Annotated in this window: 48 protein-coding genes and 1 other RNA gene (1 of these 49 running past the window's edge); 31 read left to right on the forward strand and 18 right to left on the reverse strand. The window is 32.3% G+C overall.

Going from position 1 to position 57,671, the window contains the following annotated elements:
• From GBO31_RS14660 to GBO31_RS14675, 4 genes are all read right to left on the reverse strand, one after another.
• Positions 1 to 778, reverse strand: a 778-nt coding sequence (locus GBO31_RS14660) for a hypothetical protein (protein ID WP_219009113.1), incomplete at its 3' end; no start/stop codon positions are given.
• Between the two features lie 2 nt (positions 779 to 780).
• Positions 781 to 1,770, reverse strand: a complete 990-nt coding sequence (locus GBO31_RS14665; protein ID WP_219009114.1) for a PKD domain-containing protein — start codon at positions 1,768 to 1,770, stop codon at positions 781 to 783.
• A gap of 22 nt (positions 1,771 to 1,792) precedes the next feature.
• Positions 1,793 to 3,628, reverse strand: a complete 1,836-nt coding sequence (locus GBO31_RS14670; RefSeq protein ID WP_219009115.1) for a type VI secretion system baseplate subunit TssF — start codon at positions 3,626 to 3,628, stop codon at positions 1,793 to 1,795.
• A gap of 8 nt (positions 3,629 to 3,636) precedes the next feature.
• A complete protein-coding gene (locus GBO31_RS14675; protein ID WP_219009116.1) occupies positions 3,637 to 4,068 on the reverse strand; it encodes a GPW/gp25 family protein in 432 nt (143 codons plus the stop codon).
• 202 nt (positions 4,069 to 4,270) lie between these two features.
• Here GBO31_RS14675 and GBO31_RS14680 point away from each other — a divergent pair, with 202 nt between their 5' ends.
• The 18 genes from GBO31_RS14680 to GBO31_RS14765 all read left to right on the forward strand — a co-directional run bounded on the left by GBO31_RS14680 (position 4,271) and on the right by GBO31_RS14765 (position 25,949).
• On the forward strand, positions 4,271 to 4,900 hold the full coding sequence (locus GBO31_RS14680; RefSeq protein ID WP_219009117.1) for a C40 family peptidase: 630 nt from the start codon (positions 4,271 to 4,273) through the stop codon (positions 4,898 to 4,900).
• A 27-nt stretch (positions 4,901 to 4,927) separates the two neighbouring features.
• The gene (locus tag GBO31_RS14685; protein ID WP_219009118.1) at positions 4,928 to 5,854 is read left to right on the forward strand and encodes a hypothetical protein; all 927 of its coding nucleotides are present in this window, start codon (positions 4,928 to 4,930) and stop codon (positions 5,852 to 5,854) included.
• Positions 5,851 to 6,726 (forward strand): TssN family type VI secretion system protein, encoded by an 876-nt coding sequence (locus GBO31_RS14690; protein WP_219009119.1) that lies wholly within the window; start codon positions 5,851 to 5,853, stop codon positions 6,724 to 6,726. The genes GBO31_RS14685 and GBO31_RS14690 overlap by 4 nt, the downstream gene beginning before the upstream one ends.
• Positions 6,727 to 6,983: 257 nt before the next feature.
• Complete coding sequence (gene tssD / locus GBO31_RS14695; RefSeq protein ID WP_219009120.1) at positions 6,984 to 7,373, forward strand: type VI secretion system tube protein TssD; 390 nt, start codon at positions 6,984 to 6,986, stop codon at positions 7,371 to 7,373.
• A gap of 139 nt (positions 7,374 to 7,512) precedes the next feature.
• On the forward strand, positions 7,513 to 7,908 hold the full coding sequence (gene tssD / locus GBO31_RS14700; protein ID WP_219009121.1) for a type VI secretion system tube protein TssD: 396 nt from the start codon (positions 7,513 to 7,515) through the stop codon (positions 7,906 to 7,908).
• A gap of 255 nt (positions 7,909 to 8,163) precedes the next feature.
• Positions 8,164 to 9,948 carry a type VI secretion system Vgr family protein gene (locus GBO31_RS14705; protein ID WP_219009122.1) on the forward strand — a complete coding sequence of 595 codons (1,785 nt, stop codon included), beginning with the start codon at positions 8,164 to 8,166 and terminating at the stop codon, positions 9,946 to 9,948.
• 42 nt (positions 9,949 to 9,990) lie between these two features.
• Positions 9,991 to 10,959: a hypothetical protein gene (locus GBO31_RS14710; protein WP_219009123.1), complete on the forward strand. Its 969-nt coding sequence runs from the start codon at positions 9,991 to 9,993 to the stop codon at positions 10,957 to 10,959.
• Between the two features lie 6 nt (positions 10,960 to 10,965).
• Entirely contained in the window at positions 10,966 to 11,457 is a 492-nt protein-coding gene (locus GBO31_RS14715) for a DUF4280 domain-containing protein (RefSeq protein WP_219009124.1), read from the forward strand.
• Between the two features lie 10 nt (positions 11,458 to 11,467).
• A complete protein-coding gene (locus GBO31_RS14720; protein WP_219009125.1) occupies positions 11,468 to 14,176 on the forward strand; it encodes an OmpA family protein in 2,709 nt (902 codons plus the stop codon).
• Between the two features lie 9 nt (positions 14,177 to 14,185).
• Positions 14,186 to 14,884, forward strand: coding sequence for a hypothetical protein (locus tag GBO31_RS14725; RefSeq protein WP_219009126.1), 699 nt, complete (start codon positions 14,186 to 14,188; stop codon positions 14,882 to 14,884).
• A gap of 25 nt (positions 14,885 to 14,909) precedes the next feature.
• Positions 14,910 to 15,689 carry a hypothetical protein gene (locus GBO31_RS14730; protein WP_219009127.1) on the forward strand — a complete coding sequence of 260 codons (780 nt, stop codon included), beginning with the start codon at positions 14,910 to 14,912 and terminating at the stop codon, positions 15,687 to 15,689.
• A gap of 23 nt (positions 15,690 to 15,712) precedes the next feature.
• The gene (locus GBO31_RS14735) at positions 15,713 to 16,300 is read left to right on the forward strand and encodes a hypothetical protein (protein WP_219009128.1); all 588 of its coding nucleotides are present in this window, start codon (positions 15,713 to 15,715) and stop codon (positions 16,298 to 16,300) included.
• Between the two features lie 413 nt (positions 16,301 to 16,713).
• A complete protein-coding gene (locus GBO31_RS14740; RefSeq protein WP_219009129.1) occupies positions 16,714 to 18,501 on the forward strand; it encodes a type VI secretion system Vgr family protein in 1,788 nt (595 codons plus the stop codon).
• 6 nt (positions 18,502 to 18,507) lie between these two features.
• Positions 18,508 to 19,869, forward strand: coding sequence for a hypothetical protein (locus GBO31_RS14745; protein WP_219009130.1), 1,362 nt, complete (start codon positions 18,508 to 18,510; stop codon positions 19,867 to 19,869).
• Between the two features lie 2 nt (positions 19,870 to 19,871).
• Positions 19,872 to 24,047, forward strand: a complete 4,176-nt coding sequence (locus tag GBO31_RS14750) for a DUF6531 domain-containing protein (protein ID WP_219009131.1) — start codon at positions 19,872 to 19,874, stop codon at positions 24,045 to 24,047.
• Between the two features lie 2 nt (positions 24,048 to 24,049).
• Positions 24,050 to 24,787 carry a hypothetical protein gene (locus GBO31_RS14755; RefSeq protein WP_219009132.1) on the forward strand — a complete coding sequence of 246 codons (738 nt, stop codon included), beginning with the start codon at positions 24,050 to 24,052 and terminating at the stop codon, positions 24,785 to 24,787.
• Between the two features lie 6 nt (positions 24,788 to 24,793).
• Positions 24,794 to 25,414, forward strand: coding sequence for a hypothetical protein (locus tag GBO31_RS14760; protein ID WP_219009133.1), 621 nt, complete (start codon positions 24,794 to 24,796; stop codon positions 25,412 to 25,414).
• 85 nt (positions 25,415 to 25,499) lie between these two features.
• On the forward strand, positions 25,500 to 25,949 hold the full coding sequence (locus GBO31_RS14765) for a hypothetical protein (protein WP_219009134.1): 450 nt from the start codon (positions 25,500 to 25,502) through the stop codon (positions 25,947 to 25,949).
• 21 nt (positions 25,950 to 25,970) lie between these two features.
• Here GBO31_RS14765 and GBO31_RS14770 read toward each other — a convergent pair whose 3' ends face one another.
• Complete coding sequence (locus tag GBO31_RS14770; RefSeq protein WP_219009135.1) at positions 25,971 to 26,987, reverse strand: DUF6624 domain-containing protein; 1,017 nt, start codon at positions 26,985 to 26,987, stop codon at positions 25,971 to 25,973.
• An 84-nt stretch (positions 26,988 to 27,071) separates the two neighbouring features.
• On the reverse strand, positions 27,072 to 28,184 hold the full coding sequence (locus tag GBO31_RS14775; protein WP_219009136.1) for a helix-turn-helix domain-containing protein: 1,113 nt from the start codon (positions 28,182 to 28,184) through the stop codon (positions 27,072 to 27,074).
• Between the two features lie 204 nt (positions 28,185 to 28,388).
• Between GBO31_RS14775 and GBO31_RS14780 the strand changes: the two genes are divergently transcribed.
• The 3 genes from GBO31_RS14780 (at position 28,389) to GBO31_RS14790 (ending at position 31,612) form a co-directional block, all read left to right on the forward strand.
• Entirely contained in the window at positions 28,389 to 28,787 is a 399-nt protein-coding gene (locus GBO31_RS14780) for a DUF3592 domain-containing protein (RefSeq protein ID WP_219009137.1), read from the forward strand.
• 288 nt (positions 28,788 to 29,075) lie between these two features.
• A complete protein-coding gene (locus GBO31_RS14785; RefSeq protein ID WP_219009138.1) occupies positions 29,076 to 31,223 on the forward strand; it encodes a PAS domain-containing protein in 2,148 nt (715 codons plus the stop codon).
• Positions 31,220 to 31,612: a response regulator gene (locus GBO31_RS14790; protein ID WP_219009139.1), complete on the forward strand. Its 393-nt coding sequence runs from the start codon at positions 31,220 to 31,222 to the stop codon at positions 31,610 to 31,612. The genes GBO31_RS14785 and GBO31_RS14790 overlap by 4 nt, the downstream gene beginning before the upstream one ends.
• 46 nt (positions 31,613 to 31,658) lie before the next feature.
• Here the strand turns inward: GBO31_RS14790 and GBO31_RS14795 are convergent, their stop codons facing one another.
• The 6 genes from GBO31_RS14795 to GBO31_RS14820 all read right to left on the reverse strand — a co-directional run bounded on the left by GBO31_RS14795 (position 31,659) and on the right by GBO31_RS14820 (position 38,921).
• On the reverse strand, positions 31,659 to 33,011 hold the full coding sequence (locus GBO31_RS14795; protein ID WP_219009140.1) for a DUF5458 family protein: 1,353 nt from the start codon (positions 33,009 to 33,011) through the stop codon (positions 31,659 to 31,661).
• Positions 33,012 to 33,030: 19 nt separating this feature from the next.
• Positions 33,031 to 33,480: a hypothetical protein gene (locus GBO31_RS14800; protein ID WP_219009141.1), complete on the reverse strand. Its 450-nt coding sequence runs from the start codon at positions 33,478 to 33,480 to the stop codon at positions 33,031 to 33,033.
• Positions 33,481 to 33,541: 61 nt separating this feature from the next.
• Positions 33,542 to 36,022, reverse strand: coding sequence for an ATP-dependent Clp protease ATP-binding subunit (locus tag GBO31_RS14805; RefSeq protein ID WP_246615883.1), 2,481 nt, complete (start codon positions 36,020 to 36,022; stop codon positions 33,542 to 33,544).
• A 221-nt stretch (positions 36,023 to 36,243) separates the two neighbouring features.
• The gene (locus GBO31_RS14810; RefSeq protein ID WP_219009142.1) at positions 36,244 to 37,353 is read right to left on the reverse strand and encodes a DEAD/DEAH box helicase; all 1,110 of its coding nucleotides are present in this window, start codon (positions 37,351 to 37,353) and stop codon (positions 36,244 to 36,246) included.
• Between the two features lie 82 nt (positions 37,354 to 37,435).
• Entirely contained in the window at positions 37,436 to 37,828 is a 393-nt protein-coding gene (locus GBO31_RS14815; RefSeq protein WP_219009143.1) for a hypothetical protein, read from the reverse strand.
• Between the two features lie 202 nt (positions 37,829 to 38,030).
• Positions 38,031 to 38,921 carry a DUF72 domain-containing protein gene (locus GBO31_RS14820; RefSeq protein WP_219009144.1) on the reverse strand — a complete coding sequence of 297 codons (891 nt, stop codon included), beginning with the start codon at positions 38,919 to 38,921 and terminating at the stop codon, positions 38,031 to 38,033.
• 90 nt (positions 38,922 to 39,011) lie between these two features.
• Between GBO31_RS14820 and GBO31_RS14825 the strand changes: the two genes are divergently transcribed.
• The 3 genes from GBO31_RS14825 to GBO31_RS14835 all read left to right on the forward strand — a co-directional run bounded on the left by GBO31_RS14825 (position 39,012) and on the right by GBO31_RS14835 (position 43,423).
• Positions 39,012 to 39,734 carry an outer membrane lipoprotein-sorting protein gene (locus tag GBO31_RS14825; protein WP_219009145.1) on the forward strand — a complete coding sequence of 241 codons (723 nt, stop codon included), beginning with the start codon at positions 39,012 to 39,014 and terminating at the stop codon, positions 39,732 to 39,734.
• 113 nt (positions 39,735 to 39,847) lie between these two features.
• Positions 39,848 to 42,853 (forward strand): WD40/YVTN/BNR-like repeat-containing protein, encoded by a 3,006-nt coding sequence (locus tag GBO31_RS14830; RefSeq protein ID WP_246615884.1) that lies wholly within the window; start codon positions 39,848 to 39,850, stop codon positions 42,851 to 42,853.
• Positions 42,854 to 43,012: 159 nt separating this feature from the next.
• Positions 43,013 to 43,423 carry a glyoxalase gene (locus GBO31_RS14835; RefSeq protein WP_219009147.1) on the forward strand — a complete coding sequence of 137 codons (411 nt, stop codon included), beginning with the start codon at positions 43,013 to 43,015 and terminating at the stop codon, positions 43,421 to 43,423.
• A gap of 62 nt (positions 43,424 to 43,485) precedes the next feature.
• On the opposite strand, the gene GBO31_RS14840 is transcribed toward GBO31_RS14835, so the two are convergent.
• On the reverse strand, positions 43,486 to 44,760 hold the full coding sequence (locus GBO31_RS14840; RefSeq protein WP_219009148.1) for a tetratricopeptide repeat protein: 1,275 nt from the start codon (positions 44,758 to 44,760) through the stop codon (positions 43,486 to 43,488).
• A gap of 28 nt (positions 44,761 to 44,788) precedes the next feature.
• The gene (gyrA, locus tag GBO31_RS14845) at positions 44,789 to 47,335 is read right to left on the reverse strand and encodes a DNA gyrase subunit A (RefSeq protein ID WP_219009149.1); all 2,547 of its coding nucleotides are present in this window, start codon (positions 47,333 to 47,335) and stop codon (positions 44,789 to 44,791) included.
• A 384-nt stretch (positions 47,336 to 47,719) separates the two neighbouring features.
• Here gyrA and GBO31_RS14850 point away from each other — a divergent pair, with 384 nt between their 5' ends.
• The 5 genes from GBO31_RS14850 to GBO31_RS14870 all read left to right on the forward strand — a co-directional run bounded on the left by GBO31_RS14850 (position 47,720) and on the right by GBO31_RS14870 (position 52,365).
• On the forward strand, positions 47,720 to 50,275 hold the full coding sequence (locus GBO31_RS14850) for an ATP-dependent Clp protease ATP-binding subunit (RefSeq protein ID WP_219009150.1): 2,556 nt from the start codon (positions 47,720 to 47,722) through the stop codon (positions 50,273 to 50,275).
• A 236-nt stretch (positions 50,276 to 50,511) separates the two neighbouring features.
• Positions 50,512 to 50,886, forward strand: a complete 375-nt coding sequence (locus GBO31_RS14855) for an STAS/SEC14 domain-containing protein (RefSeq protein WP_219009151.1) — start codon at positions 50,512 to 50,514, stop codon at positions 50,884 to 50,886.
• 134 nt (positions 50,887 to 51,020) lie between these two features.
• The gene (locus GBO31_RS14860; protein ID WP_219009152.1) at positions 51,021 to 51,407 is read left to right on the forward strand and encodes a hypothetical protein; all 387 of its coding nucleotides are present in this window, start codon (positions 51,021 to 51,023) and stop codon (positions 51,405 to 51,407) included.
• 111 nt (positions 51,408 to 51,518) lie between these two features.
• Positions 51,519 to 51,890 (forward strand): STAS/SEC14 domain-containing protein, encoded by a 372-nt coding sequence (locus GBO31_RS14865; protein WP_219009153.1) that lies wholly within the window; start codon positions 51,519 to 51,521, stop codon positions 51,888 to 51,890.
• Between the two features lie 55 nt (positions 51,891 to 51,945).
• Positions 51,946 to 52,365 (forward strand): hypothetical protein, encoded by a 420-nt coding sequence (locus GBO31_RS14870; RefSeq protein WP_219009154.1) that lies wholly within the window; start codon positions 51,946 to 51,948, stop codon positions 52,363 to 52,365.
• Between the two features lie 35 nt (positions 52,366 to 52,400).
• Here GBO31_RS14870 and rny read toward each other — a convergent pair whose 3' ends face one another.
• From rny to GBO31_RS14890, 4 genes are all read right to left on the reverse strand, one after another.
• Complete coding sequence (rny, locus tag GBO31_RS14875; RefSeq protein ID WP_219009155.1) at positions 52,401 to 53,966, reverse strand: ribonuclease Y; 1,566 nt, start codon at positions 53,964 to 53,966, stop codon at positions 52,401 to 52,403.
• Positions 53,967 to 54,020: 54 nt separating this feature from the next.
• A non-coding RNA gene (gene ssrS, locus GBO31_RS14880) (6S RNA) lies at positions 54,021 to 54,141 on the reverse strand.
• A 55-nt stretch (positions 54,142 to 54,196) separates the two neighbouring features.
• On the reverse strand, positions 54,197 to 54,487 hold the full coding sequence (locus GBO31_RS14885; RefSeq protein WP_219009156.1) for a cell division protein ZapA: 291 nt from the start codon (positions 54,485 to 54,487) through the stop codon (positions 54,197 to 54,199).
• 7 nt (positions 54,488 to 54,494) lie between these two features.
• Positions 54,495 to 54,785, reverse strand: a complete 291-nt coding sequence (locus GBO31_RS14890; RefSeq protein WP_219009157.1) for a hypothetical protein — start codon at positions 54,783 to 54,785, stop codon at positions 54,495 to 54,497.
• Between the two features lie 181 nt (positions 54,786 to 54,966).
• On the opposite strand from GBO31_RS14890, the gene GBO31_RS14895 reads away from it, so the two are divergent.
• Positions 54,967 to 56,655, forward strand: coding sequence for a M23 family metallopeptidase (locus tag GBO31_RS14895; RefSeq protein ID WP_219009158.1), 1,689 nt, complete (start codon positions 54,967 to 54,969; stop codon positions 56,653 to 56,655).
• Positions 56,656 to 56,668: 13 nt separating this feature from the next.
• Positions 56,669 to 57,671: the start of a TonB-dependent receptor gene (locus GBO31_RS14900; RefSeq protein ID WP_219009159.1), read on the forward strand. 1,460 nt of this gene lie beyond the right edge of the window; only the first 1,003 of its 2,463 coding nucleotides appear in the window; the start codon lies at positions 56,669 to 56,671; its stop codon lies beyond the right edge, outside the window.

Below are 57,671 nucleotides of genomic sequence, written 5' to 3' on the forward strand. Positions count from 1 at the left end.
GGTAACATGGTAACATTCCTCCTAAATACTGCAACGAATTTTGAGTTAATGTTAACACCATAGTAGCCAGTTCATTAGACTGCTTTTTTTGATAGATCTTTTGTATAATGTTCATAGAGTATTTCTCTATTGCATTAAAAAAAGTATGTATTTCTGTATAAATATATCTAAGATCTTGATGACTTTGAATAGAAACACAAGGAGGAATGAAATCTTCTGCTAACGCAGCTATCCCATCATTAAACTCAATTTTTCCTATAGTAATATGATGCTTTCCAAACTCTTGGTCATTTGCCTCAGCTAGATTAATAACATGAAGGCTATATTCCGGCAAAACATAAGGATGTCTTGGTGGCTCTTCTTCGGGATCAGCATCTCCAACCGGCACTCTTCCATAAGGATCCACGCTAAGAACGATATAACATTCTTCTTCGGTACTACTAATTTTGTACTCAGTACTTATAATACTTCCTTTCTGTTCTAATGCCGAAGAGATTTCAGGGGTAATATTTATTATAAAACCTCCTTTAGTTACGGCTCTACATCTATTAAGTTGCACTTTTATAGTATCCTGACCGTCCATTGAAAAAACCATATCTACAGCTTCATCTCCAGCCAAATCTGGTAGCAAACCATAGTTTATAGCATTGATATCTTTCGCTCCTATAAGTTGCGAAAAATTGGTAAATGCATTATCCGCTTCAATAAAATGGTTTTTATTAATTTTCATACCGTCAATCCAGTTGACGCGATGATGATTTTTATTTGTTAATTCCATCTTTAAAATAAACTTGTTTTAGAATACCTTACAACCACATTTTTGATACAGTTGTTATCCTCTTTAGTTAATTCCAATTCTTTTATTTTAATACCTTTCCCTCTGATTTTTTCACAAAACTCGATAAAAGTTGTTCTCTTCTTATTTACGATAATTGGTAGATCAAGATTTCCGCATAGGTAAGGTTTAAAATCTTTCGCTGTTAATTTTTTTGTTGAAACCAAGATAATCTTTGATCTAAATGACTTTTCACTAATCTCAGGTGCTTTAAATTCTTCCTTAGGATCATCATCAATCGGATCATCCCCTATTGGATTTTCTGGAATTACAGAAACATCACGAACCACTACGTCATCATTTTTAATTTTTTCTTTCTTTTTAGGCAATACTTCTATGGTTTGTGTTGTGGCATACTTAATTTCTCCATTTACAATTAAAGTAATCGTCTTTTTCCCAGAGGTGCTATAGGTATATTCTGGATTTTGTTCTCTTGAAGTAGCTCCAATTGCGTTCTCAAAATTCCATTCCCAAGTTGTCGCATTCAAAGTATTATCTTCAACCTTTAATTTTTCTCCCACTCTTATTTTAGGTGTAAGAATTTTAAACTTCGCTTTTTTTGAAGGGTCTAAAATTTCCTTCTTCTCTAAAACTGTTATTTTTCTTTCTTTAGGGCATTTTCCATTTACAATCAAAGAAATCGTGTACTCTCCAGGCTTTTTATAAGTATGATACGGCTTTCTTCTGGTATCAGTTGCTGTACTATCTCCAAAATCCCATTTCCATTCCAAGGCTCCAATTGTAGTATCTTCAAATGCAATAGGATCATCAACTCTCACGCCTTCTTCTTTAAATGAAAATTCAATCATCTCGCAAGGAGTATAGTTTACGTACTTAAAAGCAAAAACGGTTGCTGTAACCAATATTGTTGTTATAAAGAACAATATTACGTTTTTATCTAAATGATAATTTTTTGTATTATTCGATGTCTTCATTACTATTCTTTTTCTAATATAATTAACTTATCACTGTTATCTTGTATGGAAAAACATTAAGAGATTGTTGTTCCAAAATAGACAAAATATTACTTTTTAAGGAATTCCACTCTACTTCGGAGGTGTTTTCTTCTTTATTTTCTATCAATTGTACTTCAATACAAGGTATCAAACCTTTAGAAACGTGAATATCTGTTTTAAACCCCTTTCCTACTCTGACCTCATGAACCTTATTACTACACAATTCATAGCACAATGCCTTCACATCTTCTCTAGTTACAATTCGGTTCCTAGAAAGCAACGCCCTCCTATAGGCATTCAAACGCTCATCCATTCCAAGGTTGTTTTTTCCCTGAAATGTAGAAGTTAAAAACATACTTCCTTTTTGTTTAAGATCACTTCCTTGATAAATACTAAGACTATTACCTGATTTTATTTGATTAGCATCTTCTCCATTCGTAACCCAATACTCTACCAATAATGTATCCTTTTTCTTATATGGTTTTACCGAAATATAATTGGTCTCCTCTGAAGACTTTTTCATATCAGTAACCTTTTTTTCTAAAAGCGATATATTCTGATTGAGTTCATTTATGTTGGACTGTAAAAAATCGTTCCCGAAAAAAGAGAAAGATGCGCTTTCGTCTTTAAGCAACTCTATCAAATGAATTAGGTATTCTCTTGCTTTCCTATAATCTAACTTACTTACATTATCTCTTCGAATCACATAGGTTCCTTTATCATCAGATGCAGAATCGTTTTCTCTTAATCTATATTCTTTTCCAGATGTGTTAGAAATTCCTTTAATATCGAGAAATAATTCCTGTGTACTTATAGGCACAATATCGATATAATCTTTTAATTGATATGAAATACTTTCCCATTTTCTATTCAAAGCGGGAAATGCATTAAACGTACAATAAACACTCTCCAGAATAGAATCATCAATAATTCTTGGGAACTCTATTTTTATCCAATTAAAATTAGTTAAATCATCATGTGTCTTTTGATCTATAAATTTAGAGAATTCTTCTGGTAATTTTGCTTCTGATTTTATAGAAATATCAGATTTTACAGAAACAAAATGTTTTTTGTAAAGTTTACTTACCTTTTCTTCTATATTTCTTGTCTTATTCGGTTTGAAATCAAATATAGATTCCAAGCTGGTTCTTCTAGAGACATCACTATTAAAATACCCAGAAGCGGTTTTAAATTCTTTATCTTCAAAATAAAATCTGGTATTTTTCAGGTGATGATAAAAAAGTTCATTTTCCTGAACATCTAATAATTCAAAATAAAGCGAAACATCTTTTAACGCTATTTTATTCTGATCAGTTTGTATTCCTAAATATAAAGTCGAAGGAGAAAGTGTACTGGTATCTTTTAAAGACAATGTACTAGTAGTTTTCCTCTTTCCTTCTAATTCAAAAATTTTATTGCCACAAATCATTCTACTAATAGTAGCATCTATTAGATGATTTTTTTGAATTGGTGAAAAGTAGATATTTTTTAACTCGGTACTTGCATTTTTTGTTTTTATTTTCTTTTTAAAATACAAAAGATGTTCTGGAGTAATAGTAGTTTTTTTCTCTATAGGATCTGAATAAATAATTCCATGAGCTGGTCTAGATCCATATAATGTTTCCGGAGTCATTAACTGGATTAACCTTTCTGTGATACGTGTTTGAGAATTATCTATTTCACTTGAAATTTTTTCAATCTCAGATGCACAAGCTCCTATCAAAAGAGAAACTACAGGATCAAAAGAACTTTCGATTTCGTTTGGAGAAACTCCCCAAAGCGAAGCCGCCTTTTTGATCATCCTATTTTTTATCTGAACTTTATTTTCTGTACTCATAATCTCTTTTAAAACGAAAGTGGAGCAATATAAAATCTCTCAATACAAGAGAACCCCTCATTTGTCCTACTTATCACACCATTTACCTTTATATCAACTCTTTTTTTAATTCTATTTAAACTTCCTCTATTACTAAATTCCTCTTGATTAATAGCAACATCCACTGTTACTCTTTTTAATCTTTTTTCCTGAGAAGTAATACTCTCTACCAATGATTCTGAAATTGTATTCCGTAATTTATTCGTACTCGTCAAATTATCAAAATCTACATTCCATATAGAACATCCAAAGGTTTCGTCAAATGTACATTCTCCAAAGTAAGAGGTAGTAATAAGGTGTATAAAACCAACAATAGATTGTTTTAAATCACAACTATCTATGTCTTTATTTTTTACAATTCCAAAAGTATCTAATGGCAACTTATAGAAAGAAGAACTCATGTATACTAATTTGTGTGTTTAATTAACCCTAAAACCAAATGCAAGTTACTAAAGATTTTATTTATCAGCACCTGATTATACAATAAACTAAATAAAAAAATAAGAATCTGATGTTTTATAATTTTATTTTATTGTTATCCCTGTATATAGGGTGTAAAATAACCATAAGTTTTTTTATATTTGTCTAAATTTTAATGATCGCATGAATACACTTTATAAAACGTTTTTTTTACTTGTTATAATTATTGGGGTAATGAGTTGTGGAGGTTCTAAAAAAGCAGAACAAGAGGCATTAGCACAGGCCAGAAGAGACTCCATTGCATTAGCAAAACAAAACGCTATATTACCAATTCAGAAAAAATATGGAGCTATATTGGGTGTTGCTCCTAAAGAAATAGAGAATGTTCCATTATTTGAATTTATTGACGAGTGGATGAATACTCCATATAAATTGGGCGGAAACACTAAAAATGGAATTGATTGTTCTTATTTTACGCAATATATTTTCCATGATGTTTATGGAAATTTAATTGAGCGAACTGCTCAAAAACAATTTGATGCTCCCGATACTAATAAATTTAAAGGATTGCATAATCTAAAACAGGGAGATTTGATCTTTTTTAATAAAAAAGGTTCAGAATTTAGAGAAATAACCCATGTAGGTTTTTATCTTGGCAATGATAGATTTGTGCATTCTACTTCCCGCAGAGGAAATTCAGGTGGAAATGGAGTACAGATAAGCCTGTTATCAGAGCAACCATGGAAAAGGATGTTCGTTGCCGCCGGAAAAAAACCTAAATTCACTAATAACAAAACTGCAGAAAACAAGTAATAGCATTCTTTTATACCAACTAAACGAATGAACAACCAAGAAGTACAACTTGTCTACGAAGAACTTATTTCTACTTATCAAAATCTAAAAGCCGAAGTCTTTGTTGCTGAAATTTTAGAAAAGTCGAGTTTAGATCTTACGGATATTGACATATTCAATAACAGTACATTTTCTAGATCTTATAGAAGAGATGTTATTGATATAAAACTAGACACGTACTCTAGGGATAAAGATAAATTGCAGCTTCATCTTTCCAGAAATGGTTTATATGACACTTTACCAGAAGGTTTTTTTCATGAACCGGTAAAGGCAAAAAGTGATATTTCATTTACAGAGTTACATCAAAAACAAAAAAAGGAAGAAAAAGATGCCAGAGCTTTTTTTTCTCCTTTAGAAAATGAGTTTTTCACCCAACGAATTAACATTGAAAAAAACGAACGTGAATTAATCAATGAATTTGCTAATTTAAGAACTGATTTTCTTTTAAAATTCTGGAATATAGACCCCAACATACCTAAAGACTACAGCATTAAATTACTACAATTACTGCCGTATGTTCATAAAATATCAGGAGAGATCGAATTAACAGCTTTGAGCTTGGAAAAGATCATTGACGAAAAAGTAACTATTACAAAAAAACACAGACGGTTAGAGGATCCTAATAATGAGACTAAAGCGCAAAAAAATCAACTGGGAGTTGATTTGGTATTAGCACTAAACGAGACAGTAATCTCCTATCCCTTATGGGAAATTACAATTGGGCCAGTGAGCCAAAAAAATATTGATAAATACATTATTGGCGGTGCTACTAAAAAATTTATTAGTATCTTTTGTGACTATTTTATCCCTATGGAAATAGACACAACAATTAACGTAACATATTCGAATAAGGAAGAGACATTTACATTAGATCAGACTAACAGTCCCAGAATGGGTCTAACAACTATGATATGAATTTGACATTACAAGCTGCAGCAGTAAACGCTGATTTTTTTAAGGTAGGAATCTTATTACTAGCCGTTAGCGCTATAATAATGGCATTTATTGGGGGATTAAAAAAACTTTTTGTCAAAAACAAAAAGAAATTTCTTCTATACATGCTAGTAGTATTATTGGTTTTTGCTGGTACCGCATTACTAAGCAATGAAAAAGTCTTAAACAACATTCCGTTAAATAGTTTTATCGGTTTTCAGGTAATATTTTTATGCTTGGGCGCACTACACGTATTAGCTATGCGTAAATTTTTTCCCAATCTGTTAGATGATAATCTTACAAGATTTTGGCCCGAATTTCTATATACCGTAGTTACTATTTTTATTGGTCTCATTACCTTTTTATTTGTAGTAGAAATCTACAAACCTGATTATAAATATATTTTTGCAGCCTCATCTTTATGTTTTCTAGTTCCTATTACGATTGTAAAATTGTATGAATTTGCGATTTCCGTTCCTGTACCGATTTATAAGAAATGGTTCTACCCTATTGATAAAAAGATGAAAGATCCTAAAGACGATGAACTAGCAAATCCATTAGTAATATCATTCGAATTTAATAAAGGAGAAACTACGGATGAATTAAGTAATTTCAGACTAAAAGCTCCTGAAAAGATGGAATTTGGTAAGCTTTTCTACTTCTTTATTAACGATTATAATGACAGACATCCAGAAGGTGAAATTGAATTTTTAGATGATAAAAATAACCCTTACGGTTGGATTTTTTATACCAAACCGAATTGGATAGGTATGCAATCTCATATTGACTTTACACGAACTATTGAAGGGAATGGAATTAAGGAAAATGATGTGATTATTTGTAAAAGAGCATAAAAAACATCTGTTAAAATTTTGTTAAAAAAAGATCTCAAAATACTCGTTGAGATCTTTTTTTTGATGGATTAAATTCACGACGAAGTGCAAATTCCCCGAAAACAGTGTAGTCTTTTTCCTTCTAAATTAACTATTTCCCAATAGCTTAACAATATTATAATACACAGATTTCTACTTATTTTAGTATCTTTACATTGTACAAGTTACGTTTATTATATCATTTATTATTATTATTTATTAATTAAAATTTATTTATTATGTCTTTTAATGCAACAGTAGAGCTTGAAGGAAAAACCTTCAATGTACTTAATTTCAACTACAGTCTTTTTAGAGAGACTGATGCAACAGGTCGTCCATCTTCTATCCTAAGAGGAGGAAGAGGTACTTGGGAAGTAGAATCTAATGTAGATGATGCTGCTATATCTGATATAGCGTATGATAGCTACAGAATGACTAATGTAAAAATGACTTTCTTCAAAAGAGATACTAAAGCTACTGCAAAAGAAATCACTTTTACTGACGCTTATATCGTGAAATATGAAGAAAGCTTTGAATCTACAGGTAATACACCTGCTAGAATAAGGTTTACAGTTTCTGCAAGAGAAGTTGAGACTAGATCAAGTTCACTTGTAAATGAGTGGGTATAATTTTCCCCGTTGATATAACATTAAGTTAAGGGAGTGTTTTTCACTCCCTTTCTCATCTTATGTAATTATTTCTTCTTTTATGTTTTCACATACAATATTGGAAATAATAAAGTTGTTATTCATTTTAAAATTATTACTTATGTCATTTTTAGCAAAACTAGATCTTGATGGGGAAGAGATAAACATCTTGGATTGCTCTTTTTCCTTTAGACAAGACACCGATTATACAGGAAGACCTTGTGCAAAACCTCAAGGAGGACAAGTGAACTTATTAATAGAATCCACAGCCAAAACTGACTTTTTGGATTGGTCTATATCTCCCACAATTACCAAAAATTGCAAGATTACCTTTTTTAGACGGGACAATGTCTCTAGTCTGAAAAATGTCGAGGTGAAAGACGCGTATTGTATCGAGTATACAGAGCATTTCAATGCAGAGAGCTCACAACCAATGCAAATACATCTTGTCTTATCTGCAAGGGAGATAACTATTAAAGGTACTACATTTACTAACAATTGGCCTTCTAAAGCTTAGCGGAAATTTCTTAGTTTCCGTATTGTTTTGTAAGCAAGTATTTTATAGTTACTTATGCTATAGCTAATTATTTGCTCTCAACTTCTTTACTAAGCTTTTAAATAAGTTCGGACGTTATTCACAAAATTATCTTATTAATTGAACAAGAAAATTTACGTGTGTAATTAAAATATTAATCAAAAATATAAAGAGTCTACTTTATACTTATTGGTCATTATTTCAATTTTTAATGATAGACCCCTAAAAAAATAAACTATGGCGTTACAGTCGAATACACAAATATTTATCGGAGGAACACCTATAAGTGCCTACAAGAAATTAATGCTGCATCAACAAATTGATGCGCATCACACCTTGGAATTAGTTTGTAGAATGGATGTTCTGGAAAATTTCACAGGAGATATTGCTTCACAAACTAAAGATTATCTGGGTCAGATCATTACAATTCAAATTTCGTCTTTGGGAGCTTTTTCAGGTTATAAAGAATTTGAATTCAAAGGAGTGGTCACTTCTGTAAACAGCACTATGGGATTCCACCAACAAAATGGAGATTTAGTGACGATTAAAGCTCATAGTTGTAGTATCATTGCCGATGATGGACCTCATTATAATTCTTTTAACGATGTGGATTTGGCAAGTATATTAGGTGATACTTTTCAAGGGTATGATCAATCGAAATTAAAGACTATTTTCAATCCTTCAGTTTCTGAAAACATTCATTATAGTGTACAGCACGAAGAAAGCGCCTTTCAATATGCTAGTAGACTAGCTGCTCAATATGGTGAATGGTTTTATTATAATGGTAGTGCATTAGTATTTGGGAAACCTGAAGATGAGAAGGAAGTTTTACTTACCTATGGTCATGACTTACAAGAATTTTCTCTAGATCTAAAACCTTCATCAAATAGTTATAAATATTTTACCAATGACTATTTGTCTGATAGTGACCATGAAAAAACTACTTCAGAAATTAGTTCAGGAGCTAGCGGATATAATGGTTTCACTAGTAACAAATCTGATGAAATCTTCCCAAATGAGACAAACATTTATCTAAACTCTTATAATGATCCTTCTTTAAAGCAACGAATAGATTCTTATGTAGAGCGTCAGAAAAAGGCTGAAGAAATTAAACAAGTAATTTTCAAAGGTGCCAGTGATAATCCAGGTGTAAAAATCGGACAATTAGTTAAAATTAATAGTGAAAGCGGAGATTATGGAACTTTTCGGGTAATTAGCATCACTCATACGAATACAGAAAATGGGAAGTATCAAAATAAATTTGAAGCAGTTACTTCAGAACTAGATGCTTATCCTAATACCAGTATAATGTCATTCCCTAAAAGTGATACTCAGGTAGCGATAGTAAAAGAAAATAGCGATCCTGAAGGGATTGGTAGAATCAGAGTTCAGTTTCCTTGGCAAAAAGAAACTGGTGAATTAACACCATGGTTACGAATAGTAACTCCACATGCAGGAGGAGAAAAGGGATTTCATTTTATTCCGGAAATTGATGAAGAAGTTTTAATTGGCTTCGAAGGTGGTAATGCAGAAAGACCTTATGTTCTGGGTACATTATATACGGGAGGAGCTAATCCATCTAATTGGAACACCCAAAATAATGATGTCAAAGCATTAAGAACAAGAAGTGGTCATACGGTAGAACTAAACGATTCTAATGGAGGTGAATTCATTACTATTACTGATAAAAACAGTAATATTATTAATATTGACACTGCAAATAATAACATTACTATTTCTGCTGGTGAAACGATGACGTTCAATGCTAAAAATATTAAAATTAAAGCGGCAGAGAATATTGACATGGTAGCTGGAAAAGATTTTACCAAAAGTATTTCAGAAAACTACAATGTAATGACTAAAAACAATACATTGATTGTTGAAGAAAACCTTACTACAGATTCCAAAAAACAGGAAAATGTTTCTGACGAAATAACATTAAGTAGTAATAAACAAAATCTTACACTTTCTTCAGGAAAAACTGTGGATGTCCAAAGTAAGGAAAAAGTAAAATTGTTTTAAGTAAGATCAAAACACCCTAAATGCAGATCAGCTTAACGTAATATGGAGAATTTCCAGGAAGAACATACTATCGCTATTCTTGATAGAGATCATCAACTCATCCTTAAACCTGACAATTTTAAAGGAAAATATGGATGTATGATTATCTTTGATGATCAAAAGTCAAAAACTGAACTTAGATATAAGCTAACGATTCAATTTTTAGGCAAAACAGATGATTTTACGAATTCCTTTAGAATTTCAAGATTACCCGAATTTTATCTAGATGATAAGGTTCCTGAAGACTTCCTAGACAAATTAGCATATGAAGTAAGTAATGTAATTTATCCTTTGGAAATAGAAACGCTTAGAAATGGTCAAATTCATACCATTTTGAATCATGATGAAGTAGTTTCTCGTTGGAATCAAACTAAAAAGAAATTACAAAAAAAGTATAAAGGTCCTTTAGTTGATAAGTATATAAATCTTACTGATAAATCATTAAGATCAGAGGATGTTTTTTATGACAAAATGAGTAAAGATTGGTTTTTACAACTCTACTTTGCTCCTTTATATAATTTATATAATGACGGCTTTTCTTTTGAACATTCAATTTCGTATCCGATTGCTGGAAAAGCATTAGCTGTTCATTATAATACAAAATTTAAGGTAGAAGATCTCAAAAAAGAAATGTCCGAGGATATAATCATTAAAATTTCTGGTGATATTGATGATGAGCGATGTGCTTTAGACATAGAAAATGAGTTGGATGATCCTTACTACGCAAAAATTAATCCAGAAGAAAAAAAGCTAAAAGGAACTTGCGATCTTACTTATTTGTTAGATAAAAAAACAGGGATTGTAGAAGGATATGAAGGTGATTTTGAAACTCAGTTTACTACCCAGAAAAAAGTAACTGTCAAAATGTTTCTGTTAGAAAAAATGAATGATCATTCTGTGTTAATTGAAGATGAAGAAGAAAACAAAGAAGAAAATCAAAAAGGATTTTGGGCCAAATTATTTAAAAAGTAGAGTATTATGAGCCAAAAATATGCTGTTGTACAAGGAGCTATGTGTAAATGTCAGTTTGGAGATGGACCTGATAAATTAAAGGTGCTCTCCCATTCTAAATATTACGCAAATGATAGTGATGGTGCAGAAAAACTTTTAGCAACCTCTATGGAGTTAGGAGGAGCTACATTTGAGAAAAACACCTTTGGACAATGCAAATTGCAACCTACAGGAAGTAGTTTTAAACCTTGCCAAATTATAGTCACAAAATGGGATGGTTTTTATGAAAATGTAGAGTTTAGTAATGGTGGCAAAGTTTTACTTGAAGATAGTAAAGCCACTTGTCCTATCGCTGGGAGCCCTTGTATAAGTATATTGAATCATGGACAATCACCAGCTGGAAGTTCTAGCAATTCTGAAGATGCGAATGCAGATGCCCAAAGACAAATGAACCCAATGGTAGACTCGAGAGATCTTCAGGTGGAAGAATCAGATGTTAAAGAAATAATCGTTACATAAAATATTTCATATGCCAGTAGGAATAGAAAAAGTAGTAATTGTGGAAGGGTCAGGTCAAACAAGATCCCCTAGAAACTTTGAAATAAAAGCTAACGAAACTGTTGAATTAAAAGCAATATACCATGATGGCACTCCAGAAGGAATGCAAGGTCATGCCAAGTGGATTATAAAATCAAAAGATGGTATTCCATACACTAAAAGTGATCAAGAAGGAAAGATTGGTGACACTAGAGGTATTTCTGTACAACCAAAGTTTTGTGGACCAAAACAACATGTAATAGAAGCTTTTTTAGACGATCCTATCAATAAATATCCTGCGCAGCTAACATTTAGAGCTGTAGCTCCACAAAAGATCATTAGTACTAAGTGGAGTAAAACAAATGGTGGCAGTGACATTCGTCAAAGCTCAATAAAATATGGAGAAAATGTATGGCTAAACATACAAACAGAAGGGTTAAATGGAGCGGTTCTAGAAGTTGATATTTATAATCGTCAACTTGGAAGCGATGAAAAAGTAACCTCTATCGGGAATGTTCGTTGTATTCATGGAGAAATTAACCTAGAAATTAAGAATACCTATACTTGGAGAGCAGGAACTGGCTTTTGGACAAGTAGTAAGGAAGAATTTTATATAAAATTAAGAGTACGTGGATCTTCGAAAACGTTGGTTGATGATAAGAAACAGGATATCCATGCACGCTACTTAAGAATAGAAGATGAAATTGTTACTAGAAAGGTGGAGAAAGCACAGGACGCAAGACCTGCAACGATTGGTGAATCAGAAGTTAATGTTGAAAGATATGAACTCTGCAAATTCACTAAAATTACAGTAACCGATGATAAAAAAGACATCACGCTGTTTGAAGAAGGAAAGTTACAATTAGACTTGAAACAAAAATCAGAATTTCAAGTATCTGAGGTAATTCATTTTGATCTTGACAAATCAAATATAAGAAGCGATGCAAAACCAGTTTTAGACGGTATAGCACGATTATTACTTGACAATCCTTATGTGCATTCTGAGTTAGGAGCTCACTGTGATGTAAGAGCAAGTGATGAATATAATGATAAACTTTCCCAAAGAAGAGCTGCTTCTGCAAGAGAATATTTAATCTCTAAAGGAATATCTAGTAAAGTTATTAAGTCAAAAGGTTATGGAAAAAGAAAGTTGCTAATTACTGGAGAAGATCTTTCTGAAGAAGAGCATCAACAAAATAGAAGGCTAACAATCAGATTTCAAATTTTCGGAGGTGATGCAGAAAGTATCGTTTTTGAAACTGTTGCTCCTGATGAATCAAAGAAGAAAAAAATCACTTTTAATATTGATAATTACAATACTGACAAGTGCTTAAGAAGAGGTACTAATTTAGCTCACAACACAAAAGAAGTACAAGTAATTGAAGTAACACCTCAAGGACAAAAAGGCCCTTTCCCTTATGATGGAACTTCTGCTATAGAACATAGAGTTTATTCGAATCTTTCAATATCTGCTTTACAAATTGATGCATTAAGGTATATATGGCCACATAAAAACACTACGAATAATTTTAATTACCATATTCATAGTTGTAGATATTTTAGCAATAAAGATAAAGCTACTGTTGTTACCAAAGTATACCCAGATATTAAATGGGATTTTCATTTCTTTTTAAAACTTAGTAACCCCTTAGCTGTTAAATGRCAAGGTCTAKATGGTCCGGGAGTCAAAAGAATGCGAGAAGTCAATGGTAAAGTTGCCGCAGAAAGCAGATGGAAACAATCTGAAGCAGCATTTGGTGTTGTTCTGAAAGCCAGTTGGAATAAAGAAGATGATTTAAATTATGAAAAAGACTTTGAAGTAACAGGCAAATATGAAGACAAATTTAAATGGATCTATAATGTTTTTAGTTCATTAAGAGAAATTTCCAAAGGGATTACAAAAACAACCAAAGGAAAAGCTTCAAAAACTCTTGGTAGCAAAACACCATTTTCAATAGAAATTGTTCCTCCTAATTTCTGTATCGGAGCTGAATGGCAGCTAGCTAGAGGAGAAAAGGATCAAAAACCAATTAAGGAAATTGGAACGGAATATAAATTCTATTTAAAATCAGAACCCCTTATTGGCGTCAAACTTATAATTGATCTATTGGGTGGTGCTATTACTGCTGCTTCTTATGCAACGACCGGAAATCCTGTTGCAGGAGATATAGTGCTAGCAATTCGAGAATGGGCAGAAAAAGGTTATGAATCTGAAAGAGTACAGGTTAATTTCCGCATCTGGTTTGATCTTATAATTTCTGGAAATATAAATGGTAGTGTAGATTTCCAAAGTAATACTGCTTCCGATAAAAATAGCGCAAGTGCAAACCTAGAAACAAAGTTAGGAGTTGAACTTACTGCTGGTGTAGAATTAAATGCAAAAGTAGTTATCGTAAAAGTTGGATCTGCTCATGTCAAAGGTCATGCAAGTGCTGGAGTAAAATTGGGAATCACCTCCGGACATCATATAAAATATGGAACTCATAAAGGGCTTTATTACAAACCAAGTTTAAAAATAGATCCATGTATTGCTCAAGTAGTTGTTTATATTGAAGTCGGACTTTCTTATAAAGTGGTTAGCGCTGATTGGAAACCTATAAATATTAATGAAAAGAGAAAATTCTGGGATGAATTTGATATCATTAAAAATCTAGAAGATGTTTCTGGTCGTAAAGCCGAAATACAACTTATTAAACCTTAACCTAATCTAATGAAATTTTTAAATTTATTGTCACTTTTACTAGTGTTTTGTATGATATCATGTAGTTCACAATCAGTTATAGATTTATCAGAGATAAGAATGCCTTATGAAGCCTCTAACCTGATCAATGAAAAATACGATACTAAAGAAGAAACCGCTACATTTGGAAATCTTCAGAGTTACAAATCGGAAGATGAAAAACTATTTAATTTTAATACCCTAAATTTTCAAAAACAACAATCAGGAAAATATTTTTCACCAACTATGTTACATTTCTTGGTGGATAACACATCTAATAAAGCTAAGTGTATTTATTTAGACACATCTGTCGATACAGATAGTAAAGAACTGTACAGACTGTTTTTAGAAAAATTCGGTACTCCAAATTACTATAATAAAGATGAAAATTTCTTTAATGGAATTTGGGAATTAGAAAACACTTATTTCATATTAAAACAAAATTTCACATCACAATCAGAAAGCACTAAAACGACTAAAAGTAGATTGATTATATTACAAAATGATAACCAAGAGTTAGTTGACCATTATCTTTATGAAGGACTAAGTAATTATCTAGAGTTTCTAAAGTCAAAAGCGGAGAAACAAGACCCGAATTACTCATATAACCAATTTGCAGAGGATAAAAAAAATGATTTTTTTGGAGAAGAGAAATATTCTAAAGAATTAGCAAACAATCTACCGCTTTAATTAAAACTTTAATACACACAAAACATTGAAAAAACCATATTATATCATAAAGTTTAGTGCAGTTGAATGTCGTTTTGAAATAAGAGTGAATGACCACCCTGTACTTACCATGAATGTTGAAAATGGTCAAGTGTCTTCACAAGTACCAATAAATCATGCTATATCAGAAAGTGGTATGACTGAAATTTCTGTTTCAATATTACCTGTAATTGGCAGTACTCAATTTTMAAACGGTACAGAATTTAGTTATTCCTGTAATTTATATAATGTTGAGAATGGTTTTAACTTCATCGAGGCATATGAAGATTATAAAAGCCCAAAAGTTTCCGACAGTCAACCTCTAAGTTTTTTCTCAAATTCTCAAAATTTAGAAGTCAATGTGAATTATAAATTAAATGATTTATGGGAAAATGGAGAAGACCTTAAAGACGTTGAAAATTTTGAAAGAAAATTAAGGAATGCTTATGTCGAAATTGCAAAAATCATTACGAATAAGCAATTTAATGAATTCGAAAGCCGTATAAAGAACAGAGAACAAAATATAGCTACTTCAATGTACTTATCATCTGTGGATTCTAAAGCAAGAATAAACAGTTTGGTACAAGATTTTCAGAATGGTTTTGATATTGTAAATCTAGCGGAAGATGGAATAGTAATATATTCTGCAAATGGGAAAAAAGCAAGTTTAAAAAGACCTACCGGAGAACCTGCACTTTGTTTCGAAAAAAAAGAACCTAAAGAATTTTTAATGTTAGATTTAGAATTCTATTTGAATAAAGATAGTGGAAAATTAGAAGTCATCTAATAAACAATTACACTATTGAAGCAATGAAAGCTAACATATTTATTAGAGCTTTTATTATATTACAATTCTTTTTCGTTCAAAGCTGTCAACCTCAAAAAACGAAAGAATTTAATCTATACACATTTGACTTCTCAGAAAAAATAACTAGTATTCTAAATAATCAAAACATTAAACTGGATACTAAAAAATCAGAAGCATTAACCCTTTTTGGTTATAATAGATTTCGAACAAATAGTAGTAAACTTTTAAAGTTTCATAATTCTACACTTTCGGGTAATATACAAGAACATACTAACAGCGTTACTTTTCACTATTCTATTGAAGATAAGGTTATCGCAATATATGAAGTGCTTCTTTTTACTAAAACCAAAGTAAGCCAAATAAAAAAGACTTTAAATTCAGATCTAGGTAGACCTCATCATTCTTCCACAAACTCTGATGGATTAGAGATGAATGTATGGAAAAATGAAAAAGACCAAATTTATTTTTTTCTGATGTCTTATCAAGATGAGAAATCTAAAATAAACAAAACTGAATTTACTGTTATTGACATGAAAAACCCTAGAGCAAAAGAATGGATCGACTTTAGGAGTTTTAACTACTTTTTATAAATCTTCTATAGCTTTTTACACTTATAATTATACGCTATAAATTCTTCTTTAAAAAAAATCGAAAAATCTTTTCTCAAAAAAGGGGTAACAATTTTAATACGATTTGTATCTACTATTGAACACATCATTTAATGGGGAAAAACACCCATTTTTATGTAAGAAAACCCAAAAATAATGTAGGTAACTATAACGCTTCTAAAAAAATAAGTATTTTTATATAAGAATAGTTAGGTACTATTTTTGATAACATATAGAAGTCTATTACACAGTTCAATGTATCAATTTCTCCCCCAAATCGATTGAACTGTCTAAAATGTTAACTCGGTATACCAATCGTATACTAATATATAAAAACGATAAAGAAAATTTCGTTAGTAGTATTATATAATACAACCAACATAAATAACTAAATCATGGCGCTGCAATCAAACACTCAAATTTTCATAGGAGGTACTCCTATAAAAGCTTACAAAAGATTAATGCTTCATCAAGAGATTGATGCCCATCACGTTCTAGAACTCATTTGTAGAATGGACGTGTTAGAAAATATTTCAGGAGAAATTGCTTCTGAAAGCAAAAACTATCTAGGAGAAATTCTAACTATTAAAATAGCCTCATTGGATACTGCCAGTGGGTATAAGGAACTGGAATTTAAAGGCATCGTAACTTCCGTTAGCAACACTAAAGGATTCCATCAACAAAACGGTGATATGGTTTCTATCAAAGCACATTCTTGTAGTATCATTACGGATGATGGCCCTCATTATGATTCTCATAGTGATGTTGGACTTTCTGAAATACTAGATAAGACATTCCAAGGCTACGATAAATCCAAACTAGAAACTACTATCAGTCCTAATAATTCAGAAAGTCTTCATTATAGTGTACAGCATAATGAAAGCGCTTTTGAATATGCTAGTAGACTCGCAGCACAATATAGTGAATGGTTTTTCTATGACGGTAGTAAACTGGTATTCGGAAAACCGGAAGATAAAGAGACCGTTGAACTAAATTATGGCCATGATTTACAGGAATTCTCTATTAACCTTCGCCCCACTCCAAATAATTTCAAATATTTCACAAATGATTATTTGACAGATGAGCAACATGAAATGACTACAGCTCAGGTAAACTCTGGAGTAAATGGATTTAACGGTTTTACCAGTCAAAAAAGCGATGCTATTTTTTCCAAAGAAACGAGTATTTATGTGAATTCTTATTACGATCCTCAATTAAAAAAGAGATTGGATAAACATGTAGAACAACAAAAGAAAGCTGCAGAAATTAGACAAGTTCAAGTTCAGGGAGTAAGTGATAATCCAGGTGTCAATATTGGACAAGTCATTAAAATTAAAGGAGAGCAAACTGATTATGGCAGTTTTAGAATCATTAGTGTTTCTCACAGTTCTACTGAAAATGGTAAGTACCAAAACAATTTTATAGGAGTAACAGCAGATCTTGATGTATACCCTAATACCAATATGATGGCAATTCCTAAAAGTGACTCTCAGATAGCTACTGTGATGGATAACGCAGATCCTGAAGGTATGAGTAGAATTAAAGTTCAATTTCCATGGCAAAAAGCAAGTGGAGAGGAAACACCATGGTTACGTGTGCTAACTCCTCATGCCGGAGGGGGTAAAGGATTTCAATTTACTCCAGAAAAAGGAGAAGAAGTGATCGTTGGTTTTGAAGGTGGAAATGCAGAAAGACCATATGTAATGGGAGCCTTATTTACTGGAGGTAGTAATGCTGGAGATTGGAAAACTGAGAAAAACGATATCAAAGCGATCAAAACTCGTGGAGGTCATACCTTATCTTTCTCTGATGAAGATGGAAAAGAAACCATTACTATTACAGATAAAAATGGTAACTCTATAATTCTGGATACTTCTAAAAAAGAAATAAATATTAGCGCGCCAGAAAAAATTAATTTCTCTTCTAAAGAAATTAATATCAATGCAGAAGAAACTGTAAACATTGATGGTAAAAACAATGTAAATGTCAAGTCCAAAGAGATTTTGAATGATGGTACTTCAAAAGTGACAATCAATAGTTCGGCAAAAGTAGAAGTAGGAGCTCCAAGTACCTTAGTGGAAGGAAAAGCAGAACTTAAATTAACGAGTAAAGGAATGACAGATATTGATGGAACTGCTATGACCAATGTAAAAGGAGGTTTATTGAATCTTAATTGCGGATAATTTATCATGAATAATGAGCATAATCCCATAGCGCAACTTATTTCCACAATTCAACAAAAATGGATGGATGAGGTAAGTCCTCACAACCATATCCAATTGGTTCGATGGCTTATAAAACCTGATCAAGCTAGATTATATGAAGGATTCTTACGTTTGGAATCTACTCCAAATGGAGGATTACCTGATGTTCCTATCGTATTATTAACCGCCTTTGAAAATAAAGAAACGCATAGTAAAAATTTAATCAAAGATTGGATCGAAACATTTAAAAAGGATGAAGATTTACAAAAAGAACTACATGCAAGAGATCTAAAATTCGACTGGAATGTTTCTGAATATGAAACAAAGCTAGAAAATGAAAATACTGATGGCAACCTTCTATTACTTGAAATGTTGAATACCTTTCAAAAAGCGATGCCAAACTCGCAATTGCATTTAGCTTTATCATTGTATCCCTATTCTGTAGAAGACACGAAAGATTATGGAAAATGGATTGATCATTTGATACAATTAGGGTTACCAGAAAAAGTTCGGATGATGTTCTTTGACTATGTAGAAGAGCGATATTTCGACAATCTAATGAAAATACATTCAGATATTTCAAAATCTCTAGCAGTTCCAATTGATTTACAAGGAGCAATTAATAAAATAGCTGCTGCGGGAGATCCTAATGATCCCGAAGTTCAATTTAGACAGTGTATGATAGAAATGTCTAAAAGTGTCACCAAAAAGAATCTACCAAGACTTCATGATTGGGGAAAGAAAGGATTAATGATCACTCAGAAATCTGGAAACAAATCTGCCTTTGCTACAGCACACGTGATTTACGCAGGTATGCTTTTTAATTTTAAAGAATATCAAGCTATCGATGAATTACTGCAAAAGGCCATGGCAATTGCAAAGCAAGGATTATCTGGAGGAGAAGATAATTGCAAACCTATTATTGTTCAAACCTATGGATATCAAGCGAGTTGCAAGCAATTACAAAAGCAAAAGGACTTAGCAGCAGATTTATTTTGTAAACAAGCAGAAACTTCCATTGAATTTGGTTTCGGTCCGCAAGCGTTAACCGCTTGGTGGTTGGGCTATAATGTTATCAAGAAAAGAGATAAAAAACGCTATGCAGCTTTAATCACAGAAGCATATCAATATGGAGTTTCTTTAGCTCCAGAATTGATAAAATCTACCTGTATGGCATATATCGCAGCAGATTATTACAATCTATGCGAAAAGAACAGAGATCTGAATGAATGTGAATCTATTGATGTTTTTATGAAAGAAATCGAAGGAGAAGAATGGAGAACAAATGTAGAAGCACATCGTAAAGAAATGGAAAAAAAGAGTCTTTCAATTTTAAACTGGTTTTAGGTATGTTATTAGCAAGTAAACACTTTACACCTGTCATCGGAATTGATATCCATATTGTTATCATTCCACCAGGAATTCCTACACCACTACCCCATCCTTTTATTGGGATGGTTATTGATCCAATGGATTATGTTCCTATTATTGGATCCACAGTGAATGTAAATTGTGTTCCGAAAGGAAACAGTGGTACAGCTGGTATGATTGGAACCGTAGTACATATCCCAATGGGTGGTCCTTTTGCAATGGCCCCTATGATTGGACATGATTCTATGAACTTTTTCGGAAGTACAAAAGTAAGCGCTGAAGATGCTTATTTTACACCTGCAGGGTATATGACCATGACTTGTAATGATATTGGGATGCCATTATCTGCCACTCCTGGAAAAAAGATGAAACCAGTTCCTAGTCTATACTTGCCTTCATCAATGAGTGTTCCTATGCCAATGGGGAAACCTGTAAATGTTGGTGGACCTTACGCTCCTGATTTAATGGGAATGTTAATGGCATTAGTGATGTCGTATGGTTTTGGAGCGCTTATGAAAGGTGCTGGAAGAGGATTGACGAAACTAAATCATAGCGTGTTAAAAAAATTCCCTGCTACGCAAGGTCTTAGTAAAAAGATGTGTAAAATGGGATTTGAGCCTGTAGATCTGGTTACAGGTCGCATGGTGTATGAAGGAGAGGATTTCAGCATTGCTGGACCAATTCCTATCCAATGGGAACGAAATTGGTATTCAGATTCTGGTTATGAGGGTATGATGGGACATGGAATGCATTGTAATTATGACCTTGCCATACATTTAGATTATGACGAAGATAGTATTGTAATGCGCTTACCAGATGGAAGAATTACCTCTTTTCCAATGTTATTGATAGAAAATGAATCTTCTTATAACAGAACTGAAAAATTAACACTTACCTTTATCGATGGTCGTACCTATGAGGTTACTGATCATCAAACCCAACAGACCTATACGTTTACAAAATATACTGATACACTTTACAAACCTACCAGTTTAAGAAATCCTGAAGGTTTCGAAATTCAATTCGTTTATAATGCTGTTTATAAATTAGAGCAAATCATAGATACTGCAGGTAGAAGAATTGATTTAGAACTCGACGAAGAAAATAGAGTTACTGAAGTAGCAGTAACACATCAGGGAGAAACAAGAACACTTGTTAGATATAGTTATAATAAGGAAGGAGATTTAATCGAAATCATTGATGCCTTAGATCAAAAAACGGTGATGGAGTATGAAAATCATCTGATGGTAAAGAAAACCGACCGTAACGGTCAGGCCTTCTATTGGGAGTATGATGGAAAAACTACTGGTGCTAAATGTATCAGAACTTGGGGAGATGGTGGTATTCTATCAGGAACCATTGAATATCATAAAGGATATAATATCGTTACCAATTCCTTGGAACAAGAAAGTATCTATTATTTCAACAATCTTAATCTTTGTACGCAAGTAACAGATCCTATGGGAGATCATATTTTTCATGAATACACTCCGTATATGGAACCGTATCGAGATATTGATGAAGAAGGAAATATAACTGGATATAGTTATGACGAACGAGGAAATCTAACAGGCGTACATCAGCCAGATGGTTCTGTAATTGGGTTTGTATATGATGAAAAAGACAGATTGGTGCTTATCAAAGATCCTACTGGTGGATCTGTAGTCAGGACATTCAAAAGTGAACGTCTGCATGCTGTAATTGGATCAGATGGAGGTGTTACCTCTTTTGATTATAATCAGCTAGGGTTGATGAATGAAATAAGAGATAATGCTGGTAACAGGACCAAATTAGCCTATGATGAAGATCATAATTTACATAAGTTAACATTACCCAACGGTGCCGAATCCTATTGGATTTATGATGCTTGGGGAAGGTGTTTACACACTAAAAATTCTGAAGATCACCAGCAACAATTCTTCTACGATGAATTAGACCGTATTTATCAAATACGACAAGCAGATACTGATCTGGTGAAGCTAAAATACAATGCTTACGATGAGGTAATCCAAACCATTGATCAAAAGAAACGCGAAATTAATTTTGAGTATACACCAATTGGTAGCTTGAAAATGCGCGAAGAAAATGGTAGAAAAGTATTTTTTAAATATGATACCGAAGAACAACKAAATACCATTACCAACGAGCATAATGAATATTATCGCTTTTCTAGAAATGAAAAGGGAGAAATTATTAGAGAAATTGGTTTTGATGGATTGACCAGAAAATATGATCGTGATCGCGCAGGAAAAGTATTAAAAGTAAATCGCCCAGATGATAAATATACAGAGTACGAATATGATTTTAACGGACGAATTACAAGAGCAGAACATAGTGATGGTACTTGGGAAACCTATAGTTATGACCTTAATGGTAATTTAACAGAAGCTATCAATGAAAATAGCCATGTACAACTCATTAGAGACTCTGCAGGAAGAATCATTGCTGAAAAGCAAGATGGTCATATCGTAGAAAGTGAATATGATGCATTAAGCAATCGTACAAACATTACCAGTAGTTTAGGTGCAAACATCGCCCTCACCAGAAACAAACTAGGGCTCATAGAACAAGTACAAGCTAATAGCTTTTCCCCTTCCGAAGGGGAAACATCCGACACTGACGGATCAAGGGTGTGGACCGCACAATTTGCGCACAACAGTTTGGGTATGGAAGTAGAACGCATACTTCCTGGTGGAATTACCAATCATATCGAATATGATCATGCGGGTAGACCGATACAACACAAAGTAACGGCTGGTAATCGAGAAATGCGCCATCGTACCTATACTTGGAATGTAAATGACCGATTGACCAAAATGGTCGATGAATTAACTCGTGGAACGGTAGCGTACAGCTATGATGAATTTAATAATCTAGCCAGTGCTCGATATGAAAACAAGCAGTTTGATTACAAACTACCGGATGAGGTTGGTAATTTATATAGAACGGAAGGTAAAGGTGATCGAAAATATGGAACTGGTGGACAACTCTTAGAAGCAGATGGAAATACATTTAAGTATGATGCCGAAGGAAACCTGATCACCCAAATTACTACCAAAGGAAATTGGGACTACGATTGGTACGGAAACGGAATGCTACGATCCGTAACCGATCCTAAAAATAACACTACCCAATTCGAATATGATGCTCTAGGTCGTAGAACTGCAAAAATAAACCACACCAAAGGCTTCTCTCCTTCTCAAGGAGAGATGTCTACCATTGGTAGACAGAGAGGTACAATCACCCGCTTTGTCTGGGACGGCCATGTACTGCTCCACGAATGGAGTTATGATCTCAAAGATAGACCTGAATTGGTAGTAGATGAATTTGGAATGCTGGCAGAAAGCAAACCCGAACCTATTGAAAATCTGATTACTTGGGTGTTTGATGAAGGGACCTTTAAACCTGCTGCCAAAATTACAGCAGAGGACTCCTACTCTATTATTACAGACTATCTGGGAACTCCGGTAGAAATGTATAATAGCAAAGGAGAAAAAACCTGGCAGGTAGAATATGATATTTATGGAAAAGTACGTAAACTTGTAAAAGGTTCATTGAATGATTGTCCGTTTAAATATCAAGGACAGTATGAAGATATAGAAACCGGATTATACTATAACGGATATCGTTATTATAATTGCAATTTAGGAATTTACATCAGCCAAGATCCCATTGGATTAAATAGTAGAGAATATAATCTTTATACCTATGTTTCTGACACAAATTCTATAATTGACCCCTTAGGTCTAGATTGGAACTATGTATTAGAAGATTCCAATGGTAATCCTTATTATCATGGTAGAGCTTCGGACAATCAGAGCATGAAAGATGTTGGAAGAAGGCATTCAAAAACAAAAGGAAAAGACGGAGCAAGATTTGGTAAAGGTGATAAAATGCGAAGGGTAACCCCTGTTAAAACTCCTAAAGATACAGTTAGAGGTGTAGAACAAAGAGGTGTAGAAGAAGGTGATTTACTTGGTCGAAATAGTGATAAAGCTAGAGGGAATAAGATAAATGGTATGTCAGAAAAGAAACAAAAGACGACTAAGGGTAAAAGAAGACTTAAGGCCGCAGATAAGCTATTAGATGGTAAAAAACCTAGTCAATTACCATCATTAGATGAATTAGAGTTTAAAGATTTAGGATGTAAATAAATATGACAACAATACTAGAACAAGAAATTATCCACCATGATGATTTAATTGAACAGATTTTTGTAGAATATGACAAAGCAGATAAAGAAAAATATGTATCCCTATTTTTATCTAGTTTAAGTACTAAAAATATGAATTGGCGAAGTGGCTTATCAGTTTTTGCTATCCTACAGACATTTCCTAATCATAAGTTCAAACTTGTAGAAAATCAGAAACCTTCTCGAATCTCACCTTGTGATTTTTGTTCTAGTTATGAACAAATAGAAATTGATACAGAATTGGTCGAAGAATCTTTTGAAGAAATCGGAGGGCTTACAGGTTTTGACTTATTGGATTACTTTTACTATCTCAATAAAACTAATGAATTAACACCTATAAAACCCAAAGAAGAGGATTTTGAAATTTTTTCTAAAATATTAGAAATATTAGCTAATGCGGATGAGGAAGAAACAGTAAAAAAGTCAATTCAAACCAAAATATCAAAAATTAAAGGATTCAAATCGGATTCTGAGCAAAGACAAGCTCTAATAGAAACTTTAGGGTATTGCAGCATTTTAGAAACAGAAGAACATAAAGGTTTGTTACATCAATATACTAATTTGGCTGTTGCTCCTACAAAAACACATAGTTCCGATTGGAATTACCCAGTAGATTGGTGGTTAGGAAAAAATGGAGTAAACATGGAAGCTTTAAAATTTTGGTTTGGAGGTTATCCAGAGTTAGCAAAGCATTGGACATAATCTAAAATGAATGAACTCTTAGAAGCCGTAAAAAATAAAGTAGGTTCCTTTCTAATAGACAAAGGATATACAAAACGTGGTAAAAATGATTTTATTAAAAAAGAAAAACTTCATAAAAGAGAGGAAGTGATTTCTTTTTCTTCCAGAAAAGGAAGAGCTCCCCATACAGATCAAACCTATATTGGTATTACATCTGGGATTTACTATAAAGAAGTGAATTCTTTAGATAAAAAAATAGTTCAGGATTTTTTAAATTCTTATCCTATAATTGCTGGATCTATAGGTCATTTTAAAAATACTGATAGTAAATTTATTTCCATCCCTATTAGCAATACAGATCAAATAGAAAGTGTCTCAAATGAAATTATTAGCAATATAGAAGATGGGGCTTTCAACTTGTTTAAAACATTTCCTACTTTAGAAAGTATCTTAAAAGGAATTGACGCAAAAAATGAGTGGTTAAATGACTATCATAAATTTATCAAAATAAGGCGCCAGGTAAGAATAGCTACAATGTATCTATTAACGGAAGATAAAAACAAAGCTATACAATGGTTTAAAGAAAACTCCTTAGATACTGAAAAATCGAAGTCAGAAATCCTAGAAAAAATGGGAGCTAATTGGTAGTATCTTTATGATTTATTGAAATAATGATACTACAAAATGCAAAACCAAACAACGTATTCGATTTTTAATAAAATCACTATAATTTATGTCTTCAGACTACGATGCATTTGAGTTTATAGAATCTCCAAGTATCCATAATGGTATATTAGAAGGATATGCCATGATGTTTGAAGATAGTTATAAAGTGAAGGTAACTCTAGATATCGAGAAAGAAACGTCCAATATTGAGGATTTCAGATCTCTTGCTAACGTTTCTTACGATAGAATATCTCGTCTAAATTTAGAACGTTTCAAAATCCTAAAAAAAGAGATAACCAACCGGATTACCACCTCTTCTTATAGTCAATCTGAGTATATCCCTACAGAAAAAGATTTCCACTCATTACAGAATGAATTGAAAATAGATCAGATTAATTTTTATACAGAAGATTTTGTCCTACTCTTCTATGCAAAGAATAATTTCCCTGATTCAACGATTTATATTCAATTAAACGATGCATTCGAAATAGAAAATATTGAGGTTTTAAAAAGTTGATACTTCAGTACAAAATGAAATTCACCTGACAGCCTTACTTCGAGCTATATTTTTCATCAAAACATTATCCCAAAATTCTAAATTTGCCTGTTTCAGATTCTCAAAATCCGGATTGGTAGTAAATTCATCAACGTTCTTGTATCCTTTAAAGACAGCTTTTAATAAATAGTAATACGAAACAGCACCCATATCTTTATGTTTGGATAACGATATTGCTCTAGCAGCTTCCACATAATCTTCTGCTTTAGTATATCCATCAGATTTTAGAGCAATGATAAAAAAGTCAGCAGCTTCCAAATATTGTTTATCAAGCATTGCTTGTCTTGCTTTCTTTATGTGAAGATTATAAGAGTTTTCAAATTCCTTAGCTCTTTCAACAGCTTCCTTTTCTGATGGAACTGTGTACTCAAAATTCAGTGATAATGCATAATGTGCAATATGCTGTTCAATGTTCATTTGTTCTCTTCGTTCTTGTACTTTGGATTCATCTGCAATAGGTTGAAAATATGTTTTCTCTTCGTTCATGTTATGATTGGTTGAACTTTGAGTAGCATATAATTGTTTTTCGCCACGAGCCAATTGCACTCTATCATACAGATATGCATAATTACTTGGATTGATCAATTTCTTATCCAAAGCCTCTTTTATTAGCTTTAAACATTTTTCTTGAAAAAAAGGATTCCTATCCGCATGCTGTACCAGTAACCAAGCAATATTACTAGCTTCTTCACCAACTTTATCAAATGTAGGCCAACCATATTGATCGACAATTGCTTCCATTCGAGCAGTATTGCTCTCATCAATCGCAATTAACTTCTCAACTACTTCATTGTATTTCTTGGTTCCCTTTTTCCCTTTTCTATGTAATTCAATATACTTATTACGGTACTTTTGATCGTTTTTTCGTAGCGAGATTATTTCTTTACTAATTTTCGGAAGTGTTATTCGTTTTCCTTGCCATTTTGTTTGACAACTAGCATTCGTAACACATAATATAAACAAGATGATTAATCTTGTAACCCATCTATTTAATATCATTTGATTATGTTTTTTTGATTGTGAAATGAAATAGTATGGACAAGTATATTCTAATAATCAGAAAAAAAAGTCTCAATAGAAGAATTAGGACTTATTTCTTGCAGCCTTTTTATATTGTGCAGGAGAAACTCCAGTTTCCTTTTTAAATATTCTATAAAAACTACTCTTAGAATTAAATCCACAGGTATACGCAATTCCTAAAACAGAATACTTTTCATTTTCCTCTTCATCTATTCTTTCTTTAAATTCTTTAATTCTATAAGAGTTGATCACATCATAAAACGAAGTATTTAACTCTTGATTTAGAAAAAATGATAATTTCTTCTCCGTTATCCCAACTTCATCAGCTAGGTTTTTCAATGTTAATTCTGGATCCAAATATAGTTTATCACCATCTAAAATCTGCTCTATTCTAGATTTCAATGTATCAATTTCTGTTTCCGAAAAGGTGTTTTTATTAGATGCTATAGTTGATTCTAGAGGGTTTGATAAGAATACGAAAGGTTGATCAACTCCATAATTACCCAAATAAAATATAATAAGAATTAATACAGTAGCAGTAATAAAACTAGTATCAAAATTTATATCATATAAATAGTCTCCCAGAAAAGTACAAATATCAATACAAATAACGATCAATGCTCCCAGAAGAAAACGCTCTACCCATATAAAGTTTGCATTGGAAAACGCAGAATAATCTTGCTTATATTGCTCTTTATAAAACCTAAACAATCGTAAGGATATTACAATATATATTAACAAGTAAATCGCTTTGAACAAATTCAAATTTGAAGTATACTTTAATAGTATCAAATGTTCAAAATTTACGTTTGCTCCAGTAAAAACTAAAAGTCCTGGTAAAGAAAATATCAATAGATATAAAACATAAGGAATGACATGAAAAAACAGTGGTTTGTACAATCTTGTTCTTTCAATAAAGATAGATTTAATGTATATATATAGTAAACCACCTATTAATAGTCTCGATCCATCTTCGAACAAAAATGTAACTACATACAACATATAAATATCATGTAAAATCGAATAAAAATTGAGTATTGTAATGATAATAAAGACAAAAATCAATGCTAGAATTAGATGTGAAAAAGACTTCACATTAACCCTTTTTATTTTGTAAATAATTAACAATGAAGCTACAAGACCTGCAACAAGAATAAAATCTAGAATAAGTTTCATTGATACATAAATTTAACTTCAATATACTAATAAGAATCTTCTATAGCTTATATAATAAATCAAATAAGTTATACCCAAGGATTATTGAATTCAAATAAATGATTCGACTAAAATCAATGTCTATTTTAATGATCAGTTCTATTAGAAATTTCATTTTCTAATCTTGGTTCGATATAGTATCTTAGAAGCATTAATACACCGATCATGAAACATCTTAAAATCTACTATTTCATTTTCTTTATACTATATATTCCAATAACATTAACAGCTCAAGAAGCTGCAGAACCTGAATACATAGAAACAGAAGCGATCATCAAAGAAATTAATTTTAAAGTAAGATCTCGTAGATCTTCAGCAACTGCCAAAGTATCATATCAAACACAAGAAGGAGATAGTCTTACAAGTACTGTGAAATTACTGCATATTCCATTTATTGGGCCTTTAGATGATGAAGGAGACCGTATTATGGTATTGTATAACAAACAAACTCCTCTTTTATTAACTACTAAGAGCGGTTCATTTTGGCAATCTTACGGATTATACATTCTGATCATACTTGGTATTTTAATTTTGGTATATAGATTCTTAAAGCGATCTAGATAACATATTTCCGCATACCAATAAATATGTTATTTGGATGTGCAAATTACATAAGCATCTCTCTATAAGAAAACAAAGAATAAAAAAGCTGATATTTAATTACCTTAAATAAGGGGAATTATTAGTATTACTGCAATAAATTCGTATTATTTATGAGTTTTATTTATTTTTAAGAAAATTTCTTTATCTAAATCAATTTTGTAACTTTAAAAAAAGAACTACCATCTACTACTTATGACATTAAACACAAACGAATTCAGTTTTTTCACTGAAAAAACACTTTTGTTTCTTATGATTTTTGATCAAAATGGAGACGTTTGTGAGGTGAATAAAAGATGTGAAGTTATCTTCAAGCTTCCTAAGGGTAAAATTAAAGGACAATCCATCTATAATTTTTTGCTAGATGATGATGAATTGATATTCAAAGAAACTATTTCCGAACTTTATCAAAACAAGGAACAAATAAGTAAAACATTTGGATTTGCAACCTTGGCTTCGGATGCCATTCTTTACGTAAAGTTTGATTTGATTTATAGTGAAGAAAGGATTTATGCTTTCGGCATCGATGTAACCCAAGAACATGAAGAACATACGCTTCTTAAAAGTTTGTCAAGTTTAACCAAAACAGGAGCTTGGCACTATGACCCTATAAATGATAAAGTCTATTTTTCTGATGAATGTTATCATTTACATGACTTAGAACCTGGCACTTCTCTAAACATGGTAGATGCTTTACATTATTATCCCGAATCTTCAAGGGAACGTGTAAAAAACTATTGGGATAATTTAATTGATCACGGAATCTCTTATGACTATGTTGATCAAATCCTTACGAAGAAGGGGAAAAAGAAATGGATACGGGTCATTGGTGAAGCTATTAAGCATAAAGATAAAGTCATTTTCGTTAATGGGAGTTTCTCTGATATTACCGACCAACAAAACTATATAGAACAGCTTAAACATAACGAAGAGACTAAAAAATTAGCTTTAAAAGGTATACGGTCTGGATTATTTGATCATATTATAGAAACTAATATGGTATTTTACAGCAAAGACTTCAGACGAATGTTAGGATTACCACTAGATACCGATTTTGTACCAGAAGAAGCTTTTAGAAAAATGATTCATCCTGATGATCTAGATGAAGCTATGGAAAGGCATAAAATCAATCTTCAAAAAACAGGCTATCATTATTTCAATCATTATCGTCTTAAGCATCTGGATGGTCAATATAGACATTATGATGTATATGGCTATAGAAAGAAAGATAAAGAAGGAAATACCATTCGAATGATTGGAAACCTGATTGATGTTCATCAAAAGAAAATCAATGAACGAACTATTGCCGAAAATCACAGAAGACTTACAGCAATTGTAAATAATAGTTTTGCATATACCTTGCTATTAAATACCTCGGGAGAAATTTTAATAGCTGATAAAGATTCTATTAAAATTATCAAAAGAGATTTTGGCGTAGATCCTACTACTACAACTTGTCGTTTTATAGATGTAATGCCCGTTAATTTCAAAAGTACTTTTGCTCACGAATTCAACGAAGCATTAAAAGGCCATACCGTAAAAAAAGAAATTGAAAGAATGACCATAAAGGGATCTGTACAGTGGTTAGAATCAAAGTACACTCCAATTAGAGATGAAGAAAATACTATAAAATCTGTACTTGTAGTATTCCATGATATAACAGAACAAAAAACAGCAGAATTAGCCATAAAAGAGGCGCATATAAAAGAACAAGAATTAAGTAATCTAAAATCCAATATATTATCAAATTTTAGTCATGAAATTAGAACCCCTTTAAATGGTATTATGACTATTTGCAATATGTTATTGCTAGGTGAAGAAAATCCAGGTGATAGAAAAAAACTAGCTACGTATTTAGATGAGAGTAAAGAAAGACTACTTGCTACCATTAATAACCTTTCTCATTTTAGCGAAATTGAAACAATACAAAAGAATTTAAATTATGTAGAAGTAGACATGAACTACACTGTAGAAACATCGTTTAGAGAGTATCGACATTTTGCAAATTCTAAAAATTTAGAGTATATTTTGAAATTAGATGAAAATTGCCCTGCGGCTATTATTGATGAAGATATTTTTAGCACTGCTTTAAATAATATCATTCATAATTCAATAAAATATACTGACAAGGGTAAAGTAGTCATAAAAGTAAAAAACGAAAAGAAAAAAGTTATTGTTTCTATCAAAGATTCGGGGATTGGTATAGGAAAAGACAATTTAAAGAAGATTTTTGATCCATTTGTACAGGAAAGTATTGGATTAAGTAGGAAATATGAAGGAACCGGTATAGGCTTAAGTCTATCCAAAAGATATATTGAAATATTAGGGGGGAAAATTAAAGTTTCTAGTAAATTAAATCAAGGAACAAAATTTATCATTACAATTCCAAAAAATATATGAATATACTTTACGTAGAGGATAATAAAATTAATGCTATGGTTATGAATAAGATGCTTACTAAAAATGCATCTACTGTAGTAATTGCTGAAAATGGGCCAACCGCGCTAGAAATTGTTAAAGATTCTGCACTTGATTTGATTCTGGTCGATATTAACTTAGGACTCAACCAAATGGATGGGTGTGAATTATTAAAACGTTTTAAGAAACTAGACTTTCTTAAAAATACTCCTATATATGCGGTCACTGCATATGCGATGCCTGGAGATGCTCAAAAATTCATCAAAATTGGTTTTGATAAATACTTTTCAAAACCTGTTAATTTTGAAAAATTATTAGCGGCTATAGCTAAGGTAAAATCAAAAATGAACAATCAAAAAAGCGAACATTAAAATAATATTCGCTTTTAAAAATATGATTTTCGTAGTATTTTCTTACCTATTGCTGTTCGTAATCAGCATCCCAATCTGTTCCATCATCTCCTTTTTGTCCATCCATTTTGATCATAAAGTTCTTAGCTGGAAAATAAGGTTTCATATGAATGTCTAAAAACACTCTATCTTTTTGAGTAGGATCTTGCTCAAATCTTTTGATAGAAAAGTCTTCGATTAATTTGTCTGGTCCAGTAATACCATCCAAAAACTTCACGATTTGTCCCATCAATTCCTTACGAGTTCTAGCATTAAAGTTTTCAAAAGCTCTTCTATTCAAGAAATCCATTAATACTTTAGTAACATAATCAAAAACTCTTACTACGGAATACGTTTGCAATCCTAGGTTATCACCATTAAATAAAGTTTTAGCAGAAAAAGCCATTACTTTTCCATACTCATTTACCATAGGTACTAATCCAAGTTTTTCTAATTGAGCAATCTCACTTTTCTTTAAATCAAAACGCACACCATCAATTTCATTAATTCCTCCATGCTTTTTACCCGCCGCTACTTGAGACATTAAAGTTCTATAAACTTGACCAGCTAATGCACTAGATGGTGGCACAAAAAGATCATCTTCCTCTCCTACTTCATCATGTTTTCCGCGTCCTACTAACCAATTACATGTCATCATAACATTGGATCGATATTTATCTCCTCCTGTTAGGTTAGCCGCTTCAAACATTTCCATTACATCGTCTGGTTCATCAAGATGTTCGAAATCAGTAATCATCATTACTTTATTCTCATGAGCGATTTTAGCCCATTTCTCTACCACTTTGTTAGAACCTAAGTAACCTGGTATTACCAGAATACCATAATTATCTCTAAGGTCTAAACGGTCATATCCTTGCACAAGCTCTTCTTGAACGGCATCGATAAACCTAGTATTATCTAGATCTTTAAGCTGTTCAAGTTCAGCATTCATAATATTTACATTTTTTACCTTTTGAGATTCTGTATTCTTAAAGAATAAGGCCACTGATCTATAAGATTGTTCTAATTCCCTTGTCTGTTCAAGTGCTGCTCCTAAATTTCTTTCTAAAGACTTTCCAGCAATTTCAGAACGCTTTTCAGATTCTTCTACCATTTCAGATAAATCATCTGAAGAAGAAAGTACGTCTCGCCAGATCTCCAGTGTTTTTTCTAACTTGGCTCTTTCTAATTTTTTAGTAGATTCAGTTAGGAAAATCTTTTTACGTGCTTTACGATCTGGATTCATATTCTGAACGTCATCTATACACGATTCTAAAAGATCAAAACCACCATATCTGGCTAATTTCTCCTCATTTATTTTTAATTCCTTTGCTGGATTTTCTATTTTAACACTCTCTTGAGCTTGTTTTCCTGCTGCCATAAAATGATTTGTTTACCTTTTAACCTTGTTGTAATTCTGCTAATAATGATTGTATAGATCTAATTAATGCCTCCTTGGCGTCTGGGTCTGCCAATGCAGTTTTTAAGATCTTATTGGATTTTAATTGTTTAACAACCTTTAGATACTGATCTTTTTCTGTATCTAAGTCATTTAGGAATTTACTTTGATTAATGATTCCTTTTTTACCAAAATCCCCTAGGTTGTTAAATTTTAGCATTTCTTTACTTTCAACTCCATCTGCATCTTCAAACTCTACCTCTACTTCAGGCTTATAATTTTCAAATACATGATCTATAGATGTTAACCCATTAACTATCTGTGGCTTAATTGGTTGATCTTGAGTTAATTTCTGAACAAGAAGTGTTTTATTTTGTCCGATTTCCAATATAGCTTCACTGGCATCCGTTTTTACCTCTGTTCCTCCTAATCCATATGTGTTACTGCTCATATTTTCTCTAAATAATAATTGTGAATTATAAATATACTAATTTTATCGCAGGATACGATTTTTATTCGTATGACCACTGCATTTTTTCATCTTTTATATCTAACTTAACGCTACTTCCTTTCCCTATCTTTCCGGTAATCAACATCTTAGACAAAGGACCTCTTAGATCATTTCTAATAACTCCTCGTAATGGTCTTGCTCCATATTTGGGGGTAAATCCCTTATATGCTAAAAATTCTTGCGCAGCTTCAGTAAGCTCTAAAGTAACTTCTTGCTTATTTAGTGCCTTATGCAAATCTTTTAACTGAATATTAAAAATTTTAACCACATTTTCCTTTGTAATCGGTGCAAAAGGAACAATTTCTGTTAATCTACCTAAAAATTCTGGTCTAAAATGTCTTGACATGATTTCCAACAAATCCGAAGATTGCGGAATTTCTCCATCTGTAAAAGACTTTACAACATGTTCACTTCCTATATTCGAAGTAAATAGAATCACGGCATTAGAAAAATCTCCTGTTTTACCTAATCGATCATTTAGTTTTCCTTCGTCCAAAATCTGAAGAAAAATATCAAATACGGATGGATGCGCTTTCTCTATTTCGTCAAAAAGAACAATTGAATATGGCTTTTGTCTTATTTTATTTACTAAAAGCCCTCCTTCTTCATATCCTACATATCCTGGAGGAGCTCCATACAACAAGGCAGCTGAATGCTCTTCTTTAAATTCTGACATGTCAAACCTGATAATAGCATCTTCAGTTTGAAACAAAAACTCTGCTAAAGATTTTGCCAGCTCTGTCTTACCAGTACCTGTTGGTCCTGTGAAAAAGAAAGAACCTATTGGTAATCCTGGTTTACTTAAACCAGATCTTGACTCTAATACAGCTTCAGAAATTGTTTTAATTGCATGATCTTGTCCGATCACCCTTTTCTTCAGATGAYCCTCCATATTTAATAAACGTTCCTTCTCATCTGCTTGAAGTTTTCCAACTGGAATTCCAGTTTTATTAGCGATGGTTGCAGAAACATCATTTTTATCAATAAACGTTTTTTCTTCAGAAGCTTTCTTAAAGAAACGATCTAAAATAGAAACTACCTTAGATTTATAATTTTCAAAAGTCTCTTCGCCTAAAATCATCTCTTCTTCTCCTAACTCTGTAAATAAGAGATAGCTAAACTTACTTTTGAGGTTATTATACATCCAACTTATGGAATTCACTTTCTCTGATTCTTCCGATGACTTCTCTCCTATTTCTTTTACTTCTTTTAGCAAAGATTCTACATTATTCGCTGTTGTTTCTATCATATATCGAGAAGCAGACATTGTTCTATCGATAAGATCTATTGCAGCATCAGGAAGACTTCGATCTTTATTAAACCTCTTAGAAAGTCGAATAGCTTCTGCGATTGTTTCATCAATAATATCCAAATTATGATGATTTTTGTATTTATCGATAGTATTAGAGATCATTGTTAATGCATCTTGTTCAGAAGGTTCATCTAAAGGAACAATTTCAAATCTTCTCGTAAGTCCTTCATCTGTTTCTATATGCTTTCTAAATGCGTCATTGGTTGCTGTAGCTATAAAGGTAACTTCTCCTTTAGCTAATTCTGATTTCAAGATATTTACCAAACCTTGATTACCACTATTCTTATCCGTTAAATTATTGATTTCATCAATTAGTAAAACAGGTTTATCAAACTCTTTTAAAGCAACCAAAATCTTTTTAAATCGATCCTCAACTTCACTTTTATAGCTAGCTCCAGAAACTAAGTTGATAAAATCTAATTCATAGATCTGAGCATCTTTTAAACCTTCGGGAACGTTACCATTAATAACGGCTTCAGAAAAACCATCTAAAAGTACAGTTTTACCAACTCCTGGTTCACCTGTGATTAAAACATTAGGTTTAGAATGTCTTCCTAAAATTTCGGTAATCATCTTTACTTCAGCATCTCTTCCGAAAACATCATCTAATTGTTGGTTCTTGGCTGCAAAAGTTTTGTCGATACAATATTCATCTAATATACCAGAATCTATTTTTTTTCCAGATGCACTATTTGAAGATCCCCCAGTAGTTGCTGAGCTACCAGAACTTTTAATACCTTGAGTTGCCGCAATTAAAACTTCATCTGCCTTTAAAGGCAACGTTTTTAATTGTTCATAAGAAAACCCTACGCCTGGAGTACATAAAGCTATAAGTACAGCTTTTGCCGTAATTTCATCAGTTCCTAATTTAAGTTTTAGGGTATCTGCTTCATTAAATACAGCTTCAATTGACTTATCACCTTGAATTGTATCTGGAACGTTTACTACTCGTGGAAGTGCTTCAATTCTGACTTCTGACCATTCCTCATAATAGTAAATATCACCATCAATTTGGTTAAAAAAATCTTTTAACCCTACATCCTTATGTAAAAGTGCCTTTAACAAATGAGCCGCATTGTACTCATCATTGTGGTACTCTTTGGCAATAGATTGCGCTATATGAATTGCATTATCAACTTTTGATGATAATTTATAGTCTAGTATTTGCATGAAGTTGGTTTTTCGTAAAGTAAATAAATAACCTAATCATTAGCAAAAAATTATCTCGTAGCAAGCCATAAATTGTCGTATTTACCTTAACTATTCAAAATTTTGCATAAAAATCAATCAATAATACTTTATCTGAATCAAAAGTAAGACTAAAACTGGTAAATATTTACCTAGTATTTGGGTAAATATTGCCCCCTGTTTTCAGGTATTTGATAATTACTTTAGCGGATTTGGATAAATCGAATTCCTAAGTTTTTTTCAAGATCTCTTAGTAGCTTTATTTCTTGTTTAACAATTAAAGCTAAGGATAATCCTTTTTTACCAGCTCTGGCAGTTCTACCGCTACGATGCGTATAATATTCTATTTGATCTGGTAACTGATAATGGACTACAAATGCTAGATTGGCCACATCAATACCTCTTGCTGCAACATCAGTAGATACTAATAATTCCATAGTACCTTTTTTGAAAGCCCTCATTACTTTATCACGATCCTTTTGAGTCATATCACCTTCAAGCAAACCGGTTTCATAATTTTTTGCTATCAATTGTTTAGATAGCTTACGAGCTGCTGCTTTAGTTTTAGTAAAAATGATTCCTCGTTGTTTTTTCTGAGATTTTAAAAAATAGGTCAGTGTATCTAATTTATTTACTTCTTCGCCAACAACAAAATGATGTTCAATCCCTTTATTTACAGCATCATGTTTATCTACTGAAACTCTAACCGCATTTTTATCTACATACGTATTAATAATATCATTAAGAGTAGAAGGCATCGTTGCAGAAAATAGCCATACGTTTCGATAACCTTTGGTTTGTCCTAAAATCGTAGTAAGATCATTTTTAAATCCCATACTAAGCATCTCATCAGCTTCGTCCAATACGATTGTTTTAATTTTTGAAATATCAACCGCTTTACGATTCATAAGATCAATTAACCTACCAGGCGTGGCTACAATAATATGAGTAGGTCTTTTTAATCGGGATATTTGTATTTCGATTCGTTCTCCACCATAAACGGATTCTGTATAAATCTTATCTGTATACTTCGTGAATTTAAATAATTGTTTTGCGATTTGCTGCCCTAATTCTCTTGTTGGAGCCAGAATCAATGCTTGAACTTCTTTTTTAGAAGGATCGATAGATGTCAACAATGGTAAACCAAAAGCAGCAGTTTTTCCTGTGCCTGTTTGCGCTTTACCAATAAAATCAACTTTACTATTAATAAGAACTGGGATTGCTTGCTCCTGAATTTTTGTGGGAACAATAATTCCCATTTCCTTAAGACCTTTATTTAAATTTTTAGGAATACCTAATTCAGAAAACTTCATGCTACTTTTTGGCTACAAAAATAGATGAATAAATTCATTGCCCAACTAAATGGGTGAAATACCTTTTAATTTCAACAAAATATTAGCAAGATATTCTCATGAAGTAATCAAACAACTGCTTTCTTAGCGTAAGACCTCTTTTATGAAAATGCGATTCATGCATACAAAAACCTCCTGAACAATTAAAATCGGCACCTTCATCCGCAGATATAATATCTATCCAAGTAATACCCTCTTTATGTGATATTTTTTTATCATGATTCTTTTTGATACGATGAAGACCAAAACACTTGCTGTAAGAAAAATCTTCTTTTTCAAAAAAACTTGGTATTGTTGGAAACTCTTCTTTTTCTAAACTAACTATATGATTATCATACTGACCGATCATTTCTTTCAACTTGTCTTCTTGAGACCATAAAGAATTGGCTGATAATAAAAAAACTAATAATAATGCGAAGTGTAGTAGTTTAGTCATATGCGTTATTTTGGCTGATTATTACTCTATCAAAATAAGGTGATATTCAAGTGATTTATTTAAAAACCTTAAGAGCAACTCTCGAATTCATCGGCAAAATACACAAAAACAGGATTAAGTGCAAATAATCTTAAAAATTTAACACTATTTACGACTGATTTTAGTCAAATTAAAAAAGGTAAAACCGTATTTTTTTTAAATTTTAAAAAAGTGTAGCTCCTTCGGAAGAATGATTTGGCAAACTAAGTTGTGTCCCTAACTGCTTATTTAACAGTTCAATAAAATACTTTGATAGTAGCGGAGATTCTTTTTCTATATTCTGATGTACAAAGAAATGAATATCTTCAATTCCTTGTTCTTTCCAAGATTTTAATCTAACCACCCAATCATCTAATCTGTTATAATCGGTTTCATGATTGGCTCCAACATAACGCACAAATGCTTCTTTATTAGTGAGTCTCATATGAAGCAAATCACGTCTACCCGCAGAATCTGTAAGGATATTCGCTATATTATTGTTTTGTAAAAGATCATATAGTTCAGCAGCTACAGTTGTATCATTAAACCAATCTGTATGTCTAAACTCTATAGCCAGTCGTAATTCTTTGGGCCATCTTTCTACAAAATTCACTACTCTTTCAAAATATTTAGGAGCAAAATTACTATGCATTTGCAAAAAAATAGTTCCTAATTTTTCTTTTAAATGTATTGCACTTGCTAGATATTGGTCCACATAGGGTTGCACATCGTCATTTAACCTCTTAAGGTGTGATATGTTTTGCACTAACTTTGGAAAGAACTTAAAATTTTCTGGTGTTTTGTCATACCACTTTTTAAACTGATCTTCTGGAAAAATTCTATAGAAAGTAGCATTCAATTCAATTGAATTAAATTGTCTGGAATAATATTGTAATTCATCCTTTGTTCCTCTTGGATAAAAGCCTTTCAAATCTTGTTTATTCCATTTGGCACATCCCACATAAACTGATATATCTCCTGATTGTCCATGTTGTAAAACCGCTGAAGTATCTTTATGATCCTCAGGTAAAACAAAGTTAATAAGCTCAGGATGTTCTACTTTACCAAACTTCATAAATTAAAATTTAAAATATTATTCAAAAAAGTGTAACAAAAATAGGGTTCGAAAGTCTAACTTTACAGTAACAATAATAAAAATTTAACAATGAATACTTTAAAATCACTAATTGTAGCTTTAATCATAGCGATTATTGCTCCAGTCAATGCGCAAACTGCCGATGAAATCATTAATAATTATTTAGAAAATACTGGAGGTGTAGAGAATTGGAAAAAGCTAACTGGAACTAAAATGGTAGCTCAGGTAAATCAGGGAGGAATGCAAATACCTGTTACAATATATTCTGGTAACAAAGGAGAACAAGCTGTTGTGATAGAGTTGCAAGGAAAAACAATTACTCAATTTGCTTTTGATGGAGAAACAATGTGGTCTACAAATTTTATGACGATGAAAGCAGAAAAAAGTGATAAAGAAGCTACTGATAACATGAAGCTTTCTGCTAATGATTTTCCAAATCCTTTTATCGATTATAAAGAAAAAGGATACACTGTAGAATATTTAGGAAAGGAAACAAAAGAAGGTACTGAAACTTTTAAAGTTCAGTTAACGATGGAACCCGTAATGGTTAATGGAGTAGAATCTCCAAGCATTAGCTACTACTATTTTGAGACTGAAAATTATGTGCCTATTTTAATTGAAACTACTCAAGGAGGTAATAAAACTACAATTACTATGAGTGATTACCAGGAAGTAGATGGATTATACTTCCCATTTGCTATGTCTCAAGGACCACAGCCGATTGAAATAAAAGAAATTGTATTAAATCCTGAGATGGGTGCTGATCTACTTAAGTTTCCTGAAGAAAAATAAAATATGTCAATAGAAAGCCTCATAAAAGTTTGAGGCTTTTTTTAATCACACAAATTATTATGATGCATAGATATGTAAAAGTTTTATGCTGCTTGCTATTTTTAAATTTCAGCTTGCAAGCACAAGAAATTTCATTAAACGGAAAGGAGCTTTTTGGTGATATAAAAGCTCGTCAAATAGGTCCTGCTTTAATGAGTGGAAGAATTATTGATCTTGAAGCTCATCCTACGAATGCTAGGGTGATTTATGCTGGAACCGCGGGAGGTGGAGTATGGAGAACATTAAATGGAGGAGCAACTTTTAGCCCAATTTTTGATGAACATGCACAATCCATTGGAGCGATTGCTGTAGATCCAAATGATCCTGACAAAACCATATGGGTAGGAACTGGAGAGATCTGGACTAGAAATAGTGTTTCTATTGGGGATGGTCTTTACAAAACCACTAATGGAGGTGATACATGGAAAAAAATCGGTTTTGAAAAATCAGAACGTATAAGTAGTATTGTTGTAAATCCAAAGAACTCTAAAGAAGTATACATTGGAGTTTTAGGTGCTTTATGGGGTGATAGTGATGTTCGTGGAGTTTATAAAACTACAGATGGAGGTGAAACTTGGAACAAAATACTATACACAAACACTTCTACTGGAATTTCAGATCTTTTAATGGATCCAAATAATCCAAACGTTTTGTATGCTTCTATGTGGGAATTTAGAAGAACAGGATGGTCTTTTAATTCTGGTGGAGCTAATAGTGCTCTTTATAAATCTACTGATGCAGGAAAAACTTGGAATAAAATTCACAATGGTTTTCCTGAAGGAAAATTAGGAAGAATAGGAATTGCAATAGCGCCATCCAATTCTAAAATATTATATGCTGCTATTGAAAGTGAAGATGATAAAAGCAAAGGACTATATAGATCTGATGACTCAGGAAATAATTGGAAACAATTAAATAATGACTTCGAACTAGTTGTACGTCYGTTTTACTTTTCACGCTTAGTAGTTGACCCAAAAAACCCTGACATAGTTGTAAAAGGAGGATTTCTTGGAGCCATCTCTAAAGATGGTGGTAAAACCTTTAAAAATCTAGGTAACATGCACGCAGATATTCATGATATTCTTTTCGACATCAAAGATAGTGATAGAATGTATGCAGGTACCGATGGTGGTGTTTATAGAAGTTGGGATGGTGGCTCTACGATGGAAATAGTAGAAAATATTCCTGTTTCCCAGTTTTATCAAATTAGTCTTGACAACGCAGAACCATACAATATCTATGGAGGATTACAAGACAATGGTTCTTGGTATGGACCTTCATCGTCTGTAGGTGGTATCGAAGCACGTGATTGGAAAAGAATTGGTTATGGAGATGGTTTTAGAGTATTAAAGCATCCTACAAAGCCTATTATATATTCTGAAATGCAAGGAGCTCAAAATGTATGGAGAATTAATACCGAAAAAAATACCACCAAAAACGTAGAACCTGTACCAGATGGTGATGAAGAACTTCGTTTTAATTGGAATGCTCCAATGGCAATTAGCGAACATCAACCAGACCGTTTTTATATGGGAAGTCAATATCTTCATAAATCTGAAGATATGGGGAATAACTGGGTAAAGATATCACCTGATCTTACTACTAACGACCCAGCAAAGCAGGATAAAGAATCAGGAGGGTTGTCAAAAGATAAATCAGGAGCAGAAACTCATACAACCATATTTACTATTGCTGAATCTCCTCTAGATGAGAAGGTTATTTGGGTAGGAACTGATGATGGAAACGTTCAGGTAACCAAAGATGGTGGAAAAAACTGGACCAATACTGTTAGTAATATCCCGAATTTACCAGCAAATACTTGGGTATACCATATTGAAGCTAGTGTTCATAATGCGAGTACTGCTTACGCCGTTTTTGATGGACATACATCTGGTGATATGAATACATATGTATACAAAACCTCTGACTATGGACAAACCTGGAAATCTATAGTAACGGATGAGATTGTAGGATTTGCCAGAAATATTCAAGAAGATTATGAACAAGAGGATTTATTATTTGTAGGAACAGAGTTTGGGCTTTTCGTAACCATAAATGGTGGTAAAAACTGGGCACGTTTTACAAACAATATGCCCGCTACAGCTGTTCATTTTATAGATTTACAGAAAAAAACCAACGATCTTGTTTTAGGTACGCACGGAAGAGGTGTAATCATACTTGATGACATTTCATCATTACGCGAAATAAATCAAGAAGTTTTAAGTAAAAACGTGCATTTTTTCAATACTAAAGTAGGCATTATGAAGGAAGATAATGCATTTGGTGGTGGTAGTACTGAAACACAATTTATAGGGCCTAATCCAAGTAGTAGTCTTAAAATCATGTATTATTTGAAGAAAAGACACACATTTGGAAAAATGAAAATGGAAATCCAAGACATGAATGGTAATAAAATCACTGATCTATCACCAGGAAAAGCAAAAGGGATTAATATAGTTCGTTGGAATTACAGAAGTCTTTCTCCAAAGCCTGCATCAGGAAAGACACTTTCTTTTGGATCTCCTCCAAGAGTTGCTGCTGGAAAATACAAAGTAGTACTTACCAAAGGTAAAAATACCTTTGAACATAATATAGAGGTTGAACAAGATAAGAATTCTGAAATAACAGCATCCGAACGAGCGTTACAAAGAAAAGCTTCTCAAGAATTATATATTATGGTTGAAGATTTAGCTTATTTAGTACATGAAATTGATCAAACAGTTAAAAAAGCAGAATCTGTTAAGGAAAAGTCTTCGAAAGTTGCTACTCCAGTTATTGATGAGTTAACTAAGCTAAAAGAATCTTTAGTAGTTACTACAGGTGACAACTATGTTCAGGAAGCTGAGCCTGAGCTAAGAGAAAAAATAACTGATTTATATAACGCAGTTACTAACAGCTTTGAAAAACCTTCGGCAGCTCAATTAAAGAATCAAAAAGTTCTTAAAGGAAAAATAGAACAAGCAAGAAAGGATTTCCAAAAAATAAAAGATAAGAGAGTTTCTAAACTGACAAAATATCTGGAAAAAAATGAAATGAAACCAATAGATATTAAATCAAAAGAAGAATTTCTTAAAAAGTAAATTTTCAATACATAAAGCTCCCTCAAAATGGGAGCTTTTTTTTACAATAAATTCAATGACTATAGGTAAATTCTAATGTTCATAAATGGTTTAAAACTCTGAGAGTCGTTATGAATTTTGGATAAAACTATTCTGTATTTTTAGTAAACGCTCTTTATTATGGAAAACAGGGAATCAAATTTACTGGCGATTAGGCCTCAAATTTTAAATGCAAGAGTTTCTGAAAACATGTCTGATGATGAACAATTTCAGAATAAAACTATTCGCCCCATTATCAAACTACAGAATGAATTATTAATTGAAGTGTTTAGAAATTATATTAAGAAAAGAAAAAACACTTTTTATGAATTATCAATCGAAAAACGATTGCTCTATATTGATAATGCGATACAAAAGGATATGAAATTCAGAAATAGCCTTAAGGGAATGATTATTGGCCAATTTACTGTAGATGAGTATTTGAGATATATTAAGAACTCATCTGCCTTAAATAAAAGAATGATGAATATCGTAAGAGAACGATTACAGAGTAATATTCAATTATTGGAAACCCCTGTATCGGTGCATTAAAATAAAAAAGAGCGAATCATTTAGATTCGCTCTTTTTTTATATTTCAAAACCTTTTAAAGGATTAATTTCCTCCTTCTAAAGCTTTTAATTTACTTTTCATATCTTCTGCTTTAGGATCATCTAATTGATAGAAAATCTGCATAAGTGTTCTAACAGCATCTACATTATCCGGCTTAGACTGAAGAGCTCCTTCTAAGTAAGGAACCGCTTTTCTATATAAGTCTTGCTTTTGCTTTTTAAGAACATCAAATCTTTTATAATCCGCTGAAGAACCTCCTAAACTATTCATTTCTTCATTAAGTGCAGTTTCTCCACTTAAAATAATAGCAGCTATATTAATTTGAGCAGAAGTATAATCTGGCTTAATTTCTAATGCCTTTTCATAGTACTTGATCGCTTGGTCATTATCTCCAAGACGAGAAGCACTTACTCCCAAATTATATAGTAGATTGGGGTTTTCAGGATCGTTCTTAACAATTTGTTGCATTAGTTCCTGATATTTTTCAATATTTCCTAACTTATAAAACATATTTGCTTCTTCTTGCATTAAAGCAGGATCATTAGGATTTTGAGCTTTTGCAGCTTCCATAGCTTTTATTGCCTCTTCATCTTTACCTTGTGTAATATAAATTAGTGCAATATTCTTTGTAATCTCAGCTTGTCTTGATTTAGTTTTAGAAGCTTCTGGCTTGATATGTGTTCCTGCTTTCACAGAAAAATCTCTTAAATCTTTAGAATCAAAAGTCTCTACATCTCCAGTTTCTTTATTAGTTGCAGTAAATCTATCTTCAACACCTTTGTATCCAATAGCAACTAATTCATTGTAATATTTTAAAGCAGCATCATAATCCTTACCATTTACTGCATTAGAAGCTGCAAAATATAAGTAAGAAGTATCTTTTTTCTCAGTTTTATAACCTAAGTATAATTTTTCGGCTGCAGCAATATTATCTCCAGCTTTCTGATCAGCAACTGCTTGATTTATCAAAGATTGACGTAATGTTTGCAATCCAGTAGTAGCCTGAGTAGTAAACTTTTTACTTCCTGAAGCTCCCTCAATTTCTAAAACTTTAGCATACGCATTTGCTGCTTCTTCAAATTTAGTCAACGACTTATCAGGAGAAGCTGCTGAAGCCTGTCCTTTAAGATAGTAATACTGTGCCTTAAGTTTATCGTCAGCTGCTTCTAATTGCCCCTCAGCTGCTTTAAGCGCATCATTCGCTGTTTCTAAATTACCAGACTTTAATGCTTTCTTAGCTGCATTTAAAGCCTTCTTTTGTGAAAATCCTATAGCACTAAACGTTAAAAAAAGTGCCAAGATAAATTTAGTTCTCATTACTTGTGTTTTTTTTATGGGATTCTTTTTATTCTTCTTTTGTTTCATCAATTGCTGTGCCATCATTAGCATCCTCTTGATTTTGCAAAGATATATCAATTTCTTCAATATTCTCATCAATATTTTCAACATCCTCTTCATCTTGCATAACTTTTGCCACAGCAGCAATAGAGTCTTTACCTTTTAAATTAATGAGTCGAACACCTTGAGTTGCTCTTCCCATCACTCTTAGATCTTCAACAGAAAGTCGTATCGCTATCCCTGATTTATTAATAATCATAAGGTCATCTGCGTCAGTAACATTTTTGATAGCTACTAATTTTCCTGTTTTATCAGTAACAGAAATTGTCTTAACTCCTTTACCACCCCTATTCGTAATTCTATAATCTTCTAGACTAGAACGTTTACCGTAACCATTTTCTGATACTACAAGAATATTACTCTCCATATCATTTACTGCCACCATTCCAATCACTTCATCATTATCATCTGCTAATCGGATTCCACGCACTCCTGAAGCACCTCTTCCCATTGGTCTGGTTTTTTCTTCCTCAAAACGAATAGCTTTTCCAGATTTAACAGCAAGCATTACTTGACTTTTACCATCCGTTAGTTTTGCTTCAAGTAATTCGTCATTATCCTTTATAGTAATAGCGTTGATTCCATTAGTTCTTGGTCTTGAATACTGTTCTAATGAAGTTTTCTTTACCTGACCTTTTTTAGTTGCCATGATCACATAATGAGAATTGATGTATTCTTCATCTTTGAGATCTTGAGTACAAATAAATGCTTTTACCTTATCATCGTTTTCTATGTTGATCAAATTTTGGATTGCTCTACCTTTAGAAGTTTTACTTCCTTCAGGTATTTCATATACACGCATCCAGAAACATTTTCCTTTTTKCGTAAAGAAAAGCATATACTGATGATTAGTACCAACAAATAAATGTTCTAAGAAGTCTTCATTACGTGTAGTACTACCTTTTTGACCAACTCCTCCTCTATTTTGTTTCTTATACTCTGTAAGCGAAGTCCTTTTTATATAACCAGCATGAGAAATTGTTATAACAACTTTCTCATTCGGAATCATATCTTCTATACTAAGATCACCTCCTGCATATTCTATTTGAGAACGACGATCATCACCATATTTATCTTTAACTTCAAGAAGTTCTTCTTTGATGATATCCATACGACGATCTTTCTTGTCTAAGATATCCTTAAGATCTTCTATTGTTTTCATCAATTCTTCATACTCAGCTCTTAGTTTATCCTGCTCTAGTCCTGTAAGTTGACGTAGACGCATCTCAACAATTGCTTTTGCCTGAATCTCTGTAAGTTCAAATCTTTTGATCAACTTTTCTCTTGCTTCATCCGCATTTGACGAAGCTCGGATCAATTGAATTACTTCATCAATATTATCTGAAGCAATGATTAAACCTTCTAATATATGCGCTCTTTCTTCGGCTTTTCTTAATTCATACTTGGTTCTTCGCACAACCACATCGTGTCTATGTTCTACGAAGTAATGAATCATGTCTTTTACATTCAATAACTGCGGTCTTCCTTGTACAAGTGCAATATTATTAACACTAAAAGAAGATTGCAACGCTGTATATTTATATAAAAGATTTAGAACAATATTAGGAATAGCATCTCTTTTAAGGATATATACAATTCGCATACCTTTTCTATCCGACTCATCTCGAATAGAAGAAATACCATCAATTTTCTTATCGTTAATAAGATCGGCAGTCTTTTTAATCATATCTGCCTTATTGACTTGATAAGGTATTTCAGATACGATAATACACTCTCTACCATTCACTTCTTCAAAACTGGCCTTAGCACGCATTACAATTCTACCTCTACCAGTCTTAAACGCTTCTCTTACACCATCATATCCATAAATAATTCCACCAGTTGGAAAATCTGGTGCTTTTATATGCTGAATTAACTCATCTATCTCAATATCGTTATTATCTATATATGCGATAGTTCCATCTACAACTTCACTTAAATTATGAGGAGGCATATTAGTTGCCATTCCAACTGCTATACCAGAAGCTCCATTAATTAGTAATCCTGGTACTCTACTTGGCAATACCGTTGGCTCTTGTAAAGTATCATCAAAGTTAAATGTATGATCTACAGTTTCTTTTTCAATATCTGCAAGCATATCTTCGGATATTTTCCGCATTCTTGCTTCTGTATATCGCATTGCCGCTGGACTATCCCCATCGACTGAACCAAAGTTTCCTTGACCATCTACTAGCATATATCGTAAGCTCCACTCCTGAGCCATACGAACCATAGTGTCATAAACTGATGTATCCCCATGAGGATGGTACTTACCAAGTACTTCTCCTACTATTCTAGCTGACTTTTTATGAGCACTATTTGCTCTTACGCCTAACTCATACATACCATATAAAACCCTTCTGTGAACAGGTTTGAGACCGTCTCTAACATCCGGAAGTGCTCGTGACACAATCACTGACATCGAATAATCGATGTACGCAGACTTCATCTCATCTTCTATATTGATAGGTATTAGCTTTTCTCCTTCTGCCATAAAAAATATTTTATTCTAAAATTGATTTCATTAAACGCGCTAATTTAAGTAAATTAAGACGGTTTTAACAGCTAATACGCTCTCTAATATACGTAATTTATTAACAAATTAAACGACCTAAATGGTTAATAAGTCAATATCGGTAGATTTTGATTATTAATCCTTTTTTTGTCTATTTACTCAGAAAACTAAATAGTTTTTTTGTTTATCTTTAGAAAAGGAATAATGCAAACACCATATATTTCGCAGTGAAATATGACATAAATTGCTATTATGTCAGCTTATTTGTTAAGGATGGTTAAAAGGAATAGTTTTTGTCAAAGTAATTTTAAAAATTACTATATTTAGTAATAAAGAACAGAGAAAAAGAAAGAAACTAATTATATGGATGATAATTTTTCACCAAGAGTCAAAGATGTTATTGCATACAGTAAAGAGGAGGCACTACGGTTGGGGCATGACTTTATTGGAACTGAGCATCTCATGCTAGGACTATTACGTGATGGAAGTGGGAAAGCAATTAGTATACTTGATGCGTTAGACATCGATTTAACAAATTTGAGAAGAAAAGTTGAAATCTTAAGCCCCGCAAACCCCAATGTAGCAATAGCTACTAATGAAAAAAAGAATTTACATTTAACAAGGCAAGCAGAAAGAGCGTTGAAAACAACTTTTTTGGAAGCTAAATTATTTCAGAGCTCTTCTATTAACACAGCACATTTGTTATTGTGTATTTTAAGAAATGAAAATGACCCTACCACGAAGCTTTTAAATAAACTAAAGGTAGATTACGATAATGTTAAAGATCAATTTAAATTTATGATTGCTAACGAAGACGAATATATTGAAGATCCAAAAGCCGAATCTTTTTCAGATGATGACGATATGGCTGGAGACACCTCAAAAGAAAACCCTTTCAATTCTCCATCTGGAGGTGCTAAAACTAACAAAAAATCCAAAACACCTGTTTTAGATAATTTTGGTAGAGATTTAACCGCAATGGCAGAAGAAGGTAAACTTGATCCCGTTGTAGGTAGATCTAAAGAAATAGAAAGAGTCTCTCAAATTTTGAGTAGAAGAAAGAAAAACAACCCACTTCTAATTGGAGAACCAGGAGTTGGAAAATCTGCAATTGCTGAAGGGTTAGCACTTCGAATTGTAAAAAGAAAAGTTTCTAGAATTCTATTCGATAAACGAGTTGTCACTTTAGATCTAGCTAGTTTAGTAGCCGGCACTAAATATAGAGGCCAATTTGAAGAACGCATGAAGGCGGTGATGAATGAACTAGAAAAGAATGATGATATTATTCTTTTTATAGATGAAATTCATACCATTGTAGGCGCTGGTGGTGCAACAGGAAGTTTAGACGCTTCTAACATGTTCAAGCCTGCCTTAGCAAGGGGCGAAATACAATGTATTGGTGCAACTACTTTAGACGAATATCGCCAATATATAGAAAAAGATGGAGCTTTAGAAAGACGTTTCCAAAAGGTAATAGTTGAACCAACTAATATCGAAGAAACGATAGAAATTCTAAATAACATAAAAGAAAAATATGAAGAACATCATAACGTAAGCTACACTGAAGGAGCTATCCAAGCTTGTGTTAAACTTACAAATAGATATATGACCGATCGATTCTTGCCAGACAAAGCAATTGATGCACTTGATGAAGCAGGATCAAGAGTACATATCACCAATATTGATGTTCCTAAAAAGATTCTAGATCTAGAGAAAAAGTTAGAAGAAGTAAGAGAACTTAAGAATAGCGTTGTTAAGAAACAAAAATATGAAGAGGCCGCTAAATTAAGAGATGATGAAAAAAATCTTGAAAAAGAACTAGCACAAGCACAAGAACAATGGGAAAAAGATTCTAAACTTCATAAAGAAACTGTAGACGAAGAAAATGTAGCTGATGTAGTTTCTATGATGACTGGAATTCCGGTAAATAGAATTGCTCAAACGGAAAGTAATAAACTTGCAGAATTGCCAAATCTTATCAAAGGCAAAGTAATTGGTCAGGATGAGGCAGTTTCAAAGGTAGTAAAGGCCATACAAAGAAATCGAGCTGGTTTAAAAGATCCTAATAAACCGATTGGTTCATTTATATTTCTGGGACAAACTGGAGTTGGAAAAACGCAATTAGCCAAAGTATTAGCTAGAGAACTTTTTGATAGCGAAGACACTCTAATCAGAATAGATATGAGTGAATACATGGAAAAATTTGCTGTCTCAAGACTTATTGGAGCTCCTCCAGGTTATGTAGGTTATGAAGAAGGTGGACAATTAACCGAAAAAGTTAGAAGGAAACCTTACGCTGTAGTACTTTTAGATGAAATTGAAAAAGCTCATCCAGATGTTTTCAATATGATGCTACAAGTATTAGATGACGGATATCTTACAGATAGTCTTGGTCGAAAAATAGATTTTAGAAATGCAATTATCATAATGACCTCTAATATAGGAGCCCGCAAGCTTAAAGATTTTGGACAAGGCGTTGGTTTCGGCACAACTGCTAAGAAAACGCAATCAGATAGTTATGCAAAAGGAGTAATTGAAAATGCACTTAAAAAAGCATTTGCACCAGAATTTCTTAACAGAGTAGATGATGTAATTGTATTTAATGCTCTCGAAAGAGAAGACATCCATAAAATTATAGACATCGAACTTGAAAAACTATATGGCAGAATCAAAGGCCTTGGCTATGATTTATCTTTAAGCGAAAAAGCAAAAGATTATATCACCGAAAAAGGTTTTGACAAACAATATGGAGCTAGACCACTTAAGCGAGCTATTCAGAAATATATTGAAGATGCCCTAGCTGAAGAAATTATAAACGCTCAATTACAAGAAGGTGATAGCATATTTATGGATTTAGATGACGATTCTAATGAGTTAACTATAAAAATTAATAAAACAGAAGAATCTACCGAATCTTAAATTTTAAAAAATGTATTTCTCTTCGACATAAATAATGAGAAACTAAATCCTATTGTAGAAGGACCTTTTTGTGGAAAAAGGTCCTTTTTATTTTAGACAAAAATAGTATCTACCAAAAATAACACCTTAACAACTTAAACAGTTCTTAAAATTTTCATCTAAACAACAAATTGCGGAAAAAACTTATCGATCGGCATCTTAAAAAATATATATTTACCAAATTCAAATAAAATCTAATGATTACTTTTTACAAGACAGATTTTGGTCTCGCTGAAATATATGATGATTATATAAAGGTAATTATTAATGAAGGTATTACTGTAACCCCAGAAGACAATAATACTTTATTAGAAATGGTTAACAATCATTTCAAAAACAAACCTTTTGTCTATATATCTCATAGGATTCATTCTTATTCCATAAATCCAATTGTATATTTTGAAACTGCTAAAATTAAAACCTTGGTAGGTCTCGCCGTAGTATCGAATGACCCTATACAAAAAAGTCAAACCCAAATTGAAAAAACTTTCTTTAATAAGGAATTTAAACATTTTAATGATATGGATGCTGCGTTAGCTTGGAAAGCCGAATTACTCAAAAAACAGGATTAGCTTTTTGAAATTCTAAGAAATACTGATCATTAAATCACGAAAGTTAAAATAAGGGAAAAATCCCAAATAAAAACCAAAAAAACACTGTTTTTCAGCACTAAACCATATATTTGCTCAACTTAAAAATACCCCTAATGATTACCAATTATCACCTAGATTTTGGGCTTGTAGAAATTTATACCGATTATATAAAAGTCACCATAAACGAAGGAATTACTATATCACCAGAACATAACAATGTATTGCTGGATATGGTAGAAAAACACTATAAAAACAAGCCTTTTTTATACCTTACTCATCGAGTTAACTCGTATTCAGTGGATCCAACAATTTATTTAGAAACTGCTAAAATTAGTAACCTAATCGGATTCGCAGTGGTATCGAAAGATCCTTTGCAAAAAAAACAAACTCAAATAGAAAAATTATTTTTCAATAAAGAGCTAAAAAGATTTGATAACATCTCTTCAGCTTTATTATGGAAAGATGAATTATTACTGAAATACCATAATTCGATTGTTTAAGATTTCCTTACTAGCACACCCATAAAGAAATAGTTAAATTTTTATAAGTAATACTTTTATCGTAAATTATACAAAATTAACCATACTTAAATAATAGTTTTGAAATGATACATGACAAAATACTATGATTTAGGTTTCGCTAAAGTGGAAATCCATGAAGATTATCTAAAAAACACGATTTCAGAAGGTTTTTTAGTTCTACCTGAGCATAATAATTTATTATTAGAATTCGTTACTAAATACTTTAGTAATAAACCATTTGTTTATATATCTAATAGAATAAACAAATATGCCGTCGACCCCACTGTATACCATGAGACTACCAAAATAGATACACTTAAAGGACTGGCTATTGTATCGAATAATCACAGACAAAAAATGCTTACAGAATTAGAAAGCAAATTCTTTAATAAAGAAATAAGATATTTCTCTAATCTAAAAGAAGCATTGACTTGGAAAAATAAAATTTTAGACTGCCTATGAAGTAAACAAAGAATTTACGTTATTTATTGAACCATTTAGAGAAATTCCCCACCCTATGATTAAATCGTATGAATTAGACTTCTGCAATTTAGAAATATACAAAGATTATGTATTAGCTACTATGCACGAAGGCATCGTCGTCTCTGTAAAGAATAATGCAATCCTTATTAAAATTGCAGAAATGCATTTTAACAACACTCCTTTTGTTTATATTACCAATAGAGTCAATTCCTATTCTGTAGATCCTATAGTTTATATTAAGACCGCCAAAATCCCTACTCTTTTAGGCTTTGCTGTAGTTTCTAAAGATCCTATTCAAAAAACTCTGACTAAATACGAAAAAAAGTTCTTCACAAAAGAATTCAAAAGATTTGATGATATCGATTCTGCTATCGCATGGAAAGATGAAATGATAAAAAAATATCCATATAAACTTTTAACTTCTCGTGACAAGCAAAAAAAGAGTATCAAATGATACTCTTTTTTTTATGATTTTTTATCTAAGAAAACTTACTTAGCAATATTTACAGCTCTAGTTTCTCTTATAACAGTAATTTTCACTTGTCCTGGATATGTCATATCCGTTTGTATTTTCTGAGAAATTTCAAATGACAAGCTAGCAGCTCTTTCATCATTAACCTTCTCACTTTCTACAATCACACGTAATTCTCTACCAGCTTGAATAGCATATGCTTTCTTTACGCCACTAAATCCAAAAGCAATATCTTCAAGATCTTTCAATCTTTGTATATAAGAATCTAAAACCTGACGTCGTGCACCAGGACGTGCTCCGCTTATCGCATCACAAACCTGTACGATTGGAGATATTAACGCAGTCATTTCTATTTCGTCATGGTGAGCACCAATTGCATTACACACATCAGGCTTTTCACCATATTTTTCTGCCCATTGCATTCCCAATATTGCATGTGGCACTTCAGTTTCTGTATCTGGCACTTTACCTATATCATGTAACAGACCTGCTCTTTTTGCTAATTTAGGATTCAAACCTAATTCTGCTGCCATTACTCCACATAATTTAGCTACTTCTCTAGAATGTTGTAACAGGTTTTGCCCGTAAGATGAACGATATTTCATTCTTCCTACTGTCTTAATTAATTCTGGATGTAAGCCATGTATACCAAGATCAATGACTGTTCTTTTACCTACCTCAATGATTTCTTCATCAATCTGTTTTCTAGTTTTTTTAACAATTTCTTCGATTCTAGCAGGATGTATTCTTCCATCGGTTACCAATTTATGCAAAGAAAGCCTCGCTACTTCTCTTCTTACAGAATCAAAACAAGACAAAATAATTGCTTCCGGTGTATCATCAACAATGATCTCCACACCCGTTGCAGCTTCGATAGCTCTAATATTCCGACCTTCTCGTCCTATAATTCGTCCTTTAACATCATCACTTTCAATATTGAATACAGAGACACAATTTTCAATCGCCTCTTCGGTTCCAATTCTCTGAATTGTATTGATAATTACCTTTTTTGCTTCTTGCTGTGCTGTAAGTTTAGCTTCCTCTATGGTATCTTGAATCAAAGCCATAGAATCAGTTTTAGCTTGTTCTTTTAGAGATTCAATAAGCTGATCTTTGGCTTCATCAGCGGAAAGTCCTGATATTACCTCAAGTTGTTGAACTTGACTTTTATGAAGCTTTTTTAATTCACTTTGCTTCTTCTCTAAATACTCATTTCGATGATTATAATCTTTGATTTTTTGCTCTAATTCTACATTTAATTTTTTCCCTTTAGACAGCTCATTCGAGACTTGAGACTCCTTATCTCTAGTTCTTTTTTCTGCCTCAGCCATTTTTTTGTCGCGGGATAATATTACTTTTTCATGCTCCGATTTTAATTCAATAAATTTTTCTTTTGCTTGAAGTATTTTATCTTTTTTAATTGTTTCTCCTTCACTTTTAGCATCTCTAATAATACTTTGTGAGGTTTTTTTAGCGTTTTTGACAATTTCTGAGGCTTTATTGCGCTCCAATACTTTAGCGATAATAAAACCTATCACTAAACCTGCAACCGCAGCAATAATCAAAAATATCATGTTATCCATAATCTTAGTTAGTGTKTATATATAAAAAAGCCTGCACTAGTTTGGGTTTTGTATAAACTCTGTAAAAACAGGTTTAGGGCTAACAAGCTGGTCAAGGATCCGTGATACTGATAAGATCAGCACGGCTTGCTTTTACAACTTAAACTCACCCTTTTTAAAATAATTCTTGTTGAGTTTATCAAAAAATAACAACTAGTGCAGGCAGTAACCTTATTTATTTTAATGAACGTTTACGACAGATGATCTTGTAATAAATCATTAAGGGCATTCAATCTTCCCGTAACATTTATTTCATCACTATCTTTATCTATAACCTTTTGTTCTACTTGTGCGGCAAATTGTAAAGCACACATAGCCAGTACATCTTGCTTATCTCTAACAGCATAACTTTGCTCAAATTGCTTAATCATGGCTTCAATCTTTTTAGCTGCTTTTCTCAAACCTTCTTCTTGATCAGGATTGATTGTTAATGGATATACTCTATCCGCAACTGATAATTTGATTTTTAATTTATCCGCCATATATTTATTACTCTGACAACTGTGCAATACAGATATCTATCTCTCTAATTAAGGCATTTATTTTGAGCTTGGTTTCCCTTTTATATTCGTCACTGCCAAGCATCGCGTTAGCATTCTTGAGCGCACTGAATTTTTCTTCCCATTGCTTTAATTGATCAACTTGAAGTTCTGAATTAGACTCCAAATCCTTTATTTTACTCTTAAGATCAGCGTTCTGTTGCTTCAATAAATCATATTTGTGGAGCAGCTTACTTATTCTATTCTCAAGAGAATCAACAATTTCAATTAAATTACTCATTATAATTTCACGCAATACTTCGTTACACAAAGTTAACATACCAATTGAAAAAACCCAATAGTTTTTAAACTAATTTTAATGCTAAAAGATCTCATCAATCAAGTGATTAGTTTATAGTGTTTTAGTTTTTTAATCTAACATCACTTTAATTTTAAACCCTAAATATTTACATTTACCTTCTATGCGAGCTATTACATTATTTTTGGTAGTAAATTTTACCATTGGATACAGTCAAAAAAAAATTCCAACAGATTATTTTTCCAATCCCTTAGCTATTCCTTTAGCTTCTTCTGGTACTTATGGTGAGTTGAGGTCAAATCATTTTCATTCTGGTTTAGATTTAAGAACTAATGGAGAAGAAGGTTTAGAAGTTTTCGCAGCGGCCACTGGAAATGTAAGCAGAATAAAAATTTCTAATTTTGGTTATGGGAAAGCAATTTATATTTCACACCCCAATGGATACACAAGCGTATACGCTCATCTTCAGAAATTCTCTCCAGAGATTGAAGCATATATAAAAAAAAGACAGTATGCAAAAGAATCTTATGAAATAGAACTTTTTCCTAAAGCCGGTTTGTTATCAGTTACCAAAGGTGATGTTATTGCTTATAGTGGAAATACCGGCGGAAGCGGTGGACCGCACTTACATTTTGAAATAAGAGATTCAAAAGCAAGGCCCATGAATCCAATGCTGTTTGGTATAGATGTAAAAGATACTAAAAAGCCGACCATAAATAGTCTTTGGCTTTATAGCCTTGATAAAACAGCACATATTAATGGCTCTCAAAATCCTACTAAACTAAGGCTAATTCCATTAGAAAACGGAAATTTTAAAGCAGAAGGAGTAACTGCCTTAGGTACACTCGGAATTGGTGTTTCCACAATTGATCAACAAAATTTGGCAGCCAACAAAAATGGAGTTTATAAAATTTCAACAGAAATTAATGGCCAAGAAAATTTTGCGATGGAAATGAAACGATTTTCTTTTTCCGAAACTCGTTACATAAATCGATTAATCGATTATCCTTATTATAAAATGAATAAGAGTAAAATCATAAAATTATTTATTCAAAAAAACAACCCGCTTAGCATCTACACCAATAAAGTGGATAAAGGTTTTTTTACCATCGAAGATAGCTTATCATACACCGCAAAGGTTTTTGTGAAAGATTTTAAAAACAATACTACCGAAATTAGTATTCCTATACAAGGAAAACGTATGGAGAAAGTTACTACAAAAGAGATTCTAAAAACTCCTTATCTTGTAAAAACCTCTGAAAATTTCACATACAATTCCGGAATATTCGATTTATATATACCTAAAGGCAGTGTATATGAAGATGCTTACCTAGATATTACAGAAAATGGTGATACTATTAATATTCACAAGGATGAAATTCCTTTGCATAAAAATATGACAGTAGTATTTGATGTTTCCAATTATAGTGAATCAGATAAGAAAAAACTTTATATAGGAAGACTCGGATATAATGACAAGCATTATTCTGTAAAGACTAATAAAAAAGGAAATCGATTTTCCACACGTACAAGAACGTTAGGTAGTTATTCTCTATTTTCAGATCTCGAAAAACCAATCGTTGTGCCAGTTAATGTTGCTGATAAAAAATGGATGTCTAAAGCGAAATTTTTAAAGATTAAGATCGATGATACCGATTCTGGGGTTAAAAGTTATAGAGCTACAATTAATGGAAAGTTTATATTAATGGAATACGATTATAAGACAGGTATGCTTGTTTATGATTTTGATGATAAAATAATTTCAGAAACAGAAAATAAATTTAAACTTATTGTGTTAGATAAAGTAGGAAATAGTACTACATTTGAAACAACATTCTTTAGAAAACCTTAAACTGACATACTCTTTGAAAAATCTTCACTTTCTCTTTGTTTTTTTTCTTGTTCTTTTAAGTCACACAATAATAGCTCAGGAAGCGGTCGTAAAAGGGGTTGTTCTTGATGAATCTAACAGACCAGTTGCTAACGCTAATATTTCTTATGATACATCAGGCACCAAAACTGATAAGAATGGTGTATATGTTTTAAATATTCCTGCTAATCAAGATATCACGATCAAAATCAGTTATATTGGACTTAAAGACGTCACTTTTACTATTAATCTGAAAGAAAATCAAGAATACGAATTAAATCCAGTATTAAAGACTGAATTTGAACAAATCAGTGAGGTAATTATAACGGGAAGAGAACGAAAAACTGTTGAAGGAATTACCACTTTAGATCCAGAAACCATACGTATTACTCCAGCTGCTAATGCTGGAGTTGAAGGACTCTTAAAAACTTTGCCAGGTGTAAGCTCTAACAACGAATTGAGTACACAATATGCCGTAAGAGGTGGTAATTTTGATGAAAACCTAGTTTATGTTAATGAAATTGAGGTTTATAGACCTTTTTTAATTAGATCGGGACAACAAGAAGGATTAAGCTTTGTAAATACAGATTTAGTGCGAAATGTAGATTTCTCTGCAGGAGGTTTTCAATCAAAATATGGGGATAAATTATCTTCTGTATTAGATATTACTTACCGAAGACCTACACGTTTTGATTTATCAGCAGATTTAAGTCTGCTAGGCGGTAGTATTTCCGCTGGTGGTATTACAAAGGACAAAAAATTTGCAGGTGTTTTAGGTGTTCGCTATCGTGATAACAGTCTACTTGTTGATGCTCGACAGACGGAAACCAATTTTAGACCGAGATTTGCAGATGTACAAACTTACTTATCTTATAATTTTTCTAAGAAATTTGAACTTGGATTCCTTGGAAATATAGCTATTAATAGATACGATTATGAACCTATCACTCGAAGAACAAATTTTGGAACTATTGAAGAACCAATTGCTTTAACTATTG

The organism is Aquimarina litoralis, from assembly GCF_019295435.1.
GTDB classification, from domain to species: domain Bacteria; phylum Bacteroidota; class Bacteroidia; order Flavobacteriales; family Flavobacteriaceae; genus Aquimarina; species Aquimarina litoralis_A.

Coding starts and splice junctions, on each gene's coding strand:
- GBO31_RS14665 (WP_219009114.1), bottom strand. CDS start 1,770: ATGAAGACATCGAATAATACAAAAAATTATCATTTAGATAAAAACGTA.
- GBO31_RS14670 (WP_219009115.1), bottom strand. CDS start 3,628: ATGAGTACAGAAAATAAAGTTCAGATAAAAAATAGGATGATCAAAAAG.
- GBO31_RS14675 (WP_219009116.1), bottom strand. CDS start 4,068: ATGAGTTCTTCTTTCTATAAGTTGCCATTAGATACTTTTGGAATTGTA.
- GBO31_RS14680 (WP_219009117.1), top strand. CDS start 4,271: ATGAATACACTTTATAAAACGTTTTTTTTACTTGTTATAATTATTGGG.
- GBO31_RS14685 (WP_219009118.1), top strand. CDS start 4,928: ATGAACAACCAAGAAGTACAACTTGTCTACGAAGAACTTATTTCTACT.
- GBO31_RS14690 (WP_219009119.1), top strand. CDS start 5,851: ATGAATTTGACATTACAAGCTGCAGCAGTAAACGCTGATTTTTTTAAG.
- tssD (WP_219009120.1), top strand. CDS start 6,984: ATGTCTTTTAATGCAACAGTAGAGCTTGAAGGAAAAACCTTCAATGTA.
- tssD (WP_219009121.1), top strand. CDS start 7,513: ATGTCATTTTTAGCAAAACTAGATCTTGATGGGGAAGAGATAAACATC.
- GBO31_RS14705 (WP_219009122.1), top strand. CDS start 8,164: ATGGCGTTACAGTCGAATACACAAATATTTATCGGAGGAACACCTATA.
- GBO31_RS14710 (WP_219009123.1), top strand. CDS start 9,991: ATGGAGAATTTCCAGGAAGAACATACTATCGCTATTCTTGATAGAGAT.
- GBO31_RS14715 (WP_219009124.1), top strand. CDS start 10,966: ATGAGCCAAAAATATGCTGTTGTACAAGGAGCTATGTGTAAATGTCAG.
- GBO31_RS14725 (WP_219009126.1), top strand. CDS start 14,186: ATGAAATTTTTAAATTTATTGTCACTTTTACTAGTGTTTTGTATGATA.
- GBO31_RS14735 (WP_219009128.1), top strand. CDS start 15,713: ATGAAAGCTAACATATTTATTAGAGCTTTTATTATATTACAATTCTTT.
- GBO31_RS14740 (WP_219009129.1), top strand. CDS start 16,714: ATGGCGCTGCAATCAAACACTCAAATTTTCATAGGAGGTACTCCTATA.
- GBO31_RS14745 (WP_219009130.1), top strand. CDS start 18,508: ATGAATAATGAGCATAATCCCATAGCGCAACTTATTTCCACAATTCAA.
- GBO31_RS14755 (WP_219009132.1), top strand. CDS start 24,050: ATGACAACAATACTAGAACAAGAAATTATCCACCATGATGATTTAATT.
- GBO31_RS14760 (WP_219009133.1), top strand. CDS start 24,794: ATGAATGAACTCTTAGAAGCCGTAAAAAATAAAGTAGGTTCCTTTCTA.
- GBO31_RS14765 (WP_219009134.1), top strand. CDS start 25,500: ATGTCTTCAGACTACGATGCATTTGAGTTTATAGAATCTCCAAGTATC.
- GBO31_RS14770 (WP_219009135.1), bottom strand. CDS start 26,987: ATGATATTAAATAGATGGGTTACAAGATTAATCATCTTGTTTATATTA.
- GBO31_RS14775 (WP_219009136.1), bottom strand. CDS start 28,184: ATGAAACTTATTCTAGATTTTATTCTTGTTGCAGGTCTTGTAGCTTCA.
- GBO31_RS14780 (WP_219009137.1), top strand. CDS start 28,389: ATGAAACATCTTAAAATCTACTATTTCATTTTCTTTATACTATATATT.
- GBO31_RS14785 (WP_219009138.1), top strand. CDS start 29,076: ATGATTTTTGATCAAAATGGAGACGTTTGTGAGGTGAATAAAAGATGT.
- GBO31_RS14790 (WP_219009139.1), top strand. CDS start 31,220: ATGAATATACTTTACGTAGAGGATAATAAAATTAATGCTATGGTTATG.
- GBO31_RS14795 (WP_219009140.1), bottom strand. CDS start 33,011: ATGGCAGCAGGAAAACAAGCTCAAGAGAGTGTTAAAATAGAAAATCCA.
- GBO31_RS14800 (WP_219009141.1), bottom strand. CDS start 33,480: ATGAGCAGTAACACATATGGATTAGGAGGAACAGAGGTAAAAACGGAT.
- GBO31_RS14810 (WP_219009142.1), bottom strand. CDS start 37,353: ATGAAGTTTTCTGAATTAGGTATTCCTAAAAATTTAAATAAAGGTCTT.
- GBO31_RS14815 (WP_219009143.1), bottom strand. CDS start 37,828: ATGACTAAACTACTACACTTCGCATTATTATTAGTTTTTTTATTATCA.
- GBO31_RS14820 (WP_219009144.1), bottom strand. CDS start 38,921: ATGAAGTTTGGTAAAGTAGAACATCCTGAGCTTATTAACTTTGTTTTA.
- GBO31_RS14825 (WP_219009145.1), top strand. CDS start 39,012: ATGAATACTTTAAAATCACTAATTGTAGCTTTAATCATAGCGATTATT.
- GBO31_RS14835 (WP_219009147.1), top strand. CDS start 43,013: ATGGAAAACAGGGAATCAAATTTACTGGCGATTAGGCCTCAAATTTTA.
- GBO31_RS14840 (WP_219009148.1), bottom strand. CDS start 44,760: ATGAGAACTAAATTTATCTTGGCACTTTTTTTAACGTTTAGTGCTATA.
- GBO31_RS14850 (WP_219009150.1), top strand. CDS start 47,720: ATGGATGATAATTTTTCACCAAGAGTCAAAGATGTTATTGCATACAGT.
- GBO31_RS14855 (WP_219009151.1), top strand. CDS start 50,512: ATGATTACTTTTTACAAGACAGATTTTGGTCTCGCTGAAATATATGAT.
- GBO31_RS14860 (WP_219009152.1), top strand. CDS start 51,021: ATGATTACCAATTATCACCTAGATTTTGGGCTTGTAGAAATTTATACC.
- GBO31_RS14865 (WP_219009153.1), top strand. CDS start 51,519: ATGACAAAATACTATGATTTAGGTTTCGCTAAAGTGGAAATCCATGAA.
- GBO31_RS14870 (WP_219009154.1), top strand. CDS start 51,946: ATGATTAAATCGTATGAATTAGACTTCTGCAATTTAGAAATATACAAA.
- rny (WP_219009155.1), bottom strand. CDS start 53,966: ATGGATAACATGATATTTTTGATTATTGCTGCGGTTGCAGGTTTAGTG.
- GBO31_RS14885 (WP_219009156.1), bottom strand. CDS start 54,487: ATGGCGGATAAATTAAAAATCAAATTATCAGTTGCGGATAGAGTATAT.
- GBO31_RS14890 (WP_219009157.1), bottom strand. CDS start 54,785: ATGAGTAATTTAATTGAAATTGTTGATTCTCTTGAGAATAGAATAAGT.
- GBO31_RS14895 (WP_219009158.1), top strand. CDS start 54,967: ATGCGAGCTATTACATTATTTTTGGTAGTAAATTTTACCATTGGATAC.